This window comes from Methylopila henanensis (genome assembly GCF_042681025.1).
Lineage (GTDB): Bacteria > Pseudomonadota > Alphaproteobacteria > Rhizobiales > Methylopilaceae > Methylopila > Methylopila henanensis.
The window spans coordinates 27,420-82,645 of record NZ_JBHUER010000014.1; the positions used below are offsets into that span (position 1 = coordinate 27,420).

Genomic DNA, 55,226 nt, shown 5'->3' on the forward strand with positions numbered 1-55,226 from the left:
TTGACGGCGAGGCCTATGACCAAGAATGGCCCGCGAAGGCCGCGAAGACCCTGTGGTGACCGCCCTCAGGGCTTGACCACGAGGAAGCAGAACGTCGCGAACAGCACCAGGTGGATCATGCCGTAGAGGATGTTCGTGCGGCCGGTGCCGAAGGTGAGCAGCGCGACGCCGAAGGTGACGAGCAGGAGCACGGTGTCCTTCGAATCGAGCCCGAGCTCCAGCGGCGCGCCGAAGACGATCGAGAGCGTGGCGATCGCCGGGATGGTCAGGCCGATGGTGGCGCAGGCCGATCCGAGCGCGAGGTTGACGCTCTTCTGCAGCTTGTTGGCGCGGGCGGCGCGGACCGCCGCGCTGAACTCCGGCAGCAGGATCAGGAACGCGACGATGACGCCGGCGACCGCCGCCGGCGCGCCCGCGGCCTGAAGGCCGACGTCGACGGTCGCGGTGAAGGTCTTGGCCAGAAGGATCACCACCGCGAGCGCCGCGATGAGGAAGCCGAACGAGATCAGCGTCGCGCGGTTGCTCGGCTTGTGCGCCTTGTCGGCGGCCTCGTCGCCCTCGATCACGACGGCGAAATACTCGCGGTTGCGGACCGTCTGCGTGTAGAGGAAGGCGAGGTAGATCGCGAGAGTCGCGGCGCCTGCGAAGCCCAGCTGCGCCGGGGAATAGGCGCCGCCCGGCGCGGCCTCGGTGTGGTTCGGCAGCACCAGCGAGAGCGCGCAGAGCGGGATGAGCACCGCGAGATAGGCGTTGGCGCCGGTGACCCGGAAGCTCTGCTCCCGGTGGCGAAGGCCTCCGAGCAGGATGCAGACGCCGACGAGACCGTTGCCGACGATCATCACCACCGCGAGGATCGTGTCGCGCGCCAGCGCTGGGTTGGCGTCCTCGCCGAGCATCGCCGAGGCGAGCAGCGCCACCTCCATCACCGTCACCGCCATCGCGAGCACGAGGGTGCCGAACGGCTCGCCGGTGCGGTGGGCGATGAGCTCGGCGTGGTAGACCGCGGCGAACACCGCGCCGAACAGGACCGGCACCAGCGCGATGGATACGCCGAGGCTGAGCGCCGAGCCGTCATAGCCGCCGTCCAGTCCCGTGAGCTTCAGCACCGCGACGAAGGCGAGGCCCAACAGCGGCAGGCCCCAGGCGCTGACCGGCGTCGCCGGATCGGACGTCGGAAGACCGGTTCCATGCGGGGCGGTCGGCACGGCGTCTTCGGCGGTCGTCATTCAGCGAGGCTCCTTGGGTCGTCCGACATGTGAGAGCCGCCGGCGCGGGGGCTGCGTCGGCGGTCTATGCGGTTTGCGCAGGATCGATTATCCACACGGGGTTTAGAACACAGGCCGGCGGCGTCCAGTCTTTCCCGTCGCGTCGCCGTGAACATGAGCGTGATGACCCTCGCAACGACCGATCCCATCGTCGCCCCGGAGACGCTCTCGGTCGCTCCGCGGCCGGATCATCTGCTGGTGGCGGAAATGGTCGCGCCGGGCTCGCGCGTGCTCGACGTCGGCTGCGGCGACGGGGCGCTGCTGAGGCTGCTGATCGAACGACGCGGCGTCGACGGCCGCGGCATCGAGCTGTCGCAGTCCGGGGTCAACGCCTGCGTGTCCCACGGCCTGTCGGTGATCCAGGGCGACGCCGACGCGGACCTCGGCTACTACCCCGACGACGCCTTCGACTACGTCGTGCTGTCGCAGACGCTGCAGGCGACGCGGCGGCCAAAGGCGGTGGTGGAGGATCTGCTGCGCATCGGCCGGCGGGCGATCGTCTCGTTCCCGAACTTCGGCCACTGGCGCACGCGCTCGCAGTTCTTCCTCCGCGGGCGGATGCCGCAGAACGCCAATCTGCCGGAGACCTGGTTCGACACGCCGAACATCCACCTCTGCACCATCCGCGACTTCGTCGATCTGGTGGAGCTTCTGGGCGCGCGCATCGAGCGCGCGGTGGCGCTCGACGCCACCGGCCGTCCCGTCCGCGTCAACGCGCCGTGGTGGGTGTGGAACCTGTTCGGCGCGCAGGGCGTGTTCCTGCTCAGCCGCGGCTGACGTCTCGCGGTCAGCCGCCCGGCGCCGGCGCGGGCACGCCGGCCGGCGCGGGATTCAGCGCCGGCGACCGCACGACCCGCCGGGTCGAGCGCGCCGGCAGCGGGCGCATCACCTGCTTCGTCGCTTCCACGATGTGGACGCCTGCGAACGGCGACCACAGCCGCGCCCCGATCCGTTCGAAGGCGAAGGCGGAGCGCAGCATCAGCCCGCGCTCGACCGGCCACATGAACAGCGCCTCCTCCCAGCCTTCGGGCGTGAACAGGGCCTCGCGCAGCAGGTCGGTGAGCTGGCTGCGGCTGAAGGGGCGGCCGTGGCCGAACGGCGTCGTGTCGGTCTGCGCCCAGGCGCCGCGCCGGTTCGGCGCGACCACGATGAGCCGGCCGCCGGGCGCGAGGCAGCGCCAGGCCTCGCGCAGCACCTCGCCCGCGGCGTCGCTGGTCTCGAGCGCGTGCACCGCCACGACGCGGTCGACGGTCGCGTCCGGCAGCGGCCACATGTCGGCCTCCACCAGCGCCGAGCCGTTCGGGCCGGCCTCCGGCCAGGCGATCACGCCCTGATGCGCCGGCGAGAACGACAGCAGCCGCTCCGCCTCGCTCCGGAACACGCCGAGATAGGGGCTGGCGTAGCCGACGCCGAGCACGCGCAGGCCGTTCACGGACGGCCAGCGCGCGCGCAGTTTGGCCCGCAGGATGCGCCGGGCGATCTCGCCGAGCGGCCGGGCGTAGAAATCGCGAAGGTCGACGACGTCGAGCGGCATGCTGCTTATGTAGCGGTCTGGTCGCCCGCTGGCGACTCACGAGACCGCCGCCTTGACCTGCCGGGCGCAGACCCCAGTCTAGGCGGCGAACGCTGGAGACCGCATGCCCGCCGACATCGTCCTCATTCCCTGCCTGTCCGACAATTACGCCGTGCTGCTCGCCGACGAGGAGAGCGGAACGGTCGCGCTGGTCGACGCCCCGGAGGCCGAGCCGATCCTGGCCGCGCTCGACGCGCGCGGCTGGACGCTGACCCACGTGCTGATCACCCACAAGCACCCGGACCATATTAACGGGCTGCCCGGGCTGAAGCGGCGCTTCGCGCCGACGGTGTTCGGCCCCGCGGCGGAGGCCGCCGCGATCCCGGGGCTCGACGTCACGCTCAGTGAGGGCGACGTGGCCGAGGTCGGGCCATGGTCGTTCGAGGTGATCGCGACCCCCGGACACACCAAGGGCCACATCGTCTATCACGAGCCGACCGAACGCTGGCTGTTCGCCGGCGACACGCTGTTCGTGATGGGCTGCGGCCGGCTGTTCGAGGACATGCCGCAGGCGATGTGGCGCTCGCTTTCCAAGCTCGCGGCGCTTCCGAACGAGACGCGGGTCTGGTGCGGCCACGAGTACACGCTCTCGAACGCGCGCTTCTGCGCTGGTGTCCTGCCGGACGATCCGGCGATCGGCGAACGGCTCAAGCGGGTCGAGGCCGATCGCGCGGCGGGGCGGGCGACCGTCCCCTCCACGATCGGCGCCGAGAAGGCGACCAACGTCTTTCTCCGCGCCGCCGAGAGCAAGGTGGCGGCGGCGGTCGGGCTCGAGGGCGACGACCCGGCCGCGACCTTCGCGGAGCTCCGTGAGCGGAAGAACCGCGGATGAGCGGCGGGCCCGGATCATCCGCCGCGGAGATCATCCGCGAGCTTGGCCTGCAGCCCCACCCCGAGGGCGGCCATTTCCGCGAGACATTCCGCGATCCGGCGACGGACGCCGCGGGCCGGTCGCGTTCGACCGCGATCTATTTCCTGCTCGCGGCCGGCGAGGCGTCGCACTGGCACCGCGTCGACGCGGTCGAGGTCTGGCACCACTACGCCGGAGCGCCGCTGGAGCTGTCGCTGTCGGCGGACGGCCGGACGGTGGACACCCATCGGCTCGGGCCGGATTTCGCGGCAGGCGACGCGCCGCAGGTCGTCGTGCCGACGGGCTGGTGGCAGGCCGCGCGATCGCTCGGGGACTGGACGCTGGTCGGCTGCACCGTCGCGCCGGGCTTCGATTTCGTGGGCTTCGAGCTCGCGCCGCCGGACTGGGCGCCCTCAGCCCGGCCTTGAGTCCTCCACAGACGGCGTATCGCCGGCGCGCCGCCGTCCGCCGAAGGTCGCGACCAGCGCGCCGCCGACGATGAGCGCGCAGGCGAGGCCGAGCGCAGGCGTCGCCTCGGCGTAGCCGGTCGCGACCAGCAGCAGCGTCGACAGCGCCGGCGCGGCGTAGGCCGCGACGCCGAGCAGCCGCACGTCGCCACGCTTCATGCCGACGTCCCAGAGGTAGAACGCCGCGCCGACCGGTCCGAGACCTAGCGCGACCACGCCGCCCCATTCGGCGGCGCCCGCGGGCCAGACCGCCGGTTCGAGCGCGAGGTGGCAGAGCGCGGCGAGCGCCGCCGTGCCGAGGCAGAAGCCCGCCACCGCTTCGGTCGGCACGGCGTGGAACAGCCGCGAGCTCACCGAATACGCCGCCCAGATGACCGCGCAGGCGACGGCGGAGGCGTATCCCGGCAGATGGGCCGCCTCGAAGCCGAGGCCGCCCGAGCGCGCGGCGATCAGCGTCGCCGCTCCGGCGAGCCCGAGCGCTGCGCCGACCACGTGGCGCACGGTCAGCCCGCCGCCGGGCAGCAGCGCCGAGAACAGCACGATCAGCAGCGGCCAGAGATAGGCGACCAGGCTCGCCTCCGCCGGAGGGCTGAGCTTGAGGGCGGTGAAGTAGAAGAAGTGGAAGCCGAACAGGCCGCCGACGCCGTGCAGCCACACGGACCACGGTTGCCGGAGGGCCGCGAGGCCGCCGGGCCGGAGCGCCGCGACAGCGAGCCCGAGCAGGCCGCCGATCGCGAAGGTGAGGGCGGTCAGCAGGAATGGCGGCGTCGCGCCGGTCGCCGCGGTGAACAGCGCGAGCGTCGCCCAGAGCAGGATCGCCCCGCCGCCGGTCAGGGTTGCGCGGTTCATGGACGGAACGGCGCTGCGGCGCGCATGGGGACGAAGCCTCTCGTCGGTGTCGGCGAGGGCGGTGTAGCGCGGCTTCGCGGGCCGGTTAAGCCTTCAGTCGCATCAGACCGCGCGGCGTCCGGTCACGAGCCGATAGATCAGGATGGCCGCCGCGGCGAGCAGGAGCAGGTGGATCAGCGCGCCGCTGACCTTGAACACGATGAAGCTCAGCGCCCAGACGATCACCAGGATCGCGATCAAAGCCCACGGCATGGCGTTTCGACTCCCCACAAGGCGGCAGGCCGGGCCGATCCGGCGGGCCGCGGCGGAGGCGGATATAGCCCGCCGCGCCACGCCGCCAAGCCCCGGCCGCCGACCTGCGCGCCGGCTTCGCGCGGCCGGCGGGCGCCGTTTCGCGCGCCGGTGTGACGTCTCGAATCTTGACACCGCGGCCCGTCTCCCGGATGCCTTGGGGGATGGTCGGTGTGTCGAAGACGAGTTCGTCGAAGGTCACGCGCTTCTGCGCGCGGCTCGCGATGGCCTTGTGCCTTGTCCTCATCGGCCTCGGCGGCGCCGTCGAGCGCGGCCAGCCGGAGCATGCCGGCCTCGACTCCGAGATCGCGCTCGCCGTCTCCACGGACGCCGGGCAGGGGACGGAGGGCGCCGACGGCAAGGCGCTCGGCTCCATCGACCATGGCTGCCACGGCTGCGCGGCGGTCGCGCGGCCGCTGCCGCTCGGCGCGGCGACCCTGGTCGTCTTCCAGGAGCGGCTCGCCTGGGCCTCGGCTCCCTCGGCTTCGGGCCGCGAGCCGCTCATCGACCTGCCGCCTCCACGCGCCTGACCTGAACGCTTCCGTGCCGACGCGCGCGTGACGCGCGCGTTCCCGCTCGCGTGTTTTCAGGTTGGATCATGCTTTTCAGAACCCGCGCGCTCGCGCTGGGGGCGGCGCTCGCGCTGCTGCCCGCGCCGGCGACGCACGCCGCGTCCTCCACGCGGACCCTTACGCTTTCGCAGGCGCTGTCCCGCGCCGTCGCCTCGCATCCCGGCCTCGCCGCCGCGGATCGGGAGATAGGCGCCGCCTCGGGGCGCGGCGTCCAGTCGGGCGCCTTCCCCAATCCCGAGCTGTCCTTCGAGCTCGACAACGCCTTCGGCTCGAAGGAGAAGCGCAATCTCGACGCCGCCGAGACGACGCTGCAGATCAGCCAGCTGTTCGAACTCGGGGGCAAGCGCGGCGCCCGCATGGCGGCGGCCGCGGCGGAGATCGACGCCGCGCGCTGGGACCGGGGCGCGACGCGGCTGCAGGTGCTGGCGGAGACCGCCGAGGCCTTCGCGCGGACGCTCGGCGCCCAGCGGCGCGTGGTCGAGCTCGAGAATCAGGTCGAGGATCTCGATCGCCTCACGCCGCTGCTGCAGCGGCGCGTCGAGGCCGGCGCCTCGTCGAGCGCCGAGATCGCGCGGGGCCGGCTCGCGACCGAGACGACGCGCGTCGAACTCGCCAAGGGCCGGGCGGCGTTCCAGGCGGCCCGGCGCGAGCTTTCGGTCCTGATCGGGGAGAGGGCGCCGTCCTTCGCCACGGTCGGCGGCGATCTCGCGCGCATCGGCGCGCCGCCGTCCTTCGACGTCCTGATGGCGCGGGCGCGCCAGAACCCGCAGCTCACGCGCTTCACCGCGGTGAAGGCGCAGCGGCGCGCGCTGCTGGCGCAGGCCCAGGCGCAGGCCATCCCGGACGTCACGGCCGGCGTCGGATGGCGGCACTACCGCGAGGACAGGTCGAACGCCGTCATGGCCTCGCTCAGCGTGCCGCTGCCGGCGTTCGACCGGAATCGCGGCGGCGTGATCGAGGCGACCGAAACGCTCGCCAAGACGGACGCCGAACGGGCCGCCGCCGAGCGCGCCCTGACGGTGATGGTCGGGCGCGCCTATGACGCGCTCCGCGGCGCCTATGACGAGGCCCGGCTCACCCGCGCCAGCGTCCTGCCGGTCGCGCGCGAGGCCTATGAGGCCGTCCGCTCCGGCTATGCCGAAGGGCGCTACTCGCTGCTCGAGCTGCTCGAGGCGCGCGCCGCGCTGTCCGAGGCCACCCTCAAGGAGATCGACGCGCTCGTCTCCTTCCACGCGACGCTCGCCAGCCTCGAAGGGCTGACGGGATCCGCCCTCGTCCTGTCCCGGAGAGCCCAATGACCTCCCGTTCCACCGTTCTCGCGTCCGCCGCCTTTGGCCTGATCGCGCTTGCGACGCCGGTCGCCGCGGAGGCCGCCCCGCGTTGCGACGACCGCGCCGGCGCGGTCCGGCACGGCGCCCGCGACGGCCACGATCATGCGATCGGCCCGGAGCACCGCGGCCACCGCCACGGCCAGAAGACCCACAACTTCAAAGGCTATGCGCTGAAGCCGCGCTGCGCCGGCCCGGCGCCGTCGGCGCGGCCGACGCCCGGCCTGACGCCCTCGAGCCGGAGCGACCGCTCATGAGCCGTTCGCTTCTTCGCGACGCCGCCGTCCTCGTGGTCGGGGGCGCCGTCGGCGCCGGCGGGCTCTACGCCGTCCAGCAGGGCCCCTCGGCCATCGCCGCCCGGGCGCTCGCGCTTTACTCCGGCCTGATGGGCGGCGAGGGCCACGCCCATGCCGAAGCCCCGGCCAAGGCGGCGGCCGCGGACGATCACGACAAGGACGACGGTCACAGCCATGGCGCGGACGACGCCCACGCCGGGGACGACGGCCACGATCATGGTTCCGGGAAGGAGGACGGCCACGGCCATGACGCGCCGAAGCCCGGGGCCGACGCGGACGCGCCGGCGCAGGCGGCGGCGGTCGGTTCAGGCGACGACGGACATGGCCACGGCGCCGGGAAGGACGACGACGGTCATGGCCATGGCGCGGAGCTTCCCGAAGGCGTCGTCGAACTCGGCGACGCCAAGGTGAAGGCCGCGGGCGTCGTGCTGGAGACGGTCGGGGCCTCGACGCTGCGGGAGGAGCTGCAGCTCAACGGCATCGTGCAGGCCAATCAGGAGGCGGTGGCGCAGGTGACGCCGCGCTTTCCCGGCGTCATCCGCACCCTCGCCAAGCGCCTCGGCGACGAGGTGAAGAAGGGCGACCTGCTGGCGGTGGTCGAAAGCAACCAGAGCCTGACCACCTACGAACTCCGGGCGCCCATGTCCGGCGTCGTCACCGAGCGCCAGGCCTCGTTCGGCGAATATGTCTCCGAGCAGAAGCCCGCCTTCGTCGTGACGGACCTCTCGACGCTCTGGGTCGATTTCTCCGTCTACCGCCGGGATCTCGCCAAGGTCTCGGTCGGCGCGGCGGTGCGGGTCGATCCCGAGGACGGCGGAGCGCCGATCGAGGCGAAAATCTCCTATCTCTCGCCGATCGGCACCGCCGACACCCAGAGCGCCGTGGCCCGGGTCGTGATCCCGAACGACGGCCGCTTCCGGCCGGGCCTGTTCGCCACCGGAGCGCTCGCCACCGCCGAACGAAGCGTGCCGCTGGCCGTGTCCGTCGACGCGGTCCAGACGCTCGAAGGCCGCGAGGTGGTGTTCGTCCGCGAGGGCGACCGCTTCGCCGCCCGCGACGTGACGCTCGGCCGCCGCGACGGCCGCGTGGTGGAGGTCATGTCCGGCCTCCGCGCCGGCGAGGCCTACGCTGCGCGCAACAGCTTCGTGGTGAAGGCCGAACTCGCCAAGGGGAGCGCGAGCCATGAGCATTGAGGCTTTCGGGCAGGTCCGCGACGCTGGCCGGAGCGCCCGGCCATGATCGAGCGCATTCTCGCCTTCTCGATCGCCCGGCGCTGGCTGGTGATGTTCGCCTGCCTCGGCGTGGCGGCGCTCGGCGCGTGGAGCTTCATGCGCCTGCCGATCGACGCGGTCCCGGACATCACCAACGTTCAGGTGCAGATCAACACCACCGCGCCGGGCTTCTCGCCGCTGGAGGTGGAGCAGCGCATCACCTTCCCGCTGGAGACCAGCATGGGCGGGCTGCCGGGCCTGGACTACACCCGCTCCCTGTCCCGCTACGGCCTCGCGCAGGTCACGGTGGTGTTCAAGGACGGCACCGACATCTACTTCGCGCGCCAGCTCGTTAACGAACGCCTGAGCCAGGTGAAGGACCAGTTTCCGCCGGCGACCGAAACCGCCATGGGGCCGATCTCCACCGGCCTCGGCGAGATCTACAACTATGTGGTCGACGCCCGGCCCGGCGCGACGAAGCCGGACGGCTCGGCCTACAGCCCCGCCGATCTCAGGACGATCCAGGACTGGATCATCACGCCCCAGCTCCGCACCGTGCCGGGCGTCGTCGAGGTCAACACCATCGGCGGCTACGAACGGCAGCTTCACGTTCTGCCAAACCCGGCGCGGCTGATGGCCTACGGCCTGACCTTCCGGGACGTGATGACGGCGCTCAGCGCCAACAACGCCAATGTGGGCGCCGGCTACATCGAGCGGAACGGCGAGCAATATCTGGTGCGCACGCCGGGGCAGGCGCTCTCGGCGGAGGACGTGGGCGCCATCGTCATCAACGCCCATGCGGGCACGCCGGTCCGGGTGTCGGACGTGGCCGAGGTGAAGGACGGCCTGGAGCTGCGCAACGGCGCCGCCACGCTCAACGGCCATGAGGTGGTGCTCGGCACCACCATGCTGCTGATCGGGGAGAACAGCCGCACGGTCGCGGAGCGCGTCGCGAACAAGCTCGGCGAGGTGCGGAAGTCGCTGCCGGAAGGGGTCGAGGCGCGGCCGGTCTACGACCGCTCGACGCTGGTGGAGGCCACCATCGCCACCGTCGAGAAGAATCTCGTCGAGGGTGCGCTGTTCGTGATCGCGGTGCTGTTCCTGCTGCTCGGCAACATCCGGGCGGCGATCGTGACAGCCTGCGTCATCCCGCTCGCCATGCTCTTCACCATCACCGGCATGGTGGAGAACAGGGTATCGGCGAACCTGATGAGCCTCGGCGCGATCGACTTCGGCGTCATTATCGACGGCGCCGTCATCATCGTGGAGAACTGCCTGCGCCTGCTGGCGCACGAGCAGGCGCGCCGGGGCCGGCTGCTGACCATGCCGGAGCGGTTCGAGACCATCTTGGCCGGCGCAAGCGAGGTCGTCCGGCCGAGCCTGTTCGGCACCATGATCATCGCGGTGGTCTATCTGCCGGTGCTCACGCTCACGGGCGTGGAAGGCAAGATGTTCACGCCGATGGCGGTGACGGTGCTGATGGCGCTGCTCGGCGCCTCGATCTTCTCCATGACCTTCGTGCCGGCCGCGATCGCTATCTTCGTCACGGGCCGCGTCCAGGAGAAGGAGAACTGGTTCATGCGGGGCGCCCGCGTGACCTACAAGCCGCTGCTCGGGCTGATGATCCGGCTGCGCTGGGTCGTGGCGCCGGCGGCGGCCGCGCTGGTGATCGTGACCGGGATCGCCGCCTCGCGCATGGGCGGCGAGTTCATCCCGAGCCTCGACGAGGGCGACGCGGCCGTGCAGGCGCTGCGCGTGCCGGGCACAAGCCTCACCCAGTCACTCGAAATGCAGACGGCGCTCGAGAAACGTCTGCTGCAGTTGCCGGAGGTGAAGGAGGTGTTCGCCCGCACCGGCGTCGCCGAGGTGGCGACCGACGCCATGCCGCCGTCGATCTCCGACGGCTACGTGATGCTGAAACCCCGGTCGGAATGGCCTGATCCGAAGAAGACCAAGGCCGAGCTTATGGAGGACGTGGAGAAGGCCGCGGAGGAGATCCCGGGCTCGAACTACGAGCTGTCGCAGCCGATCCAGCTCCGCTTCAACGAGCTGATCTCGGGCGTGCGCTCGGACGTGGGCGTGAAGATCTTCGGCGACGACCTCGACACGCTGCTGAAGGTGGCGGGCGAGGTCCAGGCCGTCCTCCAGAAGGTCCCCGGCGCGGCGGACGTGAAGACCGAGCAGGTCGCCGGCCTGCCGATTCTGACCGTCAAGCTCGACCGGGCGGCGCTGGCCCGCCACGGCGTCAGCATCGCCGACGTGCAGGAGATCGTGGAGATCGCGGTCGGAGGCAAGGAGGCCGGGCAGATCTTCGAGGGCGACCGTCGCTTCGACATCGTGATGCGGCTGCCCGAGCGGCTGCGCACCGACATCGAGGCGCTGAAGGCCCTGCCGGTGCCCCTCCCGGCGCCGGACGGCGGCGAGCCGCAGGCGACGCCCGCGGTCTTCGGCGCTCCCGCCTCCCGGGTCCGCTACGTTCCGCTCGCGACGCTCGCCGCGCTGGAGGTGGCGCCGGGGCCGAACCAGATCAGCCGCGAGAACGGCAAGCGCCGCATCGTGGTGTCGGCCAATGTGCGCGACCGGGACCTCGGCTCGTTCGTGGGCGAGGCGCAGCGGGCCATCGGCGACGGGGTGAAGCTTCCCGCCGGCTACTGGATCGGCTGGGGCGGGCAGTTCGAGCAGCTCGTCTCCGCCACCGAGCGGCTCGCCATCGTGACGCCGATCGCGCTCGGGCTGATCTTCGTGCTGCTGTTCATGAGCCTCGGTTCGTTCAAGGACGCCGCGCTGGTGTTCTCCGGCGTGCCGCTGGCGCTGACCGGGGGCGTCGCGGCGCTGCTCCTCCGCGACATCCCGCTGTCGATCTCGGCGGGCGTCGGTTTCATCGCCCTGTCGGGGGTCGCGGTGCTGAACGGCCTCGTGATCATCGCCTTCATCCAGAAGCTGAGGGCGCAGGGGAAGGAGCTGATCGAGGCCGTGACGGAAGGGGCGCTCACGCGGCTGAGGCCGGTCCTCATGACCGCGATGGTGGCCTCGCTCGGCTTCGTGCCCATGGCGATCGCGACCGGCCCCGGCGCCGAAGTGCAGCGGCCGCTCGCGACCGTGGTGATCGGCGGGATCGTGTCGTCCACGATCCTGACGCTGCTGGTGCTGCCGGCGCTCTACGTGCTGTTCGCCCGCAGACGGCGGAAGCCCGATCCGGCCCCGCAGCCGGACGCGGAGCAGGCGGTCGCGCCAAGAGGCCTTGGAGCGAATGATCCATGACGCTTGCGGGGGGATGAGGCGCAGAGAAGTCGGATTGGACTTTTTTTTGGCTTGGAGCCCGCCGGCCGTCCCGTGATGCTGCTCCTCGGGATTGGCATGCCGGGGGGAAACGATGCTGCTTCTGAGAACGCTCGTCGTGGCGGGCGCGATGTCCGCCGCGGCACCGGGGCATGCGCAGCAGGCGCCGGTCGATCGCGGCATGGCGCTCATGAGCGCCCGGGTCACCGCGGCCGGCGCCTTGATCGACGGCGCCGGCGCCGTTTCGGCGCAGTCGATCGGGACCGGTCGCTACCTCGTGGAGTTCGGCCGGAACATCGAGGGCTGCACGATCATCCCGACGAGCCAGAACAACACCGGTATGACCTTCACGTCTTTGGCGACAGGTTCAAAGGCGGATGTCGTGATCCTATACGTGCCGTCCGGCGAGTATTACTCCGCCGCCTTCCAGATGATCGTCTATTGCTACAAGTGACGCATGCCGCCGACCCAGGTTCGTTCGAACCTGAGGGAAGATACTCAAACGGTGGCTAAACCATTGAAAAGAATGGTGCCCGAAACAGGGATCGAACCTGTGACCCCACCCGTGTGAAGGGTGTGCTCTCCCGCTGAGCTATTCGGGCGCCGATGCGAGGACGGTCGTTTACGCCGGATCGAACCGGATTTCAATGGTCAGATCGCAGGCGGGCGGTCGAAACGGCGTTCAGGCGGCGAGGCCGAGGCGGCGCAGGGCGTCGTCGAGCTCGTCGAAATGGTCGATCACGACGTCGCCGCCGAGCTCGCGCGGGGGCGTCGTGGTGTAGCCGAAGCTCATGACCACGCTCGGGATTCCGGCCGCCTTCGCGGTTTCGACGTCGGTCGCGCTGTCGCCGATCATCACCGCGCGGGCGGGGTCGCCCCCGACGCGTTCGATCGCGCCGGTGAGCGGCTTCGGGTCGGGCTTCGCGACGCCGAAGGTGTCGCCGCCGACGATCGCGCCGAAGCGGTCTGCGGCGCCCAGTTCGTCGAGCAGCTTCACCGCGAAGCGCTCGAGCTTGTTGGTGCAGATCGCGAGCTTCGCGCCTGAGGCGGCGAGCCGGTCGAGCGCCGCCTCGGCGCCGGGGAACAGGTGGCTGCGGTCGGCGATGTGGGCGTCGTAATGGTCGAGAAACACGCGGTAGAGCTCGAGCACACGCTCCTCGGGCAGATCGACGCCCTCGGCGCGCAGGCCGCGCTCGACCAGCGCCCGCGCGCCGGCTCCCATCATGCCGCGCACCTCCTCGGCCGGCAGCCGCGGAAGGCCCTCGGCCGCCATGGCCGCGGCGAGCGCCTCGACGAGGTCGGGCGCGGATTCCACCAGCGTGCCGTCGAGGTCGAACACCACGGTCAGCGGCGCGGGCGAGGAGGCGAGGGGCATGGCGCGGGATTCCTGACGGGCCGGTAAGGGCGATAGGGCGCTGATTACCGCCGCCGCCGCCGCCGCCGCAAGGCTGGCGTCCTGACGACCATGCCGGCGGGGGCGGCGGCTGCTAACCTGCCGGGCGGGATTCGCCGCCTTGTCGGCCGGGTCCCGCCCGATGAAGGAGGCCGTCCCATGTCCATCGTCCGCACCGCGCTGCTCGCGTCGCTGGCCTGTCTTTCGGCAGGGGCGGCAAGCGCGCAGGAGTTCGCCTTCCTGGCTGCGCCGCAGACCGACCTCAACCGGATGTACCGCGTCGACAGGGAGACCGGCGAGGTCGGCTCCTGCCAGTATGCGGTGAAGGAGGGCGCGGTTGGCGTCACGCTGTGCTTCCCCGCGGGCGAGGGCGCCGGGCCGCAGGAGCCGGGCGTCTACGATCTCGCGGCCACCAACCACGCTAAGGAAGCCGGGGTGTTCCGCGTCGACCGTCGCACGGGCCGCATGAGCGTGTGCTACGTGCTGGGCGAACAGGTGGTCTGCACGCCGATGGCGCGCTAGGCGGGGGTCTGGCCGGGCCCGGCGCGCGCGTGCTAAACCGCCCCGCCTCGAAACACAGGAGTTCGTGCGCGACATGGACGGTCTTTCCGACCCAACTCTGCTGATCGAACGCGCCTATGTGGGCGGCGCATGGACCGGCGAGCCCGAGGTCGAGGTCACAGACCCCGCCACCGGCGAGGTCGTCGGCAGGGTTCCCAATCTCGGCGCGGAGGCCGCGACCGCGGCGGTCGAGGCCGCCTCCCGCGCGTTCAAGCCCTGGGCGGCGAAGCTCGCCAAGGAGCGTTCGGCGATCCTGCGCCGCTGGTACGAGCTGATCGTCGCCAACCGCGACGATCTCGCGCTGATCATGACGCGCGAGCAGGGCAAGCCGCTCGCCGAGGCGAAGGGCGAGATCGACTACGCCGCCTCCTTCGTCGAGTTCTTCGCCGAGGAGGCGAAGCGCATCAACGGCGACACGCTGCCGAGCCACCGCGCCGACGCCCGCATTCTGGTGCTGCGTCAGCCGGCGGGCGTGGTCGCGGCGATCACGCCGTGGAACTTCCCTGCGGCCATGATCACCCGCAAATGCGCGCCGGCGCTCGCCGCAGGCTGCACCGTGGTGGTGAAGCCCGCGATGGAGACGCCGCTCACGGCCCTCGCGCTCGCTAAACTCGCGGAGCAGGCCGGGATTCCGGCCGGGGCGCTCAGCGTCGTCACCGGCGACGCCAAGCCGATCGGCGAGGTGTTCACGAGCCATCCGGCGGTGCGCGTCGTGTCCTTCACTGGATCGACCGAAGTCGGCAAGCTGCTGATGCGGCAGTCCGCTTCGACCGTGAAGCGGGTCGCGCTGGAGCTCGGCGGCAACGCGCCCTTCATCGTGTTCGACGACGCCGATCTCGACGCGGCGGTCGAAGGCGCGATGGTCTCGAAGTACCGCAACATGGGCCAGACCTGCGTCTGCGCGAACCGCATCTACGTGCAGGCGGGCGTCTACGACGCCTTCGCCGAGAAGCTGGTGGCGGCGGTCGCGAAGCTGAAGGTCGGGCGCGGCGTCGAGGACGGCGTCACCCAGGGGCCGCTGATCACGCCGAAGGCGGTCGACAAGGTCGAGCGGCTGCTCGCCGACGCGACCGCGAAGGGCGCGAAGGTCCTGACCGGCGGCGGCCGCCACGCGCTCGGCGGCACGTTCTTCGAGCCGACCGTCCTCGGCGGCGTCCGCCAGGACATGGCGATCGCCCGCGAGGAGGCCTTCGGCCCGGTCGCGCCGCTGTTCCGCTTCGAGACCGAGGCCGAGGTCATCGACTACGCCAACGCCACCGAATACGGCCTCGCCGCCTACTTCTATGCGCGCGACGTGGGGCGGATATTCCGGGTCGGCGAAGCCCTTGAATACGGCATGGTCGGCATCAACTCCGGTCTGATATCGACGGAGCTGGCGCCGTTCGGCGGAGTCAAGGAAAGCGGGCAGGGCCGCGAGGGCTCGCAGCGCGGCGTCGACGAGTTCGTGGACATCAAGTATCTGCTCGTGGCCGGCCTCGCCGGCTGAAAGGCCAACGCCTGCTTGCGGCCGCCCCGCCGGCCAGAAGGATTTCGACGTCGTGACCACCGAAGATTTCAAACGCGCCGCGGCGGAGGCCGCGCTCGCGCACGTCCAGCCCGGCATGAAGCTCGGGCTCGGCACCGGGTCCACCGCCGCCCTGTTCGTCGAGCTGCTCGGCGCGCGCGTCGCGGAGGGCCTCGATGTGGTCGGCGTGCCGACCTCCGAGGCCACCCGTGAGCTCGCCGAGCGCTTCGGCGTGCCGCTGACCACGCTGAAGGAGGAGCCGGAGCTCGACCTCACCGTGGACGGCGCCGACGAGGTCGATCCCGAGCTGCGCCTGATCAAGGGCGGCGGCGCGGCCCTGCTGCGCGAGAAGATCGTGGCCTTCGCCTCCAAGCGGATGATCGTGATCGCCGACGCCAAGAAGGTCGTTCAGACGCTCGGCGCCTTCCCGCTGCCGATCGAGGTCGTGCCGTTCGGCAAGGAGGCGACCCGCCGCGCCGTGGAGCGCGCCGCGGCCGAGCTCGGCCTGTCCGGCAAGGTGGAGCTTCGCCGCGCCGAGGACGCCTGCCCGATCGTGACCGACAGTGGGCACTCGATCCTCGACGGCCATTTCGGCCGCATCGACCGTCCGGAGGAACTGGCCGCCGCGCTGTCGGCGATCCCGGGCGTCGTCGAGCACGGACTTTTCATCGGCCTCGCCGACCTCGCGCTGATCGCGGGCGCCGACGGGGTCACCGCCATCGAGGCGAAGCCGGCCGGTACCGAAGCCCGCAGGAGAACCGCATGACGTTCCACGCCACCCTGCGCCGCGTCGGCGTCGCGGCCGCTTTCGCCTTCGCCGCGTCGACCGGCGCCGCCTTCGCGCAGGCCGACCAGGCCGCGAAGCTCAAGCTCGCCCACGACGTCATCGAGGTGTCCGGCGCCGCCAGCAGCTTCGACGGCATCATCCCGATCTTCCTCGACGAGGCGAAGCGCACCTTCGTGCGCACCCGGCCCGAGCTGTCGAAGGACTTCGACGAGGTGATCAAGGTGCTCGAGCCGGAGTTCGAGAAGCGCCGCGAGCAGCTGGTCAACGACGTCGCCGCCGTCTACGCCGAGCGTTTCACCGACGCGGAGCTCGCCGACATCAAGGCCTTCTACGAGACGGCCTCGGGCAAGAAGCTCGTGACCATCCTGCCGAGCGTGCTGCAGGCGTCCTACGAGAAGACCAACGCCTGGAGCCGCCAGATGAGCCAGGACGTGGTGACGCGCATGCGCGAGGAGATGCGCAAGAAGGGTCACGACATCTGAGCCTGGCGCCGTCGCGCGGCGATCGCGCTTAGGGCCGGCGCCTGAGCAGCGCCACGAACACGAGGCCTCCCACGATCCCGGTGACGACGCCGACCGGCATGTCGTCCGGCGCGATCACCGTGCGGGCGGCCATGTCGGCCAGCACCAGCGCGAGCGCGCCGATGAGCGCGCTCGCCGGCAGCACGAGCCGGTTGTCGCCGCCGAGCAGAAGCCGCGCCGCGTGGGGCGTCATCAGCCCGACGAAGCCGATCATGCCGGACACCGACACCATCACTCCGGTGACGAAGGCCCCGACCACCATATGGGCGAGGCGCGCCCGCTCCACCTCGACGCCGAGCGTGGCGGCGGTCTCGTCGCCCATGGCGAGGGCGTTCAGGTCGCGCGCCTTCAGCAGGAACCACGCCCCGCCCAGAACGAGCGCCAGCGCCGGAACCGGCGCGGTGGACCAGTCGCTCGCGCCGAAGCCGCCCAGCGTCCAGAACACGACGTTCGCCGCGGAGCGCTGATCCGCGAACAGGATCAGCATGTTGGCGCAGGCGGTCACCACGAAGGCCACCGCGACGCCGGTGAGGATCAGCCGGTCCGCCGTCCCGGCGCCGGTCGCGCGCGACACCGCGAGCACGGTCAGCGTCGCGCCCAGCGCGCCGAGAAAGGCGAACAGCGGCGTGGTGGCCGGGCCGAAGGCGTCGCCCACATGTAGGATGGCGAGATTGGCGCCGAAGGCCGCGCCGGCGGCGACGCCCAGAAGGTGCGGATCGGCGAGCGGATTGCGGGTGGCGGACTGCATCGCCGCGCCCACCATGCCGAGCCCCGCGCCGACGATCGCCGCCAGAACGGCGCGCGGCGCGCGCAGCTCCCAGACGATCGCCGCGCGCCCCGGCGTCGAGGCGCTCGGGCCGCTAAGCCCGAAGCGCTCCAGCACGATGGCGACGATCTCGGCTCGCGGGATGCGCGCCGCGCCGAGCATGAGCGACGCCGCCATGGCGGCCGTGATCAACAGCAGCCCGCAGGCCGCGATCGCCGCGAAACGGAGGGCCACGCCGATCCCGGCGGTCCGGCGGTCAGCGCGCGCCATGCAGGAACTCCGCGATCTTCTCCACCGCCGTCACGTTGCGGGGGCCGGGCGTCAGCTCGTCGTAGCCGAGGATCAGCACCCGGTTCTCCTTCAGAGGGCGCAGATCGCGCAGGCCGGGGCGCGCGCGGATGTAGGCCATCTTCTGCGCGGCGCTGCCGCCGCCGTGGTCCAGCACGACGATGGCGTCCGGGTCGCGCTCGATCACGCTCTCCCAGCTTATGCGCGTCCAGTTGCCGGCGACGTCGTCGGCGATGTTGACGCCGCCGGCGGCCTCGATCAGCGCGGTCGGCATGGCGTGGCCGCCCGCGGTGCCCGCCGCCCGGCCGGCGCCGTCATACAGAAACACCCGCGGCCGGGACGGGGCGTCCGCCACCCGTGCGGCGACCGCCGCGACGCGGGCGCGATAGCCCGCGATTAGCGCCTCCGCCCGATCCTCCACGCCGAAGATGCGGCCGAGGTTGAGCAGGTCGCGGTAGAGGAAATCGAGTGTCGGCTTCTCGCGCCGCCCGATGCGGACGCAGCTTTCGGTGAGCTCGTAGACGGGGATCCCAAGCCGGCCAAGCGTCGTCGGCGTCACTTCGCCCCCGGCGCGCATGCCGTAGCTCCAGCCGGCGAAGTAGAAGTCGGCTCCGGCCTCCAGCAGCGCCTCGCGGGTGGGATACTGGCGCTGGATCTGGCGTAAGCGGGTCGCCTTGGGGAACAGCTCCGCCGAGGCCCGCACCCGCTCGCGCGAGCCGATATATCCGATCATGCGGTCGGTGAAGTCGAGCGCCAGCATCATCTCGGTGAGGTTGGAATCGTAGGAGACGGCGCGTTGGGGCGGCCGGTCGTAGGTCGCCAGCCGGTCGCAGCTCCGCACCGTGACCGGATGCGCCGCCGCGGGCGCGGCCCAGAGCGCGAGCAGGACGGCGGCGGTCGTCCGGCGCCGGATCACGCCTCGCCCTCCGGCAGGCTGTAGGCGAAGCGCAGCCCGCCGCGCCAGGGCGTGACCTCGGCCTCCACGCCGAAGCTGCGGCGGATCAGGTCTGGTTCGAGCGTCTCGCGCACCGGGCCGAAGGCGGCGGGGCGGCCCTTGTCCAGCACCAGCGCCGCGTCCGCCATGTCGGCCGCGAAGTCGAGATCGTGCAGCGTGGCGACGATCGTGAGGTCGAGCCCCTTCAGAAGCCGGATCGCCTCCAGCCGGTGGCGGATGTCGAGATGGTTGGTGGGCTCGTCCAGCACCAGCAGCCCGGGCTCCTGCGCCAGCGCGCGGGCGATCAGCGTCCGCTGTTTCTCGCCGCCGGAAAGCGTCGCGAAACGGCGGCTGGCGAGATGGGCGATCTCCATGCGCGCCATGGCCTCCGCCACCACCGCGGCCGAGGCGTCGCTGGCGAAGAGGCTGGCCGCATGGGGCGTGCGGCCGGCCTCCACCATCTCCCGCACGGTGAAGGGAAAGTCCGGCGGCGTTTCCTGCAGCACGGCGGCCACCCGCCGCGCCGCCATGCGGGGGGCGAGCGACCAGAGATCGTCGCCGTCGAGCCACACCGTTCCGGACCGCGGCCGGTTGACCCGGTAGAGGCAGCGCAGCAGCGAGGACTTGCCCGCGCCGTTCGCCCCGACCACCGCAAGGCGGCCGCCGGGCGCGAGCGCGAAGCTTACGCCCGAGACCACCGGCGGGCGGCCCGGAGGCCCCCACGCCAGATTCTCCACCTTCAGCCGGACAGGCGCGGCCATGGCGTCAGAACTTCAGATGCAGCGCGAGTTCGGCGGTGCGCGGCGCGCCGAAGTACCATTGATAGTCGCCGCCGGCGTAGGCGTAGGTCTTGTCGGTGAGGTTCTTCACCCGGGCGTCGAGCGTGGCGTAGCCCGTCGGCTTCCACTGCAGCCCGGCGTTCACCAGCGCGTAAGCCGGCCGTTTGTAGTCGTTGCTGGCCGAGGTGTAGGTCCTGCCGACGTATTGCAGGCCGGCTTGCGCCTTCCAGTTCTCCGCGAAGCGCCAGGTGGCCCAGACGTTGGCGAGCTTTTCCGGCACGGCGTTCGGCGTGTTGCCCTTATAGCTCAAGCCGCCCGCTCCAAAGAATTCGTCGTAGCGCGCGTCGAGGATCGTGCCGTTGGCGTCGACCCGCCAACCGTGGCCAAGCTCCACGCCGACGGAGGCTTCCACGCCGCGCGAGGACTGCTTGCCGATCTGCTCGGCGGGCGTGCCCGCGAGCGCGCCCGGTCTCGGCGCGAGCAGGTCTTTCTTCTCGATGTAGAAGGCCGACAGCGTCCACTCGAAGCGGTCGTCCCACAGGCTCTGCTTTACGCCGGCTTCGACCTGCCGACCCTTGGAGAGCTTGAAATCGGACTGCGCCGGCGTCAGCGACAGCAGCGAGTTCACCGGGTCGGCGGCTTCCGAATACTGGGCGTAGAAAGCAAGGTTCTTCACAGGCTCGTAGACCGCGCCGACGCGCCAGGAGATCGAGTCCAGCGTCGGGTTGGCCTTAAGGCCCGTGCGGAGATTGCGATAGTCGATCTCCGGGTGGTCGTAACGCAGGCCCGCCACCAGCGAGAGCTGGTCGGTGAGCTTCAGCCGGTCGTCGAACGAGAGCGAGTACTGGGTCGTGGTGGCGCGATATTCGCGGCCATAGGAGCTCGTGGAACCGTACTCGCCCGGATCGAAGCCCTTCGGCGGCAGCGGCGGATTCACGGCCGGATCGCCATAGCCTCCATTGTTCAGGCGACTGAACCTGAACCGGTTGACGTCGAAGCCGATCGTCGCCTCGTTCGCCATGCCGAACAACTCGCTGCGAACGGTGGCGTCGGCCCGCGCGCCAATCTGCTCCTGCTCTTGCTTGATGGCGATATAGTCGGAACGGTTGATCTGACCATCCGGAAACAGCGGGGAGGCTGACGCCGACCACCTGTAACTTTCCGCGTTGCGCCAGAACCGGTTGCTGACCACGCTGTAGGCGGTCGCCCGCAGCGTCACCGTCTCGTTCGGCGTCCACTCCGCCTTGAGCTGGGTGATGTTGTCGTTGAAGCGGATGACGCCGTCGCGGACGTTGTAGTTCTCGCCGATCCAGTCCTTCTCCACATTGCCGGCGCCCTTCAGCGGCGTGCCGAAATAGCGGCTCGGCTGGTTGTGGCCGCCGTCATGACTGAGCGTGACGGAGAGCTCGTCGGTCGGCCGCCAGTTCAGCGCGCCGGAGAAGGCGAGGTTCTTGTAGTCGCCCCGGTCCATCCAGCCGTCGCCGCGGCTGGCGGCCACGTCGAAGCTGTAGGCGAATTTCTCATTGATCGGTCCCGCGCTGCCGGCGGCGAGGCCGACCTGCCCGTCCGTGCCCACCACCGCGCGGGCCTCGTTGCGGCGCTCGTCGGTGAGCGGCTTCTTCGGGATGATGTTGATGGCGCCGCCGATGGCGCCCTCGCCGTAGAGCACCGAGGCCGGGCCGCGCAGCACCTCGATCCGGTCCACCGTCCAGGTGTCGAACGGGAAGGTGACGGTCCCGTTGCCGGGGTAGAGCCGCACGCCGTCATAGAGCGTCGTGACCGAGTTCACGCCGGTGAAGCCACGCGACGAGTAGGCTCCGAAGCCGTTGCCGGGCGTGCCGATGAAGCTGAAGCCGGCGGCGTTCTGCGTCACGGCTTCGGCGATGGAGGACTGGCCGCGGTCGCGGACCACGTCGCCGGAGACCACGTCGACGCTCGCGGGCGTCTCCAAGGGGGTGAGATCGAGGCGGCTGCCGGCGCCGGTCGACACGGTGAGGTTCGGCCCGGGCGCGAGGCGTCGGGCTTCGCCGGAGACGTTGATCTCATCGAGCGCAACGACGCCTTCGGAAGCCTCCGCGAAGGCGGGGAGGGCGGCGCTCAGGACGAGAAGCGAGGCGCCCCCAAGCGCCGAGCTGAGCGTGCGGGAGGGCGAGGCGCGTCGGAACGCGGCCCCGGACGTCAGGGAAGGAAAGGTCGACAATGCGAAGCTCCGGGCGACGGCAGTGGCTCGTCACCGCGAACGAAGCTTCCCGGAGCCGTGCAAAGACGCACGGAGCCGTTCCGCACCCATCAGGACACCCCGCCCGATGTGCTCGCGTGTGACCACGGCTGACGGCAGGTCTCCTGGCTCACGGGTCGTCGTCCTGTCGTCGCCTTCCCGGGTCCGGAAAACCCAGTGGCTGAGATGACGATGGACTCGCCGCTTACAGTTGCGGGGGCAGCCGCGGATTCGAACGTCGAGACGTCCTCACCGCGTTCCCTTTTGATCCCCGAGGGGAACCGTCGCCGCCACGGTTACGACGCATTTCGGCGCGGCGCAATGCGGCCTTTCGGGCGCCTGCGACGGCGCCCGGGCCGTCACTTCTCGGCGAAGGCCTTCTCGATCACGAAATGGCCGGCCTCGCCGTGGTTGCCTTCCTCGTAGCCGCCGTCGACCAAGAGCTGGCGGGTGTCGCGGATCATGTCGGGCGAACCGCACAGCATGAAGCGGTCGTCGTCCCTGTTCATCGCCGGCAGGCCGATGTCCTCGAACAGCTTGCCCGACGCCATCAGGTCGGTGATGCGGCCGCGGTTGCGGAACGGCTCGCGGGTGACGGTCGGGTAGTAGATCAGGCCGGCGGAGATCATCTCGCCGAGCAGCTCGTCCTTGGGCAGGGTTTCGGTGATGGTCTCGCCGTAAGCGAGTTCGTTCACCTGCCGGCAGCCGTGGACGAGCACGACCTTCTCGAAGCGCTCATAGGCCTCCGGATCCTTGATGATCGACAGGAAGGGGGCGAGGCCGGTGCCGGTGCCGAGCAGATAGAGGTTCCGGCCCGGCAGCAGGTTGTCGAGCACGAGGGTGCCGGTTGGCTTGCGGCCGACGAGGATCGGATCGCCCACTTTCAGGTGCTGCAGCCGCGAGGTCAGCGGCCCGTCCGGCACCTTGATCGAGAAGAACTCGAGCTCCTCGTCGTAGTTCGCCGAGACGACGGAATAGGCGCGCACCAGCGGCCGGCCCTCGACCTCGAGGCCGATCATCGTGAACTCGCCATTCCGGAACCGGAACGACGGATCGCGCGTGGTGCGGAACGAGAACAGCGTGTCCGTCCAGTGCCGGACATGGGTCACGCGCTCTTCGAGATATTTGCTCATCGGCGGGAGGTCCTTCGGTCAGACGCTGCGTCGGCCGCTGGTTCCGCCGTCATGCCCGGCGCAGCCGGGTATCCACGACTTAAGACACGCTGCGGCTACGAGAAGAAAGTCGTGGATGCCCGCGAAGGCGGGCATGACGGCCGTGGATCGGCGTCGCAGTCACGCCGCCGCGGGGTCGGCGTGGCCGAAGGTCGACTCAAGCTTGCCGGCGCGGCCATCCCATTCGGGGGCGTCGGCGGGGGGATCGCTCTTCTCGGTCACGTTCGGCCACAGCGCGGCGTATTTCGCGTTGAACGCGACCCAGCCCTCGAGGTTCGGCTCGGTGTCGGCCTTGATCGCCTCGGCCGGGCATTCCGGCTCGCAGACGCCGCAGTCGATGCATTCGTCGGGCGAGATCACCAGCATGGTCTCGCCCATGTAGAAGCAGTCGACCGGGCAGACCTCCACGCAGTCGGTGTACTTGCAGCGGATGCAGTTCTCCGTGACGACATAGGTCATCGTCGGCGTTTCCTTCGGGTGATGCGGGGAGCGGGCGTCGACGGCGCGTCAGAGCGCGCTGGCGATGTCCTGGCCCTCGAAATTGGCGGCGAGGCCCTTCATGGCGTCCTCGTTGATCTCGCCGCCCATGGCCTTGAGGCTTTCCTCGCGGATCAGCGACATCAGCCCCCGGCGCAGCGCCAGGAACTCCGACGACATGATCAGCGCGGGCTCGCGCGGGCGCGGCAGCGGCACCGCGACCTCCGCCTTGATGGCGCCGGGCCGGGCGGTCATGACGTAGACCCGGTCCGACAGGAAGATCGCCTCGTCGATGTCGTGGGTGACGAACAGCACCGAGATTTTCAGCCGCTGCCACATGTTGGTGAGGATCTGCTGCATGATCAGCCGCGTCTGCGCGTCGAGCGCGCCGAAGGGCTCGTCGAGCAGCAGGATGCGCGGGCCGGTGGCGAGCGCCCGCACGATGCCGACGCGCTGCTTCATGCCGCCGGAGAGCGCGTCCGGATACTGGTTCTCGAACTGCGACAGGCCCGCGAGGCCGAGCAGGGTGCGCGCCTGCCGCGCGCGTTCGGCGCGGTCGATCCCCTTCATCTTGAGGCCGAACTCGACGTTCTCGCGCACCGTCTTCCAGGGGAACAGCGAGTACTGCTGGAAGATCATGCCGCGGTCGGCGCCGGGGCCGTCGATCGGCTTGCCGTCGACGGCGACCGTGCCCGAGGTCGGCTTCAGGAAGCCGGCGAGCGCGTTCAGCATCGTGGACTTGCCGCAGCCGGACGGGCCAATGATCGACACGAACTCGCCGGGCTCGACGGTGAGCGACACGCCGGAGACGGCGTCGGTCGCGCCGGCGGCGGTCTCGTAGCGCAGGCCGAAGTCGCGGATCTCGATCCGGCCTCGGGTCGGGGCGGCCTCGCGCGGCGTTTCCATCGTCATGGGGCGCTTCAGGGGGATCGCGGTCATCGGGCGGCGCTCCAGGGCATGACGAGGCGGCCGACCATGCGGATCGCCCAGCTCGAGGCGAGGCCGAGCGCTCCGATCGAGATCATGCCGAGCGCGATGTCCGAATACTGCACCAGGCTGTAGGCCTCCCACGTGAAGTAGCCGATGCCGAACTGGCCCGAGATCATCTCGGCCGCGATCAGCGACACCCACGCGACGCCCATGCCGACGGTGAGGCCGGTGAAGATCTGCGGCAGCGTCGCCGGCAGATAGACCTCGCGGAACAGCGCGATCTCCTTGGCGCCGAGGCAGCGCGCGGCACGCACCAGCACGGGATCGACCGTCGCCATGCCGTGCAGCGTGTTGAGCAGGATGGGGAAGAACGAGCCGAGGAAGGTGATGAACACGATCGACTCCTCGTTCGAGGGCCAGAGCATGATCGCCATCGGCACCCAGGCGATCGCCGGGATCGGCCGCAGCACCTCGGCGACGGGGAAGACCAGCTCCTTCAGCAGCCGGAACCGGCCCATCAGCAGCCCGAGCGGGATCGCGACCGCCGCGGCGATGAGGAAGCCGTAGAGGATGCGCCGGCAGCTCATGTAGACGTGGTCGAAGAAGGCGGAGCTTGCCAGAGCCGTCCGCGCGCTCGCCAGCACGTCGGCGGGCGAGGGCACGTTCATGAAGCGGACGTAGATGTTGACGCGATAGGTCGTCAGCAGGTGCCAGGCCAGCACGAACAGCGCGAGCGAGAGCACGCTCAGCGCCGCCGAGCGCAGCGGCAGGCGGGAGAACCGGCTCCGGCGCGGCGCGGCGGGCGCGCCCCGCCCGGGCGCCGCGCCGGAGCGCGGAGAGGCCGGAGCCGGCGCGGGAGTCCGCTCCAGCGGGGTGGGGAGCGTCGCGCCGGCCATGGCCTCAGCCCCGCGCGGCTGCGGCGAGCGCGTCGTCGAAGGTGACGACCTTGCCGCCCGAGGACGCCGCGAAGGCGTCGGCGTCCTGCTTCAGCATGAAGGGCGCGAGCTCCTTCTTGTCGCCCACGACATAGAACGCCTTGTCCGCGAACAGCTTGATGCCGCGCGCCGTGTCGAAGACGTAGGCGACGTTGATCGCCGTCCCCTTCGCCTTGTAGTCCTGCAGCGCGCCGAGCGTGCACGAGGCGCTGGAGAACGGCAGGATGTCGCCGTCCTTCACCCAGATCTCGCCGGCCTTGCGCGGCTCCGCGATCGCGGTCTTGCAGAAGGCGTCCTCGCCCTTGACCTCGTAGTTCGCCGTGCTCTTGACCTCGGCGTCGTAGTCGAGGCCGCGGGCCTTGTAGGCGGCGCGGATGTAGCCGTCGTTGACCCAGGGGTCGACGTCGAACTCCGACTTGATGCGGTCGAGGCTTTGCAGGACCTTCACGTCCTCCTTCGCGGCGTCGATCAGCGGGGCCTTAAGGGTCGGGTCGAGCGTCATGATCCCGCCGGGTCCGAGGAAGATGTAGACCACCTCCTTGTCGGTCCCGGTCCATTCCGAGATTTTCTCGGCGGCCCGCTTCGGGTCTTCCTTGACCCAGGCGTTGGCGTCGAGCACCGCCTGCAGATAGGCGTTGACGATCTCAGGGTGCTTCTCGGCGAAGTCGGTGCGCACGACCACGCCGTGCCAGGTCGGCAGGTTGGTCTGCACGCCGTCGAACACCTTGCGGGCGAAGCCTCGGAACGGCAGCAACTCGGCGAAGGGCACGAAGTCGGCGTGGGCGTCGATCTTCTTTTCCTTGAGGTTGGTCGTGCCGACTTCGGGGCTCTGGCTGACGAGCTGGAAGAAGTCCTTCGGCAGCTTGGCGTCCTGCATCGCCTTCAGCACCATGCCGTGGGCGGCGGAGCCGAAGGGCACGCTGACGACCTTCCCCTTGAGGTCCTCCAGCGCGAAGTAGGGCGAGTCGTTGTGGACCACGACGCCGTTGCCCGAGCCATAGATGTTGTAGGCGGCGACCGCGATGAGCTGCGACTTCGACTCCGGATTGTTCTGGAAGGTGTAGCCGTTCACCACCAGCGGATAGTCTCCCATCCCGCCGAACTGCAGCTTGTTGGCCATCATGCCGTTGGTGACGGGCGGGCCGGAGGTGAAGTTCTGCCAGTCGAGCTTGATCTCGACGCCTTCATACTTGCCGCCCTTGGGCAGATGCTTCTCGAGCAGGCCGAGCTTGCGGATCACGACGCCGGTCGTGACCGTGTTGGTGGTGGTGTCCTGCGTCCCGATGCCGACGGTGATGGTCTCGGCTCGGGCGGGGCCCGACGCCATGAGGCCAGCCGTGGCGGCGAGCGCCGTGAGGGAGATTGCGCACCGCGCACGCTTGACTGCCGACATCGCCCACCTCGCTTCGAAGAACCAAGCGTCCAATCAGGACCGACGCCTAGGATCATCGAAGCGACAGGCGGCCGCTTCAAACGGAGAGGCCGTGCGCTGGTGGATTAGTTGCCAAAAAAGAAGGCCTGCCGATCTGAGCGGCAGGCCTTTGCTTTGGTGCGCGGCGAATGGGCGGCGGGGCGCCGAGAGCGTGAACGCTTCGGGTGGGTTGAGCCGGCGCGTGACCGGTAAGACTGGACCAAGGGCGTCATGCCTGGCGGAGCCGGGCATCCACGACTTGTTGGGGCGTTGCATCCACGCCTAAGGCGTGGATGCCCGCGAAAGCGCGGGCATGACGCCGTGGTTCATCACGTCCTTAAGCGTCGCCGCTGCTGCGCATCTGGGACAGCACGTCCGGCCGGCGGATCAGGATGTCCGAGCGCCGCGCCTCGACCACGCCGCGCTCGGCGAGCCGCTTCAGGCTGATGGTGACCCACTGCCGGGTGGCGCCGACGAGATGGGCGAGGTCGGCATGGGTGAAGCTCGCCGCGATCAGGACGCCGTCGTCGTCCGGAACGCCGTAGAGATCGGCGAGGTGGAGCAGCAGATGGGCCAGCCGCTCAGTGATCGAACGGGTGCCGAGCATCTGCGCCATGGTCGAATAGCACTTGCCCTTGAACACGAGCCCGTCGATCAGCCCGATCGCGAGCGCGGGAATCTGGGTCGCGAGGTCGCGAAGGGCTGCGCCCGGCAGGTGGACGACGCTCGAATTGCTCGCGGCCATGCCGGACCAGACGTGTGGCGCGCCGCCGAACACCTCCGGTCCGCCGACGAAGTTGCCCGGATACCAGTAGGCGAGCGTGATCTCGCGGCCGGAGGGGGCGGCGTAGAACACGCGGATGCGGCCGCTCTCGATCAGGTAGATGCCGTCATGGGGCGAGCCCTGGCTGAACAGCGTGCCGCCGCGGTAGAGCACGCGCTTGCGGCCGCGCTCCAGCACCTTGCGGCGCTCGCCCTCGGTCAGGCCTTCGAGCAGCGGGCGCTGACGTTGCGCGCCGGGCGTCGTCGTCTGCGCCTCGCCGTCGGACAGCAGCAGCGCGGCGGCGGGCGCGGCGATCGCGGGATGAGCGGACTGGAGAGGGGGCCAGGCTACGGCCGTCGATGGTTGCACGTCACCGTCCTCCGAAACCCGAATTCGCACTGCAGCAAAACACGGAATGATTCCAATTCAAAGCTTCAAAGTCGTGCAGACTGAGCGCAATTGCGGCGCTTCGCCTTCGGCGGAGCGCCTTCAATATATCAAATAAATAGATTGAGTCATTTTAATTCCGGGCAGGCGCGCTCCAACGCAAAACGCGCCGGCGAGGGCCGGCGCGTTCGTCGTTTCGAGAAGGGGAGGAGCGCCCTGCGGCGACCGGTCAGAGCGCCGCGTGGCAGCGTCCCAGCGCCCAGCGGATCATCTTGCGCACGTCCGGATCGGGGTCGTCCATGGCGCGTTCGAGCGCCGGGATCGCCGCAGGCGAGGCGATCTCGCCAAGGGCCGCGGCGGCCTCCTTGCGCAGGTTCGGGATGTCGCTGTCGAGCAGGGGCCCGAGCGCGTCGACCGCGCTCTCGGCCTTCAGCCGGCCGAGGGCGTTGGCGGCCTTGATCCGCACCTGCCAGACGTCGTCGCTAAGCGCGTCGATCAGCGCGACGGTCGCCTCGGGCAGCCGGATCTTGGCGGCGGAGACGGCGGCCTCCTCGCGCACCTGCCAGTGCGGGTCGGACAGGCCCGCGACCAGCGTCGAGGCACCGGGGCCGCCCGGACGGACGAACACGAGCGCGGACATGGTGGCGCGGCGCACCGTCGGGTCCTCGTCGGACGCGGTCGCGATCAGCGCGGGCATCGCCTGCTCGGCTTTCAGCCAGCCGATGACGCCGAGGCCCTCGCGGCGCACCTCCGGGGCCGGGTTGCGCAGAGCCTTGAGCGCCGCCGCGAGCGCGTCCGGCAGCGTCAGCTCGCGCAGGGCCCGGAGCGCCGCCGCCTGCACGAACGGATCGGAATGCTCGGCGCGCTCGATCAACAGCGGGCCGCAGGACGGCTCCTTCTTGTCGGCGAGCGACTCCGCCGCCGACATGCGGACGGCCTCGTCCGGGTCCTCGAGCGAGCCGACCAGGCCCTCGACGACCTCCGGACCGTCATGCTCGTCGAGCGCCTTGGCGGCGGCGGCGCGCACCTCCGGGTCGGGATCGCCCAGCCCCTTCAGCAGCAGCACGATCGCTTCCGGGCCGACCTGCTCCGCAAGCTCCATCATGGCGACGCGCCGGACGCCGGCGTCCGGATCGGCCGCGCGCTCCTTCAGGTCGTCGAGGTCGTCGTCGAAATCGTCGAAAACGGGCATGAATTCGAACTCCGATGGTTCGGCGAAGCTCTCCGCCGTCATGCCCGGCGAAGCCGGGCACCCACGACCTTGGGGTCGAGCGCCGCCCCGGCCAAGTCGTGGATACCCGCCCTGCGGGCGGGCATGACGAGGGGCTTCAGCGCAGCAGGTACGGGATGTTGACCTTGACCGCGCCGGTCGGGCAGTCGGCCTCGCAGGGCATGCAGTACCAGCACTCGTCGTACTTCATGAACGCCTTCTTCCGCCCCTCGTCGATCGCGAGGATGTCGAGCGGGCACACGTCGACGCAGACGGTGCAGCCCTTCTCGGCGATGCATTTGGCGTCGTCGATGACGACCGCGGCGCTCTTGGCGTGGGTGATGATCGGCATGGCTCTGTCTCCTCACTCGGCCGCGGCCGGCGTCTTCACGCGGAGCTGGTGGTAGGCGGCCATCTCGTCGGCCTCGACGGGCACGATGTACGGGTCGACCGCGCGCTTGGCGTGGGCCATTTGGCCGTTCTCGTCCTTGTAGAGGGCGGTGTGGCAGAACCACTCGTCGTCGTTGGTCTCGGGGTGATCGACGCGCAGGTGGTAGAAGCCCCAGCGGCTTTCGGTGCGGTAGAGCGAGGCCGCCGCCGCCATGTCGGCGCAGTCGAGGATGGTCTGCATCTCGAGCGCGCGCAGCAGCTCGTGCGGGTCGCGGGCGCAGAGCGCCGAGAGGTCGTCGCGGATCTCGGCGAAGCGGCGCTGGCCGATCCGCATCTTGGCGGTCACCTTCGGCGGCTCGAGATAGTCGTTCACCAGCCGGCGGGTCTTGAACTCCATCTCGTGCGGCGTCAGCCCGTCCTCGCGCCGGGTCGGCGCCAACACGCGCTCCTTCTCGGCGGCGAGATAGCCCTCGTCATAGGCCGGGAGGTCGACGCCGGCGCAGTATTCGGCCGCGTCGGCGCCGGCGATGCCGCCGTTCACGAAAGCGCCCAGCATGTAGTTGTGCGGGACGCTCGCCATGTCGCCGACGGCGTAAAGGCCGGGCACGGTGGTGCGGGCGAACTCGTCGACCGCGACGCCCGAGGCGGAGTGGCCCGAGCAGAAGCCGATCTCGGAGATGTGCATCTCCACAGGCTGCTTGCGATAGTCGTTGCCGCGCCGCTCGTGGAACCGGCCGCGCGAGGGCCGCTCGTTGGTGTGCAGGATGGTCTCGATCTCGGAGATCGTCTCCTCGGCGAGGTGGTCCATCTTGAGGTAGACCGGGCCGTTGCCCGACTGCAGCTCGCGCCAGAACTCCAGCATCATCTGGCCCGACCAGTAGTCGCACTCGATGAAGCGGTCGCCCTTGTTGTTGGCGGTGTAGCCGCCGAACGGGCCGGTGACGTAGGCGCAGGACGGGCCGTTGTAGTCCTTGATCAGCGGGTTGATCTGGTAGCACTCGAGGTTCGCGAGCTCGGCGCCGGCGTGGTAGGCCATGGCGTAGCCGTCGCCGCAGTTGGCGGCGTTCTCGTAGGTGCCGAACATGTAGCCGGAGGCCGGCAGGCCGAGGCGACCGGCGGCGCCGCAGGCGAGGATCACGGCCTTCGCCTTCACCACCAGGAACTCGGAGGTGCGGGTGTTGACGCCGACCGCGCCGGCGATGCGGCCGTCCGGCGCCTTCAGCAGCCGGGTCGCCATGTAGCGGTTCGTGACCGCCACCTGCAGGCGGCGGAGCTGCCGGTACAGCACCTTCTTGACGTTGTGACCTTCTGGCATCGGCAGCACGTAGGTCCCCATGTGGTGGACCTTGCGCATGTTGTACTCGCCGGAGCCGTCCTTCTCGAACTTCACCCCGAGCTTGTCGAGGTACTGGATCATCGGGAAGGAGCCGGTGGCGTAGGCCATCACCGCCTTCTGGTTGACGATGCCGTCGTTCGCGACGGTGATCTCCTTCACGTACTGCTCGGGCGTGGCGTAGCCCGGCACGACCGCGTTGTTCAGGCCGTCCATGCCCATGGAGATCGCGCCCGAGCGCTTGACGTTGGCCTTCTCCATCAGGACGACGCGCAGCTTCGGATTTGCTTCCTTGGCCTTGATCGCCGCCATCGGGCCGCCGGTGCCGCCGCCGATGACGAGCAGGTCGGTCTCGATGATCTCGGTCTTGGGCTCGCTCATGAGATGTCTCGTCTGGCTCGCGGGGGTCGGTTCAGGCGGCGCGCGCGGGAAGCGTCGGGGGGGTCTCGCCCGCGGCGAGGCGGCGAAGATAGGTCCACGGGTAGATCCCGCGGTCGTGCCCGTCATCGAAGGTCATGTGCGCGGCGTAGCCGCCGAGCGGCTCGATCGCCGTGATCGCCACGCCGGGAAACGCTGCGGGGAAACGTCCGTCGGCGCGGGCGCGGGTGCACCAGGCGCAGCGGCAGCCGAGCCGGAGCGTCTCGGCGGACAGCGTGGCGCCGTCGCCGTCGTGGAAGCTCAGCCGGAGCTCCCGACCGGCGTCGCGGACGGCGGCTTCCGCCGGCGTGTCCGCCGGATCGAAGGGCGGCTGGCCCCCGGCGATCCGTTCGAGCGGATGCTCCATCGCGTTCTCCTCTCGCATCGTGCCTGCAAGAGGAGGGGAAACCGCGGGGCGGAGACAGCAATTAGTTGCCGGCGGCCGGCGTTCCTCAGGCGAAGCGCCTCGCGCCCGCCACGCAGGCGACGACGACCGCGGTCGCGGCGAACATCGGCCAGGCCACGGGCTCTCCAAGCAGCAGCGCCGCCAACGCGAGGCCGAAGAACGGCTGCAGCAACTGGAGCTGGCCGACGCCGGCGGCGCCGCCAAGAGCAAGCCCGCGGTACCAGAACGCGAAGCCGACCAGCATGCTGAACACCGAGACGTAGGCGAGGCCGAGCCACGCCGCGCCGCCGACGCCGTCCCAGGTCGCAGGCGCGGTCGCGAGCGCGAACGGCGCGGCCGCCGGCAGCGCGACGACCAGCGCCCAGGAAATGACCTGCCAGCCGCCGAGCCGGCGCGACAGCGCGGCGCCTTCGGCGTAGCCGAGCCCGCAGACCGCGACCGCCGCCACCATCAGCAGGTCGCCGGCGAGCGAGCCGCCGGCGCTGGTCGCGAGCGCGAAGCCTGCGACCGACAGCCCGCCGACGATCGCGAACAGCCAGAACGCGGGCTTCGGGCGCTCGCCGGCGCGCGCGACTGCGAACAGGGCGGTGGCGAGCGGCAGCAGGCCGATGAAGACGATCGAACGCGCCGAGGTGATGCGCTCGAGCGCGATCGCGGTCAGCAGCGGGAAGCCGACGACGACGCCGAGCGCGACGATCGCGAGCGGAACGAGGTCCGCGCGGGAGGGGCGCCGCTGACGCAGCGCGAGCAGCAGCGCCGCCGCTAGCGCGCCGGCGATCGCCGCGCGCGCCGAGGTCAGGAACAGCGGCGGCAGGCCGCCGACGGCGACCCGCGTCGCCGGCAGCGAGCCGCTGAAGATGATTACGCCGATCAGGCCGCTTCCCCAGCCCTCCATCGCCCGTCCCATGCCGTCCTCCCGCCCTGTCGCGGCGTCGACCGTTAGCGGGGAGGGACTGGCGCCGCCAGAGACGGAGCAGTACAATCCAGTAAAACTGTTATGCAGGCGAAAGCCATACAGTTCAGGGGGGCGGCATGAGCCTTGCCGAGACGACGCGCACGGCCGAGGTGATGGACGCGATCCGCCGGCGGGTGACGGGCCGCGCGCTCGCCCCCGGCGACCGGCTGCCGTCGATCCGCGGTTTCGCCTCGGCGATGCGGGTGTCGCCCTCCACGGTGGTGGAGGCCTACGACCGGTTGGCCGCGGAGGGCCTGATCCGGTCCCGCCGCGGTTCGGGCTTCTATGTCGTCGGCGGCGCCGCGCCGCTGACGCTCGCCGAGGTGGGGCCGAGGCTCGATCGCGCCGTCGATCCGCTGTGGGTGTCGCGCCAGTCGCTCGACGCCGGCCCGGAGACGCTGAAGCCCGGCTGCGGCTGGCTGCCGGCGGACTGGATGCCCATGACGGAGCTTCGGCGGGCGATCCGGGCGCTGGCGCGCGCCGACGACGCCACGCTCGCCGATTACGGCGGCGCGCGCGGCTCGCCCGCGCTGCGCCGTCTGCTCGCGCGCCGCATGGCCGACCAGGGCGTCGAGGCCGCGCCGGACCAGATCATCCTGACGGCCTCCGGCACCCACGCGATCGATCTCGTCTGCCGCTTCCTGCTCCGTCCGGGCGATACGGTGCTGGTCGATGACCCCTGCTACTTCAACTTTCTCGCGCTGCTGCGCGCCCATCAGGTCGAGATCGTCGGCGCGCCCTTCACGCCGAACGGCCCGGACCTCGCGGCGTTCGAGAAGGTTCTCGCGGAGCGACGACCGCGGCTCTACCTCACCAATTCCGGCCTCCACAACCCGACCGGCGCGAGCCTCTCGCCGCAGGTCGCGCACCGCGTGCTGAGCTTGGCGGCGGCCCATGACGTCGTCATCGTCGAGGACGACATCTTCGCGGATTTCGAGCCGGAGCCGACGCCGCGGCTCGCAGCCCTCGACGGGCTCGCCCGTGTCATCCGGATCGGAAGCTTCTCGAAAACGCTGTCGGCCTCGGTGCGCTGCGGGCACATCGCGGCGCGGGCGGACTGGATCGAGGGTCTGATCGACCTGCAGGTCGCGACCGGCTTCGGGGCCGCGAGCCCCGCCGCGACCGAACTGATCGCGGGCGCGCTCGGCGACGGCGGCTACCGCCGGCATGTGGAGGCGCTCCGCCGGCGCCTGTCGCTCGCGATGCGGGACGTGGACGCAAAGCTCGCGCGGCTCGGCTTCGCGCCATGGACCGAACCGCGGGCAGGTCTGTTCCTCTGGCGCCGCCTGCCGGACGGCCTCGACGCCGCGGCCGTCGCAACCTCAGCGCTGGCCGAAGGCGTCGTGCTGGCGCCTGGCGACGTTTTCAGCGTCTCGCGCACGGCCTCCGGCTTCATGCGCTTCAACGTGGCGCAGTGCGGCGACCCGCGGGTCTACGACGTGCTGGCGCGCGCCACGGCGCGGAAATGATCCTGCATAACAATCGGGCGCGGCGCGCCTAACTCTCGCGCAGGTTTTCCGCCCGACGCCCGTCATGGGCGGTCACCACGCGTTTCAGCAACTCAAGGAAGGTGGCGCGCTCGTCGGCGTCCAGCGCCTCGACGGTGGCCTCGTGGGCGGCGCGCGCCGAGGCCTCCATCGCGCTGAGCAGCGAGGCCCCTTCAGGGGTCATCCGGCACACCTGCGCGCGGCGGTCCTGCGCCGAGGTCACGCGCTGCAGAAGTCCTCGGGATTCAAGGCGTTTCAGCGCGCCCGTCGTCGTCGTCCGGTCGAGGGCGACGGCCCGCGCCAGCGTCGTCTGGTCGGCCTCGTCGAGGACCGCCAGCGCCGACAGCAGGCTGTACTGGAGCGGCGTCATCCGAAACGTGGCGCATAGCTCGGCGAACAGGCTCACATGGATCTGATGAAGCCGCCGCGCCAGAAATCCGGGACGTTCGATCAGCGGCCAAATTTCTTTGTAACAATTTGAATCTGAGGCGTTTTCGCTCACGCGTAGGGTCCCGCTGCAAGGCTCTTCCGGGCTTTCGCCCTGCAAGCCGCTCGCCAAATGGCATGCCGCCTGCATGAGGAATTGCGAAGCATACTTCGCTTTTTCGCGCCGCCGGGCAAACCGGGCGGCCTGCGGGATGGAGGAACGAATGGCGGACGCGACACGGTACGATCTGGTGCTCAAGGGCGGACGGGTGATCTGTCCGGCCTCCGGCGTCGACGGGGTGCGCGACGTCGCGGTGAAGGCCGGCAAGATCGCCGCGGTCGAGGAGGCGATCCTGCCGAGCGCGGCGGCCGAGGTCGTCAACGTCTCCGGCAGGCTGGTGCTGCCGGGCCTGATCGACACCCACGGCCACATCTACCAGTACGTCACCGGCCGCTTCGGGCTTGATCCCGACATGGTCGGGGTGCGCTCGGGCGTCACCACGGTGATCGACCAGGGCGGCCCGTCCTGCATGACGCTGCCGGGCTTCCGCAAGTTCATCGCCGAGCCGTCCGAGACCAACGTGCTGGCCTTCCTCTCCGCCTATCTCGTGGGCGGCCTCGAGGGCCATTTCTATCCCAACCTCTACAGCCCCGACTGCGTCGACATCGAAGCGACCGTGCGCTCGGCGACCGCGAACCGCGACCTCGTCCGCGGGATCAAGGGCCACGCCGAGATTGGCGGCTTCGCGCGCTGGGGCATCAAGGTCATGGAGATGGCCGCCGAGATCGCGCGCCGCGCCGAGGTGCCGCTCTACGTCCATTTCGGCCAGCTCTGGGGCCTGCCCGAGAGCGGGAAGAACGGCGAGGACGCCGACACCATCCTCGAGCGCGTCATCCCGCTGCTGAAGGAGGGCGACGTGCTGGCCCATCCCTTCACGCGCCATCCCGGCGGCTTCGTGAACCGTGAGGGCGAACTGCACCACGTCATCCAGGCGGCGCTCGACCGCGGCCTGAAGGTCGACGTCGGCCACGGGTCGCATTTCTCCTACCGCCTCGCCAAGCAGGCTCTCGCGGCCGGCGTGATCCCGCACACGCTCGGCGCCGACATGCACGGCTACAACACGCAGGTGCCCGAGATTCCTGTGCCGCTCGGCACGCCGGAAGAGCACGAGGACGACGAGAACCACCCCTTCAAGGGCCAGGCGCGCTTCAGCCTGACCCAGGCCATGAGCTCGATGATGACGCTCGGCATCCCGCTGGAGGAGGTGGTCAAGATGGTCACCTCGCATCCCGCGAAGATGCTGCAGATGGAGGACACGCTGGGCTCGCTCGCGGTCGGGCGGACGGCGGACGTGTCCGTGCTCGACGACGTCCGCGGCCGCTTCGTGCTGCGCGACAACGAGGACTACCGCGTCATCGCCGAGCGCCTGCTGCAGCCTGCCTTCTGCCTGCGCGCCGGCAAGCGCATCGACGCCGACAGCCCGATCCTGCCGCAGGCGATCGCGGCGTGAGCGCCCCGGCCGCCCACATGGCGGAACCCGCGCCGCAGGACGTCTGGGAGACGCTGTCTCAAGACGAGCGCGACGCCGCCTACAACAACGTCGCGGCGGTGGCGAACAGCGCGGCCTGGGCGGCCGAGCGCGACGAGCTCGCAGCGGACTGGCGTTCGCGCCATGGCGCGAAGCTCGATCTCGCCTATGGGCCGAAACCCCGCAACCGCATCGACCTCTACCCGTCCGCCGACCGCGACGCGCCCTGTCTCGTCTTCATCCATGGCGGCTACTGGCAGAAAAACTCGCGCGAGGTGTTCGCGCATTACGCCGAAGGCGCGGTCGCGGCCGGCTGGTCGGTCGCGATGCCGAGCCACACGCTCGCGCCGGACGCGAGCCTCACCGAGATCGTCGCGGAGCTGGGCGAGGCGCTGGACTGGCTCGCCCGCGAGGGCCGCCAGCACGGGCTGAACGGCCCGATCGTGCTCGCCGGCTGGTCGGCGGGCGGGCACCTCACCGCCATGCTGCTCGGACATTCCTCGGTCAGGGCGGGGCTCGCGATCTCCGGCGTCTACGCGCTTGGGCCGATCCGCGACACCTTCCTGAACGCGGCGCTGAACCTGACCGACCGCGAGATCGAGACGCTCTCGCCGCTCTCGCTGCCGGTCGTGAACAAGCAGATGGCGATCGCCTACGGGACCGCCGAGGTCCCCGCGCTCGTCCGCGACGCCCAGGCGCTGCACGCGAAGCGTACGGCCGAGGGCGCGGCCGGTCCGCTGATCCCGATCGCGGGCGCGGACCATTTCTCGATCCTCGAAGAGCTCCGTTCGCCGGAGGGCGCCTTGACCCAGGCCGCGCTCGCGATCCTCGCCGAGGCGAAAGCCCGGTCGGAGGCCGCATGAGCGCCGCGTCCGGGGCCCGCGGAGAAGGCGTCGGCGCGCGGCTGCCGCGCAAGGAGGACGACCGCTACATGCGCGGCCGCGGCCAGTATGTGGCCGACATCCGGATGGCCGGCATGCAGGACGTCGCCTTCGTGCGCAGCCCGCTCGCCCACGCCGGCATCCGCGGGATCCGGATTCCGGAGGACGTCCGCGCGCAGGTGTTCGTCGCCGACGATCTCGACGGCGTGGCGCCGATCCGCGCCGTCTCGGGCCTGCCCGGCTTCAAGGTCTCCGAGCAGCCCGTGCTCGCTTCGGGCAAGGTCCGGCAGGTCGGCGAACTCGTCGCCATGTGCGTGGCGGCGACCCGCGCCGAGGCCGAGGACATCGCCGCCCGCGTCGAGCTCGATCTCGAGGAGCTTCCGGCGCTCCACGACATGCGTCTCGCGCGCGAGCCCGGCGCGGCGCTGGTCCACGAGCACTGGGGCGACAACGTCTTCCTCGAGACCTTCGTGGACGTCGGCATCGAAAAGGCCTTCGACGCGCCGATCAAGGTCAGCCGCTCGATCTCCACCAGCCGGCAGTGCATGGCGCCTCTGGAGGGCAGGGGCGTCGTGGCCCATCTCGACCGCCGGCTGGACCAGCTGACGGTCCACACCGCCTGCCAGATGCCGCACATCGTGCGCTCCGGCCTCTCCGAATGCCTCGGGATCGAGGAGGGCCGCATTCGCGTGTCCGCGCCGGACGTGGGCGGCGGGTTCGGCTACAAGGGCATCCTGCTGCCCGAGGAGGTCTGCCTCGGCTGGCTGGCGCTGCGCTGCGGCCATCCCGTGCGCTGGATCGAGGACCGCCGCGAGCACCTGACGGCGGGGGCGAACTGCCGCGAGCACCATTACGAGATCACCGTCTACGCCGACCGCGACGGCGCGATCCGCGGCGTCGACTGCGAGGCGATCGTCGATAGCGGCGCCTACTCCGCCTATCCGTTCTCGGCCTGCCTCGAAGCCGCGCAGGTCGCGAGCATCCTGCCGGGCCCCTACGACTTCCCTGCCTATCGCTGCCGGACCTGGTCGGTCGCGACCAACAAGGCGCCGATCCTGCCCTACCGCGGCGTGGCGCGCACCGGCGTCTGCTTCGCGCTGGAGCTCGCGCTCGACGCGGTCGCGGTCGAAGCCGGCCTGACGCCGGAGCAGGTGCGCTTGAGGAATCTCGTGCGGCCCGAGCAGATGCCGTTCGACAACATCACGAAAAAGCATTTCGACAGCGGGGATTACCCACAGGCGTTGACCCGCGCCGTGAAGGCGATCGATGTCGATGCGGTGCGCGCGCGGCAGAAGGCGGGCGAGCCGGACGGGCGGCGCATCGGCTTCGGGCTGTCGATCTATTGCGAGCAGGCCGCGCACGGCACCTCGGTCTATTCCGGCTGGGGCATCCCGATGGTGCCGGGCCACGAGCAGGCCGGCGCGCGCGTGACGCCCGACGGCGGGCTGGAGCTTCGGATCGGCGCGCACAGCCACGGTCAGGGGCTGGAAACCACGCTCGCCCAGGTCGCGAACGAGATCCTCGGTCTGCCGGTCGCGAAGATCCGCGTCGTCCACGGCGACACCGCCATGACGCCGTACTCCACCGGCGCCTGGGGCTCGCGCATGATGGTCATGACGGGCGGCGCGGTCGCGGCGGCCGCGACCGAACTCGTAGGCCGGCTCACCGCGATCGGCGCCCATCTGCTGCAGGCCGATCCTGCGGACGTCCGGTTCGAGGCCGGCGCCGTCGTCGGCCCGAACGGCGAGGCCACGGTCGCCGAGATCGCGCGCGTCTGGTACCGGCGCCCGCAGGACCTGCCGGCCGACGCGCACGGGGGCGGGCTTGAGGTGACGGCCGGCTACAAGCCCGTCCGCGACAGCGGCACCTTCTCCTACGCCGCTCACGCGGTCGTGGTCGCGGTCGACGCGGAGATCGGCGGCGTCGAGATCCTCGACTACGTCATCGTCGAGGATGGCGGCGTGCTGGTGAACCCGCTGGTCGTCGACGGCCAGATTCTTGGCGGGCTGGCGCAGGGCGTCGGCACCGCGCTGCTGGAGGAGATGCCGTTCGACGCGAGCGGCCAGCCGCTGGCGTCCACCTTCGCCGACTACCTGCTGCCGGGCGCGGCCGAGGTTCCAAGCCCGCGCATCGACCACATGGAGACGCCGTCGCCCTACACCCGCTTCGGCGTGAAGGGGATTGGCGAAGGCGGCGCCATCGCGCCTCCGGCGGCTCTCGCCAACGCGATCAACGACGCGCTGCGCCCGCTCGGCGTCGAGATGCTGGTTTCGCCCGTCACCCCGCGCCGCATCGTCGAGGCGGTTCTGTCCGCGCGCAAAAGCGCTTCCGAGGCGCGTGGCGCGCACAGGAGCGCGGCATGAAGGCGTCGCGCTTCGATCTTGTTCGCCCGCGCGACCTATCCGAGGCGTTGGCGGCGCTCGGTGAGACCGCTGGGCTCGTGAAGGTTCTGGCCGGCGGCCAGTCGCTCGGGCCGATGCTGAACCTCCGCCTGGTCGAGCCCGATCTTCTGGTCGACATCGCCGGGATTCCGGAGCTGCGCCGCATCGACCGCGAGGCCGACGCCCTCGTGTTCGGCGCCTGCGTCACCCACGCCGATTTCGAGGACGGCCGCGCGCCGGACGTCGGGCGGGACATGCTGGCGCGCGTGGCTTCGGGCATCGCCTACCGCGCGGTGCGGAACCGGGGAACGATCGGCGGCAGCCTCGCGCATGCCGACCCCGCGGCCGACTGGGTCTCGACGCTCTCGGCGCTCGGCGCGGAGATCGAGATCGCCTCGCGCTCGGGCCGGCGACGTCTGGGCGTCGGGACGTTCGTCACCGGCGCGCTCGCGACCGCGCTTCAGCCCGGCGAGTTGCTGGTCGCCGTCCGCGTGCCCTTGGTCTCGGGCGCGGCGCGGCTCGGCTACGTCAAGCACGCCCGCAAGATCGGCGAGTTCGCCCACGCGATCGGCGCGGCGCTGGTGGACCCCGAGCGCGGGATCGCCCGCGCCGTCGCCGGCGCGATCGACGCGCCGCCGCTGGTGATCGAGGACGCGCTTGCGCTGTTCGATCGCTCCACGGGCCTCGATCGAAAAGAGGCCGACCGGCGGCTCGCCGCCGCAGGCGTCGAGGACGCCGTCGACCGGCACATCCATGTGGAGGCGCTGGGCCGCGCGCTGGCGCAGGCCTTCGACGTGACGCCTCCGACCCTCAGGAGCGCCGCGTGAACGCCCCCGTCCGTCTCCGCCGCGCGGGCGCAACGCCGGTCGCGCTCACCGTCAACGGCCGCGCCGTCGCGGCCGAGGTCGAGCCGCGCACGCACCTTGCGGACTTCATGCGCGAGGACCTCAATCTCACCGGAACGCATCTCGGCTGCGAGCACGGCGTCTGCGGCGCCTGCACGGTGCTGGTCGACGGCGAGCCGGCGCGGTCCTGCCTGACCTTCGCCGCGACCTGCGAGGGCGCGGACGTCGTCACCATCGAGGGCTTCGACGACGACGCGCTGATGGCCGAGCTCCGCGCCGCCTTCAACCGCGAACACGCGCTGCAGTGCGGCTTCTGCACGCCGGGCATGCTGGTGACGGCGCGCGACCTCGCGCTCCGCCTGGCCGAGCCCGACGAGCGCCGCATCCGCGTCGGCCTCGCGGGAAACCTCTGCCGCTGCACCGGCTATCTCGGCATCGTGCGCGCGATCCAGCAGGTCATCGCCGACCGCCGCGCGCGCGGGATCGGGCCGGCTTCGGGCGAGGGGCGGGGGCTTGGGCCTGTGGGCGCGCGTTGCGCGACGGCGGCGCCCCGTGAGCGCGCCGCGCCGATCGAGCCCATCGCCGCTCCGTCGACCTCGGCCGTCGCGGTGTCCGACTTCGCGCCCGCCCACACGTTCGAGCAAAGCTTCGTCGTGGCCTTCCCGCCGGAACGGGTGTTCGCGCTGTTCGGCGACGTGCGCGCGGTGGCGGAGTGTCTGCCCGGCGCCTTCGTCGACGCCATGCCTTCGCCCGACCGCGCCGAAGGCGGCATCCGCGTCGCGCTCGGTCCGATCGCCGTCGCCTTCCGGGGCGCGGCGATGATCGCGCGCGACGAGGCGGAGCGCTCCGGCCGCATCCTCGGCGCCGGCGCGGACGGCCGCTCGGGCGCGCAGGGCGAAATCCGCTACCGCGTGGTCGACGGGCCGGACGGCGGTTCGGAGGTGCGGCTGACGGTCGGCTACGCGCTGAAGGGGCCGATCGCCCAGTTCGGCCGGCCCGGCCTCGTGCGCGACATCGCGGGCCGGCTCGTCGCCGACTTCGCCCGCAATCTGGAGGCGCGGCTCGCCGGCCGCGCCCCAGACGCCGGCCCCGGTTCGCCCGGCCTCAATCCCCTACGCCTCGCGACCAGCCTGCTGTTCGGCCGGATCGCGTCCTGGCTGGCGCGCCTCCGGGCGCGCCGATGAGCATGTTTCGAAAACCCTTGGAGATGGCCATGCCGACGCACCGCATAGCATCGATCGCCGCCCTGGCACTCGGACTGATGGCGACGCCCGCCGTCGCGGAGGAGACTGTCAAGATCGGCGTCAACCAGCCGCTGACCGGACCGTTCGCGGCCTCCGGCGCCTATGTCGTCAACGGCGCGAAGATCGCCGCCGACGAGATCAACGCCAAGGGCGGCGTGCTGGGCAAGAAGATCCAGCTCGTGATCGAAGACAACAAGTCGAATCCGACCGAGGCCGCCGCGGTCGCCGAGAAGCTCATCACCTCCGACAAGACGCCGGTGATGATGGGCGCCTGGGGCTCGAGCCTCACCCTCGCGGTGATGCCGAAGCTCGAGGAGTACGAGATTCCGATGCTGGTCGAGACCTCGTCGTCGGGCAAGATCACGACATCCGGAAACCCCTTCGTGTTCCGCATCTCGCCGCCCTCGGCGCTCGAGGCCGAGATGTTCGCGCCGATGGTGGAGAAGCTCGGGATCAAGAAGGTCGACTTCCTGGTCATCAACAACGACTGGGGCCGCGGCGCGGCGGCCGACTTCGGCAAGATGCTGAAGGCGAAGGGCGTCGAGGTCGGTCTGACCGAGACCATGGACGCCGCGGCGCAGGACATGAGCGCCCAGCTCGCCAAGATCAAAGGCACCGACGCCGACACGATCATGATCACCGCGGCGGTCGACCAGCTGACGCTGGTGTTCAAGCAGATGGCGGCCATGGGCGTGAAGAAGCGCGTCGTCACCACCGGCGGCTCGCAGAACCCGGACCAGATCGTGGCGCAGGCGGGCTCGGCGGCCGAGAAGACCATGCATCTCACCACCTTCCTGCCCTGGGCCCCGGACAAGACCCCGGACCCGAAGGCGACCGAGTACTTCCTCTCGGAATGGAAGAAGCGCGGCTATCCGTTTGCGGGGACGACCGAAAGCTTCCGCGGCTATGACGGCGTCCGCACCATCGCCGCGGCGATCGCGAAGGCCGGCTCGGTCGAGTCCAAGGCGATCCAGAAGGCGTTCTGGGACGTCGAGCTGACCGGCCTCAACGGCCCGATCAAGTTCGCGAAGTCCGGCCCCGAGGGCAAGGAGAGCGGGCAGTCCAAGCCTGGCGTCTACCTGATCGAGATTTCGGACGGCCAGATCGCCGAAGTGAAGCTCTGATCCTTAGGCGGCCTGAAACCACGCGGCCGTCATGCCCGCCTTCGCGGGCTCCACGACTTAAAACGCTCGACGCCCAAGTCGTGGATGCCCGGCTCCGCCGGGCATGACGGCCGCGAACTTCACGAACGGAGCCCTCCGTGGACCAGTTCCTGCAACACCTCGTCAACGCCATGGTGCTGGGCGGCGCTTACGCGCTGCTCGGGATCGGCCTGACGCTGATCTTCGGCATCATGAACGTGGTGAACTTCACCCACGGGGCGCTCTACACTTTCGGCGCCTACGCGATGTACCTCGCCTCGACCGCGCTCGGGATGAACTTCTTCCTGGCGCTGCCGTTCGCCATCGTCGCGGGCCTCGCGCTCGGCGCGCTGATCGAGCTTGCGCTGCTCAGGCCGCTCAGGGGCGCCGACATCGACACCACCATGCTGATGATGATCGGCGCCGGCATCATCCTGCAGTCCGGCACGCTCTGGATCTTCGGCGGCGTCGCCAAGGCGATCCCGTCGCCGTTCCCGGACGCGCCGCTGCAGTTCGCCGGCGTCTCGATCTCGTGGCTGCGCCTGTTCGTGCTGCTCGCCGCCGCCGCGCTGATCGCGCTGGCCTACGCCATGATCAACGGCACCCGGCTCGGCCGCGCCATGCGCGCCACCTTCCAGGACGCCGACACCGCGGCGCTGATGGGCGTCAACGTGCGCCTGATCTACACCGCGACCTTCGCGCTCGGATCGAGCTTCGCGGCCGCCGCCGGCGCGCTGCTCGGGCCGGTCTACGTCGTGTTCCCGCAGATGGGCGACCTCGCCGCGGTGAAGGCCTTCGCCATCGTCATCCTCGGCGGCCTCGGCTCGATCGCGGGCGCCACCATCGGCGGCTTCGTGCTGGCGCTCGCGGAGGAGTTCGGCGCCGGCTACGTCTCGTCCGGCTACCGCGACGCCATGGGCTTCCTGATCATCATCGCCGTGCTGCTGATGAAGCCCACCGGCCTGTTCGCCCGCGCGGAGCGCGTCGGATGACCCGTTATCTCCCGCCCGTCGTCCTCGTCGTCCTCGCCCTGCTGCCGCTCGGCCTGAAGGACCCCTATCTCCTCAACGCGCTGATCACCGGCGGCATCTTCACCATCGGCGCCATCAGCCTGAACCTGCTGCTCGGCTACACCGGCCAGCTCAGCCTCGGCCACATCGCCTTCTTCGGCATCGGCGCCTACGCGAGCGCGCTCACCGCGCTCGGCTTCGACGTCGGCCTGTTCGGCGACGTCCGCGTGATCCACGAGGGCTGGCATCCCTTCATCGGCTTCCTGGTCGCGATCGTCGTGTCCGGCTTCTTTGGCTACGTCGTCGGCCGGCTGTCGTTCCGGGTGCGCGGCGCCTACTTCGTCATCGTCACGATCTGCTTCGCCGAGGTGGTGCGGCTCGTCGCGCTGAACTGGATCGAGCTGACGCAGGGTCCGCTCGCGCTCACCTCGATCCCGCAGATGAAGCTCGGCTTTCCCGGCCTAGGCGAGCTGACGCTCCGCACCAAGGTCCAGAACTACTACCTGATGCTGGGCGTCGCCACGCTCGCTTATCTCGTGGTGGCGCGGCTCGTCCATTCGCGCTTCGGCCGCGCCATGCGGGGCCTGAAGGAGAACGAGCAGCTCGCCATGTCGGTCGGCGTTAACGCCACGAAGACGCTGACCGTCGCCGCCACCTTCTCCGCCGCGATCGCCGGCGCGGCGGGCAGCCTCTACGCGCACTACTTCCGCATCATCGACCCGGACGTGTTCCTGTTCGCCTACACCGTGACCATGGTCATCATGGTGGTCTCGGGCGGCAAGGGCTCGCTCGCGGGCCCGGTGATCGGCGGCCTGATCTTCGGGACGCTGCCGGTGGCGCTGCGGCCCTACATGGCGCCCGAGGCGCAGTGGATCGTCTACGGCGCGGTGCTCATCCTGATCCTGTTCCTGATGCCGCGGGGCATCGCGCCCTACGTCGACGACTGGTTCGCGGCCCGCAGGGCGCGCCGCGCGCATGGCCCGGCGCCGGCCGCGAAACCCCAGCTGGAGGGCCAGCGGTGAGCGACCAACCCATCCTCTCGGTCGAGCATGTCGGCGTGCGCTTCGGCGGGCTCGTCGCGATCTCCGACCTGCATTTCGACGTTCGGCCCGGCGAGATCCTCAGCCTCATCGGCCCGAACGGCGCCGGCAAGACCACCGCGTTCAACGTGGTCACCGGCTTCCTGAAGCCGACTACGGGCGAGGTGCGCTTCAAGGGCGCGAGCCTCGCCGGCCTCGCCCCGAACCGCATCAACCGGCTCGGTCTCGCCCGCACCTTCCAGCGCACCAGCGTGTTTCCCGACGACACGGTGCTGGACAACGTGCTGATCGGCCTGCACCGCGAGGACGGCGGCGCGAGCCTGCTCGACGCCATCTTCAACCTGCCGAAGGAGCGCGCCGGCGAGGCCGCGCGCCGCGCCAGAGCGCGCGAGCTGATTGAGTGGGTGGGTCTGAGCGCTCGCGCCGAGGAGCGCGCCGGCTCGCTCTCCTATGGCGAGCAGCGGCTCGTCGGCGTCGCGCTGGCGCTCGCGACCGACCCGTCGATGCTGCTGCTCGACGAGCCGGTCTCGGGCATGAACGCGTCCGAGACCAAGAATTTCGTGCGCCTGATCCGCTCGGTGCGGGACAAGGGCGTCACCATCCTGCTGGTCGAGCACGACATGCCGATGGTGATGGAGGTCTCGGACCGCATCGTGGTGCTGAACCACGGCAAACTGATCGCCGACGGGACGCCGGCAGAGATCCGCGCCGATCCCGCGGTCATCGAGGCCTATCTCGGCAAGAGCGCCGCGACCCGCGAGGCCGAAAGGGAAGCCGCCCATGCTTGAGATCCGCGACCTCGAATGCGGCTACGGGCCGGTGTCGGCGCTGAAGGGGATCAGCCTCGACGTGGGCGAGGGCGAGCTGGTGGCGCTGATCGGCGCCAACGGCGCCGGCAAGTCCACCACGCTGCGGACGATCTCGGGGCTGGTGAAGCCGCGCGCGGGGACGATCCGCTTCCGCGGCGAAGACATCGCCGGAGCGGACCCCGCCCGCATCCTCAGCCTCGGGATCGCGCACTGTCCCGAGGGCCGGCGCGTGTTTCCCTACATGAGCGTCGCCGACAACCTCGCGATGGGCGCATATCTCCGGAAGGATCCGATCCAGGTCCGGCAGGACTACGACCGGGTCTATTCCGACTTCCCCCGGCTCGCGGAGCGCCGGCATCAGGCGGCGGGAACGCTGTCCGGCGGCGAGCAGCAGATGCTGGCGATCGGCCGGGCGCTGATGAGCCGTCCGAAGCTCGTGATGTTCGACGAGCCCTCGCTCGGCCTCGCGCCGACGATCGTCGAGCAGACGCTCCGCATCATCAAGGCGATCCGCGACGGCGGCGCGACCGTGCTGCTGGTCGAGCAGAACGCCTTCGCCGCGCTTGAGCTCTGCGACCACGCCTATCTCATCGAGACCGGTCGCGTGGTGAAGCGGGGCCTCGGGTCGGAGCTGATCGCCGACCCGCATGTGCGCGAGGCCTATCTCGGCGGCTGACGACGCGGCCGGCGGCGCGACGCGCCCTATAACCCGGCGGGTGGTCGTTGGAGCGCCCCCCATGGACGCCGTGTTTCGGTTCGGGATCGAGGAAGAGTATTTCCTGGCTGACGCGGAGACCGGCGCGACGCCCGACGGGGACGTCGCGGACGCTTTCCACCGCGCCCGCGGCGCCGAGGTGAAGCCGGCCTCGCACGAGTTCCTGAAGGGACAGGTCGAGGTCCAGACCGAGCCGACGACGAGTTTCGAGGAGGCGCGCGACCAGCTTCTGGCCGCCCGTCGCGGGCTCGCCAAGGTCGCGGAGGAGCATGGCCTCCTCCTGCTCGCCGCCGGCAGCCATCCGCTCGCCCGCGCCCGCGATCAGGACGCCACTGAGAAGGAGCGCTACCAGCGGCTGCTGGCGGAGCTCGGCGTCATCGCGCCGCGCGCCATGATCTGCGCCATGCACATCCACGTGGAGACGCCGGAGCCCGACGGCCGCGTGCGTCTCATGAACCGGCTCACGCCGTTCCTGCCGCTGATGCTCGCGCTGTCGTCGTCGTCGCCGTTCTGGCAGGGCCGCGACACCGGGCTGCACTCGTACCGCCTGACCGCCTTCGCGCAATGGCCGCGGACGGGCCTGCCGGAGATGTTCGCCGACGAGGACGAGTACCGGCGCTTCGTGGAGCTCATGGTCGCCGGCGGCGTCATCGACGACGCCAGCTTCCTGTGGTGGCACATCCGGCCTTCGGTCCGCTTCCCGACCGTCGAGCTCCGGGTCTGCGACTGTTGCACCCGGGTCGACGACGCGGTCGCGCTCGCGGCGCTCTACCAGGCGCTGACGCGCTGCCTCGTGCGCCGGCCGGAGATCAACGCCGAGGTGAGCGTCGTCGATCGCGGCGTCTGCGCGTCGAACCTCTGGCAGGTGCAGCAGCATGGCTTGGAGGCCCGCCTGATCGACGCCCGCTCCGGCGAAACGCGCACGGTCGCGGAGCAGCTCGAGGCCGTGCTGGCGCTCGTCGAGAGCGACGCCGCGGCGCTCGGATCGACGGACTGGATCGCGCGCTGCCGCGCCATCGCCGCGGACGGGACCAGCGCCGACCGCCAGCGCGCGCTGTTCCGCGCGGCGAAGGAGCGGACGACGTCCGACACCCACGCCTTGCGCGAGGTCATTCGGACGTTGGCTGCGGCGACCGTCAGGCGAGGGGCGTTCTGAACGTCCGCTCCCGTCAGGCGGCGTCCTCGGCGCGGACCGAGGCCAGTCCGAAGCGCTGGCGGTACTCGCGCGGACCGAGCCCGGTCACCTTGACGAACACCTTCCGGAACGCGCCCGGATCCTCGTAGCCGACGTCCCAGGCGATCTGCTCGACCGGGCGGGCGGTGGTCTCCAGCATGTCCCGCGCTCGGCCGACGCGCAGGTGCTGGCAGTACTCCGTCGGCTTCATGCCGGTGGCCTTGTGGAACCGGCGCAGGAAGGTGCGCGGCTCCAGCCCGGCCTTCTCGGCCATGGCGGCGAGCGACGCGTCCCGCGCGCCGGTCGCCTGCAGCCAGTGCTGCGCCTTCAGCACCGCCTCGTCGCCATGCCGGAGCCGCGGCGAGAACAGGCTGTAATGGCGCTGCTCGCGGCCCGGCGGGTCGACGAGCAGGAACCGCGCGGTCTCCAGCATCACGGTCGGCCCGAGCAGCCGGTCGACGAGCTTCAGGCCGAGATCGGTCCAGGCCATCAGCCCGCCCGCCGTGATCAGGTCGCCGTCGTCGATGACGAGCTTGTCGATGTCCATGCGCGCGTCCGGAAACCGCGCGGCGAAATCCTCGGCGAAATGCCAGTGCGTGGTGGCGGGGCGGCCTTCGAGCAGGCCGGTCTCGCCGAGCAGGAAGGCGCCGGCGCAGACCGAGCAGAGCGTCGCGCCACGGTCGTGGCGCTCGCGCAGCCAGATCGCCAGCGGCTTCGCTTCCTCCGCCGTGATCGGAGCGATCACGGCCGGCGGCATGACGACGACGTCGGGCTCGCCGGCGAACCCGGGGTGGCTGTCGAGCGTCCGTTCGACGCCGCCGTCCTCGCGTCCGATCCAGTGGCTGATCCGAAGCTGGGGCGCCCGGGTACCGTCGCGGTTCCGCGCCATCAGGTTCGCGACCGAGAACAGGTCGCTCAGGCCGTGCGCGGCGCCGAGCTGCGCGCGGGGGTAGATCAGGACGGCGATCTCGGCGATGGGGGGAGGAGGAGCGGCGGCCATGCGTCAATTATGGCGCGAGAACCGCCGATCGCGCCAACGCTGATGGGCCTTCCGCAGGCGTTCGGCCTAGGTCACATCGACGCCGCCCGCTCCGTGATCGCCGCGCGCGCCGCCCTTCAGGCATGCTCGGCCGCGGAGGCGGCGGCCGCCGCCTCCGCAGCCGCGTCTTCGGCGCTTGCGAGGCCGTTGAAGAAGAAGTTCAGCGCGACCGCGACGATCGCCGACAGCAAGATTCCCGATTCGAGCAGCGGGTGGAGGTCGTGCGGCAGGTTCTTGAAGAAGGTCGGCGCGACCAGCGGGATCATGCCGAAGCCGACCGCAACCGCGACCACGAACAGGTTGTTCGGATTGTTCCTGAAATCGACGCCGGCGAGGATGCGCGCGCCGGTGGCCGCCACCATTCCGAACATCACCAGCCCCGCGCCGCCGAGCACGACCTGAGGCACGGCTTCGACCAGCGCGGCCATCTTCGGCAGCAGGCCGAGCGCCAGCATGATGACGCCGCCTGCGACCGTGACCCAGCGCGAGCGCACGCCGGTGACGCCGACCAGTCCGACGTTCTGCGAGAATGAGGTGTAGGGGAAGGTGTTGAAGACGCCGCCGAGCAGCGTGCCGACGCCGTCGGCGCGCAGGCCTCGAGTCAGGTCCTTCCGGTCGATCGTCCGGCCGGTGATCTCGCCGAGCGCGAGGAACATGCCGAGCGACTCGATCATCACCACGACCATGACGATGCACATCGTGACGATCGGTATGAGGTGGAACGTCGGCAGGCCGAAATGGAACGGAAGCACGACGTCGAACCAGGAGGCCTCGCCGACCCTTTCGAAATGCATGAGGCCGAGAGCCGCCGCGACGACGCAGCCGGCGACGATGCCGAGCAGCACTGCGACGTTGCGCACGAAGCCGTCGGCCCACTTCAGCAGCGCGAGAATGACGAGCAGCACGAAGCCCGCGATGGCGAGGCCCTGAAGCTGCGCATAGGCCGGGTTGGGAAAGCTGCCGGGCACCCCGTCCACCACGCGCGTCACGGTCGGCTGGCCGCCGCCGGCCCAGTTTATGCCGACGCGCATCAGCGACACGCCGATGACGAGGATGATCGTGCCGGTCACGACCGGCGGGAACAGCGGCAGCAGCCGCGAGATGAAGGGCGCCACGAGGACGCCGAAGACGCCGGCGGCGATCACCGAGCCGAAGATGCCGAGCAGCCCGACCTCGGGCGCGTTCGCCATCGACAGCATCGGCCCGAGCGAGGCGAAGGTCACGCCCATCATCACGGGCAGACGGACGCCGACGCCTCGGAAGCCGTAGCACTGCACGAGGGTCGCGAGCCCGCAGGCGAACAGGTCCGCGCTGATGAGAAAGGCGACGTCTTCGGGCGGCAGCTTCAGCGCGCGCCCCACGATCAGCGGCACGGCGACGGCGCCGGCGTACATCACCAGCACGTGCTGGACCGCAAGCGGCGCCAATCGGAGAAGCGGGAGCTTTTCGTCGACGGGATGAGGAACTGACGACATGTCGCGCTCCGGTGGGGCTTGCCTGACGGGGATGGGGAGCCTGACGGCGGGGGCGCCGTCAGGCTCCTGAAAGAGGCATCACGGGCATGCGGCGCGGCGGGACAGCGCCGGGACCAGCGCGGGGAGCCGCCGATCGGCGTCCGGCGGAGCCGGTCCGGTTGCGGCTCCCGCGCGTTCCGTCGTCATCGAAGCAAGAAGGGCGCCGGGAGCGGCGTCGGGGGAGGGCCTCGCCGGCGGGCTTCAGGGCTTCCGGTAGGACGTCGCCCGAAGCTCCAGCGTCCCGCTTGCAGGATCGGCCTTCAGGATGACGCCGGCCTCCCGTTCGGACCGCCGGGCGACGTAGTCGAGCGTGGTCTCCGCTTCCTCCAGCGTCCGGTCGCCCTGCGTCAGCGTCGCTCGCACGACCACTTCGGCTGCGGTCGAGGGCCCGCGGTTCTCCGTGCGGAAGCGCACGACGTGGCCCGCCTCCGTCGGGGTGACGTCGACGACCCGCGCGACGAGCGTCGGCGCGCCGTCGCGGTGGACGACGGCCTCGTAGGCGAGGACGCCGAGGACCGCGACGACGATCGCGGCGCCCAGAGCGCCGACCGCCCATTCGATGCGCGCGACTTCCGGCTTCTGCGGCTTGGATCCGGTTTCCGCCATCAGCTCTGGCCTCCGACGATCAGCCGCGCGAAGGCCGCGCCGACGGCGGCCGGGAAGCCCAGCACGACGACGAGGCGCAGCGCCGAGCTGGCGCCGTAGTCGTCGAGCCGGCCGAAGACCCAGAGCATGGCGGCGCAGGAGACCAGGGCGACGGCGTATCCCGGCAGGGTGTAGCGCACGAACAGGCTCCAGAAGCCGTGCCCCTCCGGTCTCAGCCGCGACTGGCCGGCGAAGCGCACGACATAGACGATGGCGTGCATCACGACCACGGACACGATCACCAGCGCGATGGCGTGGAGCGGCGTCATCGAGGCCGCGATCAGGTCGATCTCCTCGGTCGGCGCGATGTTGAACGCGAGGAACACCGCGCCGGCCGCGTTGAACAGCAGGTCGCCGCCATAGCCCGCCTTGCGGTTCGCGCGCTCGTCGGCCTCGTCGGTCTGGCCGAGCTGCCCTTGCGCGATGACGGCACCGAAACTCGCTGGCACGGTCTGGATCAGGATCGCCCCGAGCGTTTCGTCGAACGACCGGTCCGGGTCGACGAGACCGAGCAGCGTCAGGACGACGGCCGACGTGGTGAAGCCGACGGCGATCGCGACGAAGGCGTCGCGCAGGTCGTCCACCCAGGTGTCGGTCTCCTCGAAGCCGACGAAGTGCGACAGGCCGACCAGCAGAGGCAGCGCGCCGAGCAGCATCGCCGCAAGCCGCCATCGCTCGAGGCTGGCGCCCAGCGACCACATCTCCATCGTCATCAGCACGGGCAGCGCGAATACGATCGCGCCGCCTGCGGCCCGGCCGAGATTGGCGAGAAACTCCCGCTCGACGTCGCCGCGTCGGGTTGCGCTGCTGGTGTCCGTGGCCATGGTCCTCACTGGTTTCCCGGTGCAGATCGCGCGGTCGTGATCGATCGTCAAGGCGGTCAAACCCGTCGCCGGTTCTAGAATCGTCACAGGGTTCCGGCGCGAACCATTGGATTCGCAGGGGGAGGAAGACCATCGCAGCTCGCGGCCGTCATTGGCGCATCGCCGCAGCGGCGGCCGGAACGCTCGCCCTCGGCGGCTGCTCGGGAGTCCAGTCGGCGCTCGACCCGGCGGGCTTCGAGGCGCGTGAGGTCGCGACGCTGTTCTGGGTCATGGCCGTCGGGGCCGGCGTGGTCTGGGCGATCGTCATGGCGATCGCGGTCTACGCCACCCGCATCCGCCCCGACCCGCACGATGAGAAGGTCGGACTGAGGTTGATCCTGTGGGGCGGCGTCGCGTTTCCCACGGTCGTGCTGGCCGGTCTGCTCGTCTATGGCCTCGGAATGATGTGGACGCTGCGCGAGCCGGGCGAGGGGCTCCGGATCGACGTGTCGGGCGAGCAGTTCTGGTGGCGCGTGACCTACCGGCCTCAGGACGGCGCGGCCGTCGCCTCGGCGAACGAGGTGCGGCTGCCGGTGGGCGAGCGCGTCGAGTTCGCGCTGACTGCGCCGGACGTGATCCACGCCTTCTGGATTCCCTCGCTCGGCGGCAAGGTCGACATGATCCCCGGCCGTGAGAACCGGCTGGTGCTGAAGGCGGAGAAGCCTGGCGTCTACCGCGGGGTCTGCGCGGAGTTCTGCGGCGCGAGCCACGCGCTGATGGCCTTCGACGTTGTGGCGATGGAGAAGGACGCCTTCGAGGCGTGGCTGAAGGATCAGGCGCGGCCGGCCGCGCAGGCGCCCGAACAGGCGCGGGGCGCGGAGCTGTTCCTCAGAAACGGCTGCGGCGCCTGCCACACGGTCTCGGGGACCGAGGCCAGGGGCGTCGTCGGTCCCGATCTCACCCGCTTCGGCGAGCGCGCGACCGTGGGCGCCGGGCTGATGCCGAACACGCCAGACAATGTCGCGCGCTTCATCCGCGAGACCGGCACGCTGAAGCCGCGGGCGAAGATGCCGGCCTATGGCGCGCTGAAGCCGGACGAGCTGCAGGCGATCGCAGGCTATCTGGGGAGCCTGAAGTGAGCGGGGATCCGTCCGTGCGTAACGCCCCCTCACCCGGAGTGCTGCGCCCTCCGACCTCTCCCCGCCGGGGAGAGGTGACGAACGGCGCCGTTGCGCACCTCTCCCCGGCGGGGAGAGGTCGCCGCGCAGCGGCGGGTGAGGGGGCGCCCGGCCTCCACGTAAAGCCGCAGCGCAGGAACGATCCATGACCGACGTCGCGCTCGCCTCCCGCCAAGACGATCCCGAGCTCCGCAAGGCCCAGGAGGCGCGGCTCGAGAAGGTCTGGGAGACCCCGAAGGGGCTCCGCTACTGGTCGGCGGTCAACAATTCCGAGGTCGGGATCTGGTACACGGCGACGGCGCTCGCCTTCTTTCTGTTCGCGGGCGTGCTGGGGCTGCTGATCCGCGCCCAGCTCGCCGTGCCGGACAACGATTTCCTCTCCGCCACCTTCTACAATCAGGTCTTCACGCTGCACGGCACGGCGATGATGTTCCTGTTCGCGATCCCGATCTTCGAGGCGGTCGCGATCCTGATCCTCCCGGAGATGCTGGGCGCGCGCGACCTGCCGTTCCCCCGGCTGTCCGCCTTCGGCTATTGGAGCTTCCTGCTCGGCGGCGTGTTCGTCTGCGGCTCGATCTTCTTCAACGCCGCGCCGGACAGCGGCTGGTTCATGTATCCGCCGCTCTCGACCGACCACAAGCAGACCGGCATCGGCGCCGACGTCTGGCTGCTGGGGCTCTCCTTCATCGAGATCGCCTCGATCGCGGCCGCCGTGGAGCTCATCGTCGGCACGCTGAAGTGCCGCCCGCCGGGAATGCGCATCAACCTGATGCCGCTCTACGCGTGGTACGTGCTGGTGGTGGCCGGCATGATCCTGTTCGCCTTTCCGCCGCTGATCGCGGGCGACATCCTGTTCGAGATGGAGCGGATGTTCGGCTGGCCGTTCTTCGATCCCTCCAAGGGCGGCGACCCGCTGCTGTGGCAGCACCTGTTCTGGATCTTCGGCCACCCGGAGGTCTACATCATCTTTCTGCCCGCGATCGCTCTGCTCGCGATGATCGTGCCGACCTTCGCCCAGCGGCCGATCCTCGGCTATTCCTGGATCGTGCTGGCCGCGATCGGCACCGGCTTCCTGTCGTTCGGCCTGTGGGTCCACCACATGTTCACGACCGGACTGCCGTCGATTTCGCTCGCCTTCTTCTCGGCGGCGTCGGAGGCGGTCGCGATCCCGACCGGCGTGCAGATCTTCGTGTTCCTCGCGACCCTGCTCGCCGGACGTGCGATCTACTCCGTGCCGATGCTCTACGCCGTCGGCGCGCTCGCGATCTTCGTGTTTGGGGGGCTCACCGGCGTCATGGTGGCGCTCGCGCCGTTCGACTGGCAGGCGCACGACAGCCACTTCGTGGTGGCGCATCTGCACTACACGCTGATCGGCGGCATGTTCTTCCCGCTGATCGCGGGCGTCTATTACTACTACCCCTTCGTGATGGACCGCCGGCTGTCCGACCGGCTCGGCAAGATCGGCTTCTGGCTGCTGTTCGTCGGCTTCAACGTCACCTTCCTGCCGATGCACATCACGGGCCTGCGCGGCATGCCGCGCCGCGTATTCACCTACGCGGAAGGGCTCGGCTTCGAGACGCTGAACATGGTGTCGACCGTCGGCGCCTTCGTGTTCGCCGCCGGCGTGCTGGTGGTGGCCTGGGACATCCTGCGGCCGAAGTCGAAGGAGCCCTACGCTCCCCGCAACGTCTGGAACGCCGGCACGCTGGAGTGGCTGTCGGAAAACCCCGGCAAGGAGTGGGGCGTGCGCACGGTGCCGGTCGTCACCACGCGCTACCCGCTCTGGCAGCAGCCGAACTTCGTGCGTGACTACGACGAGGGGCGGTTCTACCTGCCCGACGCCGAGGAGGGAAAACGCGAGACGCTGATCACCTCGGTGCTCGACGCGCGGCCGATCCAGTGCCTGCGCGTGCCGGGCAACACCTTCGTCACCATGGGGGCGGCCTTCCTCACCGGCGGCGCGTTCATCGCCGCGACGTTCTACGCCTGGACGCTGACGATCGGCTTCTCGATCGCGGCGCTGATAGCGATCCTGATCTGGCTCTGGACCGGCACCGCGATCATCCCGGAAAAGAAGGAGAAGGACGTCGGCCTCGGGCTGAAGCTGCCGCTCTACGTCTCCGGGCCGGACTCGGTCGGCTGGTGGGCGATGTTCATCACCATGATCGGCGACATGTCGGCCTTCGCCAGCCTGATCTTCGGCTATTTCTTCTACTGGACGATTCACGCGAGCGCCTTCCCGCCGGCCGCGGGCGTCGGTCCCGGACAGTTCTGGCCGGCCGTGGCCATGGCGCTCGTCCTCGCCTCCTGGGGCGCGATGCTGCTCGCCCGCCGCGCGAACGCCGCCGACAGCCCGGGGGCCCTGCGCTTCTGGCTGGCGGGCTCCGTCGTCCTCGCGATCGGGGGAGGCGCTGCGCTGCTGTGGGGGCCGCACACGACCGGCCTCGATCCGACCTCCCACGTCTACCCTGCGACCGTCTGGATCATCGCGATCTGGACCGCGGTCCATCTCGGGGTCGGGGTGATCATGACGCTCTACTGCCTCGCGCGTTCGCTCGGCGACAAGCTCACCGCCGAGCACGACATCGACATCCACAACGTCGTGCTTTTCTGGCATTTCGCGCTCGTCACCATGGCCGTCACCGTCGCGGTGCTGGCGCTGTTTCCGCTGGCTGTCGCATGATCGCCTCGACCCGCGCCAACCTGATCACGCTGATCACCGCCCCGACGATCTGGGCGGTCCATTTCCTCGTCTGCTACGTCGCGGCCTCGGTCCACTGCGCCAAGGCCATGACGGACGCGCGCGTGTTCACGGGCGGCGGCTGGCCGGACGTCACGACCGCGCG

53 protein-coding genes, 1 tRNA gene and 1 riboswitch (1 of these 55 only partly in view) are annotated in these 55,226 nt (G+C 70.4%); of the genes, 28 read left to right on the forward strand and 26 right to left on the reverse strand.

The genetic code is table 11. From position 1 onward, the window contains the following. Positions 1-65 precede the first annotated feature (65 nt). On the reverse strand, positions 66-1,226 hold the full coding sequence (locus tag ACFSCV_RS18815; RefSeq protein WP_378801116.1) for a calcium:cation antiporter: 1,161 nt from the start codon (positions 1,224-1,226) through the stop codon (positions 66-68). A 162-nt stretch (positions 1,227-1,388) separates the two neighbouring features. On the opposite strand from ACFSCV_RS18815, the gene metW reads away from it, so the two are divergent. Next, positions 1,389-2,042, forward strand: coding sequence for a methionine biosynthesis protein MetW (gene metW / locus ACFSCV_RS18820; RefSeq protein ID WP_378801117.1), 654 nt, complete (start codon positions 1,389-1,391; stop codon positions 2,040-2,042). A gap of 10 nt (positions 2,043-2,052) precedes the next feature. Here the strand turns inward: metW and ACFSCV_RS18825 are convergent, their stop codons facing one another. After that, complete coding sequence (locus ACFSCV_RS18825; protein WP_378801118.1) at positions 2,053-2,799, reverse strand: methyltransferase domain-containing protein; 747 nt, start codon at positions 2,797-2,799, stop codon at positions 2,053-2,055. Positions 2,800-2,902: 103 nt separating this feature from the next. On the opposite strand from ACFSCV_RS18825, the gene gloB reads away from it, so the two are divergent. Beyond that, entirely contained in the window at positions 2,903-3,670 is a 768-nt protein-coding gene (gloB, locus tag ACFSCV_RS18830; RefSeq protein WP_378801119.1) for a hydroxyacylglutathione hydrolase, read from the forward strand. Continuing rightward, positions 3,667-4,116 (forward strand): cupin domain-containing protein, encoded by a 450-nt coding sequence (locus ACFSCV_RS18835; RefSeq protein ID WP_378801120.1) that lies wholly within the window; start codon positions 3,667-3,669, stop codon positions 4,114-4,116. Before gloB ends, ACFSCV_RS18835 begins: the two co-directional genes overlap by 4 nt. Here the strand turns inward: ACFSCV_RS18835 and yddG are convergent. Together yddG and ACFSCV_RS18845 are read right to left on the reverse strand one after the other, a co-directional pair. Next, complete coding sequence (gene yddG / locus ACFSCV_RS18840; RefSeq protein ID WP_378801121.1) at positions 4,102-5,004, reverse strand: aromatic amino acid exporter YddG; 903 nt, start codon at positions 5,002-5,004, stop codon at positions 4,102-4,104. The genes ACFSCV_RS18835 and yddG overlap by 15 nt on opposite strands. A gap of 102 nt (positions 5,005-5,106) precedes the next feature. Continuing rightward, the gene (locus ACFSCV_RS18845) at positions 5,107-5,256 is read right to left on the reverse strand and encodes a lmo0937 family membrane protein (RefSeq protein WP_378801122.1); all 150 of its coding nucleotides are present in this window, start codon (positions 5,254-5,256) and stop codon (positions 5,107-5,109) included. 212 nt (positions 5,257-5,468) lie between these two features. Here ACFSCV_RS18845 and ACFSCV_RS18850 point away from each other — a divergent pair, with 212 nt between their 5' ends. The 6 genes from ACFSCV_RS18850 to ACFSCV_RS18875 all read left to right on the forward strand — a co-directional run bounded on the left by ACFSCV_RS18850 (position 5,469) and on the right by ACFSCV_RS18875 (position 12,435). Beyond that, a complete protein-coding gene (locus ACFSCV_RS18850; RefSeq protein ID WP_378801123.1) occupies positions 5,469-5,825 on the forward strand; it encodes a hypothetical protein in 357 nt (118 codons plus the stop codon). A 68-nt stretch (positions 5,826-5,893) separates the two neighbouring features. After that, entirely contained in the window at positions 5,894-7,165 is a 1,272-nt protein-coding gene (locus ACFSCV_RS18855; RefSeq protein WP_378801124.1) for a TolC family protein, read from the forward strand. Continuing rightward, on the forward strand, positions 7,162-7,452 hold the full coding sequence (locus tag ACFSCV_RS18860) for a hypothetical protein (protein ID WP_378801125.1): 291 nt from the start codon (positions 7,162-7,164) through the stop codon (positions 7,450-7,452). The genes ACFSCV_RS18855 and ACFSCV_RS18860 overlap by 4 nt, the downstream gene beginning before the upstream one ends. Then, positions 7,449-8,684, forward strand: a complete 1,236-nt coding sequence (gene ihpB / locus ACFSCV_RS18865) for a divalent metal ion exporter adaptor subunit IhpB (protein WP_378801126.1) — start codon at positions 7,449-7,451, stop codon at positions 8,682-8,684. The genes ACFSCV_RS18860 and ihpB overlap by 4 nt, the downstream gene beginning before the upstream one ends. A gap of 42 nt (positions 8,685-8,726) precedes the next feature. Further along, positions 8,727-11,963, forward strand: coding sequence for an efflux RND transporter permease subunit (locus ACFSCV_RS18870; protein ID WP_378801127.1), 3,237 nt, complete (start codon positions 8,727-8,729; stop codon positions 11,961-11,963). 112 nt (positions 11,964-12,075) lie between these two features. Further along, a complete protein-coding gene (locus ACFSCV_RS18875) occupies positions 12,076-12,435 on the forward strand; it encodes a hypothetical protein (protein WP_378801128.1) in 360 nt (119 codons plus the stop codon). Positions 12,436-12,508: 73 nt separating this feature from the next. On the opposite strand, the gene ACFSCV_RS18880 is transcribed toward ACFSCV_RS18875, so the two are convergent. Next, positions 12,509-12,583 (reverse strand) — tRNA-Val (locus tag ACFSCV_RS18880). An 80-nt stretch (positions 12,584-12,663) separates the two neighbouring features. Further along, complete coding sequence (gph, locus tag ACFSCV_RS18885; RefSeq protein WP_378801129.1) at positions 12,664-13,356, reverse strand: phosphoglycolate phosphatase; 693 nt, start codon at positions 13,354-13,356, stop codon at positions 12,664-12,666. Between the two features lie 177 nt (positions 13,357-13,533). Here gph and ACFSCV_RS18890 point away from each other — a divergent pair, with 177 nt between their 5' ends. From ACFSCV_RS18890 to ACFSCV_RS18905, 4 genes are all read left to right on the forward strand, one after another. Continuing rightward, the gene (locus ACFSCV_RS18890) at positions 13,534-13,896 is read left to right on the forward strand and encodes a hypothetical protein (protein ID WP_378801130.1); all 363 of its coding nucleotides are present in this window, start codon (positions 13,534-13,536) and stop codon (positions 13,894-13,896) included. Positions 13,897-13,969: 73 nt separating this feature from the next. Then, complete coding sequence (locus tag ACFSCV_RS18895) at positions 13,970-15,421, forward strand: NAD-dependent succinate-semialdehyde dehydrogenase (RefSeq protein ID WP_378801131.1); 1,452 nt, start codon at positions 13,970-13,972, stop codon at positions 15,419-15,421. 52 nt (positions 15,422-15,473) lie between these two features. Further along, positions 15,474-16,205, forward strand: coding sequence for a ribose-5-phosphate isomerase RpiA (gene rpiA, locus ACFSCV_RS18900; protein ID WP_378801132.1), 732 nt, complete (start codon positions 15,474-15,476; stop codon positions 16,203-16,205). Next, positions 16,202-16,708 (forward strand): DUF2059 domain-containing protein, encoded by a 507-nt coding sequence (locus tag ACFSCV_RS18905; RefSeq protein ID WP_378801133.1) that lies wholly within the window; start codon positions 16,202-16,204, stop codon positions 16,706-16,708. Before rpiA ends, ACFSCV_RS18905 begins: the two co-directional genes overlap by 4 nt. A gap of 28 nt (positions 16,709-16,736) precedes the next feature. On the opposite strand, the gene ACFSCV_RS18910 is transcribed toward ACFSCV_RS18905, so the two are convergent. From ACFSCV_RS18910 to ACFSCV_RS18980, 15 genes are all read right to left on the reverse strand, one after another. Beyond that, on the reverse strand, positions 16,737-17,783 hold the full coding sequence (locus tag ACFSCV_RS18910; protein ID WP_378801134.1) for a FecCD family ABC transporter permease: 1,047 nt from the start codon (positions 17,781-17,783) through the stop codon (positions 16,737-16,739). Further along, positions 17,770-18,717: an ABC transporter substrate-binding protein gene (locus ACFSCV_RS18915; RefSeq protein WP_378801135.1), complete on the reverse strand. Its 948-nt coding sequence runs from the start codon at positions 18,715-18,717 to the stop codon at positions 17,770-17,772. Before ACFSCV_RS18915 ends, ACFSCV_RS18910 begins: the two co-directional genes overlap by 14 nt. Further along, positions 18,714-19,496, reverse strand: coding sequence for an ABC transporter ATP-binding protein (locus ACFSCV_RS18920; RefSeq protein ID WP_378801136.1), 783 nt, complete (start codon positions 19,494-19,496; stop codon positions 18,714-18,716). The genes ACFSCV_RS18915 and ACFSCV_RS18920 overlap by 4 nt, the downstream gene beginning before the upstream one ends. Before the next feature lie 4 nt (positions 19,497-19,500). Then, entirely contained in the window at positions 19,501-21,714 is a 2,214-nt protein-coding gene (locus tag ACFSCV_RS18925; protein ID WP_378801137.1) for a TonB-dependent receptor, read from the reverse strand. 116 nt (positions 21,715-21,830) lie between these two features. Next, positions 21,831-22,033: riboswitch (cobalamin riboswitch) on the reverse strand. A 58-nt stretch (positions 22,034-22,091) separates the two neighbouring features. Further along, positions 22,092-22,865: a ferredoxin--NADP reductase gene (locus ACFSCV_RS18930; RefSeq protein WP_378801138.1), complete on the reverse strand. Its 774-nt coding sequence runs from the start codon at positions 22,863-22,865 to the stop codon at positions 22,092-22,094. Positions 22,866-23,024: 159 nt separating this feature from the next. Continuing rightward, on the reverse strand, positions 23,025-23,363 hold the full coding sequence (gene fdxA, locus ACFSCV_RS18935) for a ferredoxin FdxA (RefSeq protein WP_271200121.1): 339 nt from the start codon (positions 23,361-23,363) through the stop codon (positions 23,025-23,027). Positions 23,364-23,411: 48 nt separating this feature from the next. Further along, the gene (locus ACFSCV_RS18940) at positions 23,412-24,320 is read right to left on the reverse strand and encodes an ABC transporter ATP-binding protein (protein WP_378801139.1); all 909 of its coding nucleotides are present in this window, start codon (positions 24,318-24,320) and stop codon (positions 23,412-23,414) included. Then, positions 24,317-25,207 carry an ABC transporter permease gene (locus ACFSCV_RS18945; protein WP_378801140.1) on the reverse strand — a complete coding sequence of 297 codons (891 nt, stop codon included), beginning with the start codon at positions 25,205-25,207 and terminating at the stop codon, positions 24,317-24,319. The genes ACFSCV_RS18940 and ACFSCV_RS18945 overlap by 4 nt, the downstream gene beginning before the upstream one ends. Positions 25,208-25,211: 4 nt before the next feature. Further along, positions 25,212-26,573 carry a nitrous oxide reductase accessory protein NosL gene (locus tag ACFSCV_RS18950; RefSeq protein WP_378801141.1) on the reverse strand — a complete coding sequence of 454 codons (1,362 nt, stop codon included), beginning with the start codon at positions 26,571-26,573 and terminating at the stop codon, positions 25,212-25,214. Positions 26,574-26,994: 421 nt separating this feature from the next. Then, positions 26,995-27,789: a Crp/Fnr family transcriptional regulator gene (locus tag ACFSCV_RS18955; RefSeq protein ID WP_378801142.1), complete on the reverse strand. Its 795-nt coding sequence runs from the start codon at positions 27,787-27,789 to the stop codon at positions 26,995-26,997. 247 nt (positions 27,790-28,036) lie between these two features. Beyond that, a complete protein-coding gene (locus ACFSCV_RS18960) occupies positions 28,037-28,999 on the reverse strand; it encodes a HEAT repeat domain-containing protein (protein WP_378801143.1) in 963 nt (320 codons plus the stop codon). A gap of 136 nt (positions 29,000-29,135) precedes the next feature. Continuing rightward, the gene (locus ACFSCV_RS18965; protein ID WP_378801144.1) at positions 29,136-29,369 is read right to left on the reverse strand and encodes a 4Fe-4S dicluster domain-containing protein; all 234 of its coding nucleotides are present in this window, start codon (positions 29,367-29,369) and stop codon (positions 29,136-29,138) included. A gap of 12 nt (positions 29,370-29,381) precedes the next feature. Continuing rightward, entirely contained in the window at positions 29,382-31,121 is a 1,740-nt protein-coding gene (locus ACFSCV_RS18970) for a fumarate reductase/succinate dehydrogenase flavoprotein subunit (protein WP_378801145.1), read from the reverse strand. 31 nt (positions 31,122-31,152) lie between these two features. Then, positions 31,153-31,524 carry a DUF971 domain-containing protein gene (locus ACFSCV_RS18975; protein ID WP_378801146.1) on the reverse strand — a complete coding sequence of 124 codons (372 nt, stop codon included), beginning with the start codon at positions 31,522-31,524 and terminating at the stop codon, positions 31,153-31,155. A gap of 85 nt (positions 31,525-31,609) precedes the next feature. Continuing rightward, complete coding sequence (locus ACFSCV_RS18980) at positions 31,610-32,470, reverse strand: DMT family transporter (RefSeq protein ID WP_378801147.1); 861 nt, start codon at positions 32,468-32,470, stop codon at positions 31,610-31,612. 125 nt (positions 32,471-32,595) lie between these two features. On the opposite strand from ACFSCV_RS18980, the gene ACFSCV_RS18985 reads away from it, so the two are divergent. Continuing rightward, positions 32,596-33,987: an aminotransferase-like domain-containing protein gene (locus ACFSCV_RS18985; protein WP_378801148.1), complete on the forward strand. Its 1,392-nt coding sequence runs from the start codon at positions 32,596-32,598 to the stop codon at positions 33,985-33,987. 28 nt (positions 33,988-34,015) lie between these two features. Here the strand turns inward: ACFSCV_RS18985 and ACFSCV_RS18990 are convergent, their stop codons facing one another. After that, positions 34,016-34,507 (reverse strand): MarR family winged helix-turn-helix transcriptional regulator, encoded by a 492-nt coding sequence (locus ACFSCV_RS18990; RefSeq protein WP_378801149.1) that lies wholly within the window; start codon positions 34,505-34,507, stop codon positions 34,016-34,018. A 148-nt stretch (positions 34,508-34,655) separates the two neighbouring features. On the opposite strand from ACFSCV_RS18990, the gene ACFSCV_RS18995 reads away from it, so the two are divergent. From ACFSCV_RS18995 to ACFSCV_RS19045, 11 genes are all read left to right on the forward strand, one after another. Then, positions 34,656-35,942 carry an amidohydrolase/deacetylase family metallohydrolase gene (locus ACFSCV_RS18995; protein ID WP_378801150.1) on the forward strand — a complete coding sequence of 429 codons (1,287 nt, stop codon included), beginning with the start codon at positions 34,656-34,658 and terminating at the stop codon, positions 35,940-35,942. Positions 35,943-35,959: 17 nt separating this feature from the next. Continuing rightward, the gene (locus tag ACFSCV_RS19000; RefSeq protein ID WP_378801174.1) at positions 35,960-36,823 is read left to right on the forward strand and encodes an alpha/beta hydrolase; all 864 of its coding nucleotides are present in this window, start codon (positions 35,960-35,962) and stop codon (positions 36,821-36,823) included. Beyond that, on the forward strand, positions 36,820-39,204 hold the full coding sequence (locus tag ACFSCV_RS19005; RefSeq protein WP_378801151.1) for a xanthine dehydrogenase family protein molybdopterin-binding subunit: 2,385 nt from the start codon (positions 36,820-36,822) through the stop codon (positions 39,202-39,204). The genes ACFSCV_RS19000 and ACFSCV_RS19005 overlap by 4 nt, the downstream gene beginning before the upstream one ends. After that, positions 39,201-40,049, forward strand: a complete 849-nt coding sequence (locus tag ACFSCV_RS19010; protein ID WP_378801152.1) for an FAD binding domain-containing protein — start codon at positions 39,201-39,203, stop codon at positions 40,047-40,049. The genes ACFSCV_RS19005 and ACFSCV_RS19010 overlap by 4 nt, the downstream gene beginning before the upstream one ends. Further along, a complete protein-coding gene (locus ACFSCV_RS19015) occupies positions 40,046-41,251 on the forward strand; it encodes a xanthine dehydrogenase family Fe-S subunit (protein WP_378801153.1) in 1,206 nt (401 codons plus the stop codon). Before ACFSCV_RS19010 ends, ACFSCV_RS19015 begins: the two co-directional genes overlap by 4 nt. Positions 41,252-41,274: 23 nt before the next feature. Continuing rightward, the gene (locus tag ACFSCV_RS19020; RefSeq protein ID WP_378801155.1) at positions 41,275-42,435 is read left to right on the forward strand and encodes an ABC transporter substrate-binding protein; all 1,161 of its coding nucleotides are present in this window, start codon (positions 41,275-41,277) and stop codon (positions 42,433-42,435) included. Positions 42,436-42,572: 137 nt separating this feature from the next. Continuing rightward, a complete protein-coding gene (locus ACFSCV_RS19025) occupies positions 42,573-43,445 on the forward strand; it encodes a branched-chain amino acid ABC transporter permease (RefSeq protein WP_378801156.1) in 873 nt (290 codons plus the stop codon). Then, positions 43,442-44,485 carry a branched-chain amino acid ABC transporter permease gene (locus ACFSCV_RS19030; RefSeq protein WP_378801157.1) on the forward strand — a complete coding sequence of 348 codons (1,044 nt, stop codon included), beginning with the start codon at positions 43,442-43,444 and terminating at the stop codon, positions 44,483-44,485. The genes ACFSCV_RS19025 and ACFSCV_RS19030 overlap by 4 nt, the downstream gene beginning before the upstream one ends. Next, positions 44,482-45,291 (forward strand): ABC transporter ATP-binding protein, encoded by an 810-nt coding sequence (locus ACFSCV_RS19035; protein ID WP_378801158.1) that lies wholly within the window; start codon positions 44,482-44,484, stop codon positions 45,289-45,291. The genes ACFSCV_RS19030 and ACFSCV_RS19035 overlap by 4 nt, the downstream gene beginning before the upstream one ends. Continuing rightward, positions 45,284-45,988, forward strand: a complete 705-nt coding sequence (locus ACFSCV_RS19040) for an ABC transporter ATP-binding protein (RefSeq protein WP_378801159.1) — start codon at positions 45,284-45,286, stop codon at positions 45,986-45,988. Before ACFSCV_RS19035 ends, ACFSCV_RS19040 begins: the two co-directional genes overlap by 8 nt. A 61-nt stretch (positions 45,989-46,049) precedes the next feature. Continuing rightward, entirely contained in the window at positions 46,050-47,183 is a 1,134-nt protein-coding gene (locus ACFSCV_RS19045) for a carboxylate-amine ligase (protein ID WP_378801160.1), read from the forward strand. A 13-nt stretch (positions 47,184-47,196) separates the two neighbouring features. Here the strand turns inward: ACFSCV_RS19045 and ACFSCV_RS19050 are convergent, their stop codons facing one another. The 4 genes from ACFSCV_RS19050 to ACFSCV_RS19065 form a co-directional block, all read right to left on the reverse strand. Further along, positions 47,197-48,201 (reverse strand): GlxA family transcriptional regulator, encoded by a 1,005-nt coding sequence (locus ACFSCV_RS19050; RefSeq protein ID WP_378801161.1) that lies wholly within the window; start codon positions 48,199-48,201, stop codon positions 47,197-47,199. Positions 48,202-48,317: 116 nt separating this feature from the next. Continuing rightward, positions 48,318-49,715 carry a nucleobase:cation symporter-2 family protein gene (locus ACFSCV_RS19055; RefSeq protein WP_378801162.1) on the reverse strand — a complete coding sequence of 466 codons (1,398 nt, stop codon included), beginning with the start codon at positions 49,713-49,715 and terminating at the stop codon, positions 48,318-48,320. 240 nt (positions 49,716-49,955) lie between these two features. Continuing rightward, on the reverse strand, positions 49,956-50,360 hold the full coding sequence (locus ACFSCV_RS19060) for a TIGR02588 family protein (protein ID WP_378801163.1): 405 nt from the start codon (positions 50,358-50,360) through the stop codon (positions 49,956-49,958). After that, complete coding sequence (locus ACFSCV_RS19065; protein WP_378801164.1) at positions 50,360-51,223, reverse strand: TIGR02587 family membrane protein; 864 nt, start codon at positions 51,221-51,223, stop codon at positions 50,360-50,362. Before ACFSCV_RS19065 ends, ACFSCV_RS19060 begins: the two co-directional genes overlap by 1 nt. Positions 51,224-51,492: 269 nt before the next feature. Between ACFSCV_RS19065 and coxB the strand changes: the two genes are divergently transcribed. The 3 genes from coxB to ACFSCV_RS19080 form a co-directional block, all read left to right on the forward strand. After that, positions 51,493-52,341 carry a cytochrome c oxidase subunit II gene (gene coxB, locus ACFSCV_RS19070; protein ID WP_378801165.1) on the forward strand — a complete coding sequence of 283 codons (849 nt, stop codon included), beginning with the start codon at positions 51,493-51,495 and terminating at the stop codon, positions 52,339-52,341. Between the two features lie 184 nt (positions 52,342-52,525). Next, on the forward strand, positions 52,526-55,063 hold the full coding sequence (gene ctaD / locus ACFSCV_RS19075) for a cytochrome c oxidase subunit I (protein ID WP_378801166.1): 2,538 nt from the start codon (positions 52,526-52,528) through the stop codon (positions 55,061-55,063). Continuing rightward, positions 55,060-55,226, forward strand: the beginning of a protein-coding gene (locus ACFSCV_RS19080; RefSeq protein WP_378801167.1) for a hypothetical protein. It continues 229 nt past the right edge of the window; 167 of the gene's 396 nt are visible here — the first part of the coding sequence; it begins with the start codon at positions 55,060-55,062; the stop codon falls past the right edge of the window. Before ctaD ends, ACFSCV_RS19080 begins: the two co-directional genes overlap by 4 nt.

Excerpts from the sequence above, each read along its gene's own strand:
- ACFSCV_RS18815 (WP_378801116.1), bottom strand. The coding sequence starts at position 1,226 with ATGACGACCGCCGAAGACGCCGTGCCGACCGCCCCGCATGGAACCGGT.
- metW (WP_378801117.1), top strand. The coding sequence starts at position 1,389 with ATGACCCTCGCAACGACCGATCCCATCGTCGCCCCGGAGACGCTCTCG.
- ACFSCV_RS18825 (WP_378801118.1), bottom strand. The coding sequence starts at position 2,799 with ATGCCGCTCGACGTCGTCGACCTTCGCGATTTCTACGCCCGGCCGCTC.
- gloB (WP_378801119.1), top strand. The coding sequence starts at position 2,903 with ATGCCCGCCGACATCGTCCTCATTCCCTGCCTGTCCGACAATTACGCC.
- ACFSCV_RS18835 (WP_378801120.1), top strand. The coding sequence starts at position 3,667 with ATGAGCGGCGGGCCCGGATCATCCGCCGCGGAGATCATCCGCGAGCTT.
- yddG (WP_378801121.1), bottom strand. The coding sequence starts at position 5,004 with ATGAACCGCGCAACCCTGACCGGCGGCGGGGCGATCCTGCTCTGGGCG.
- ACFSCV_RS18845 (WP_378801122.1), bottom strand. The coding sequence starts at position 5,256 with ATGCCGTGGGCTTTGATCGCGATCCTGGTGATCGTCTGGGCGCTGAGC.
- ACFSCV_RS18855 (WP_378801124.1), top strand. The coding sequence starts at position 5,894 with ATGCTTTTCAGAACCCGCGCGCTCGCGCTGGGGGCGGCGCTCGCGCTG.
- ACFSCV_RS18860 (WP_378801125.1), top strand. The coding sequence starts at position 7,162 with ATGACCTCCCGTTCCACCGTTCTCGCGTCCGCCGCCTTTGGCCTGATC.
- ihpB (WP_378801126.1), top strand. The coding sequence starts at position 7,449 with ATGAGCCGTTCGCTTCTTCGCGACGCCGCCGTCCTCGTGGTCGGGGGC.
- ACFSCV_RS18870 (WP_378801127.1), top strand. The coding sequence starts at position 8,727 with ATGATCGAGCGCATTCTCGCCTTCTCGATCGCCCGGCGCTGGCTGGTG.
- ACFSCV_RS18875 (WP_378801128.1), top strand. The coding sequence starts at position 12,076 with ATGCTGCTTCTGAGAACGCTCGTCGTGGCGGGCGCGATGTCCGCCGCG.
- gph (WP_378801129.1), bottom strand. The coding sequence starts at position 13,356 with ATGCCCCTCGCCTCCTCGCCCGCGCCGCTGACCGTGGTGTTCGACCTC.
- ACFSCV_RS18890 (WP_378801130.1), top strand. The coding sequence starts at position 13,534 with ATGTCCATCGTCCGCACCGCGCTGCTCGCGTCGCTGGCCTGTCTTTCG.
- ACFSCV_RS18895 (WP_378801131.1), top strand. The coding sequence starts at position 13,970 with ATGGACGGTCTTTCCGACCCAACTCTGCTGATCGAACGCGCCTATGTG.
- ACFSCV_RS18905 (WP_378801133.1), top strand. The coding sequence starts at position 16,202 with ATGACGTTCCACGCCACCCTGCGCCGCGTCGGCGTCGCGGCCGCTTTC.
- ACFSCV_RS18910 (WP_378801134.1), bottom strand. The coding sequence starts at position 17,783 with ATGGCGCGCGCTGACCGCCGGACCGCCGGGATCGGCGTGGCCCTCCGT.
- ACFSCV_RS18920 (WP_378801136.1), bottom strand. The coding sequence starts at position 19,496 with ATGGCCGCGCCTGTCCGGCTGAAGGTGGAGAATCTGGCGTGGGGGCCT.
- ACFSCV_RS18930 (WP_378801138.1), bottom strand. The coding sequence starts at position 22,865 with ATGAGCAAATATCTCGAAGAGCGCGTGACCCATGTCCGGCACTGGACG.
- fdxA (WP_271200121.1), bottom strand. The coding sequence starts at position 23,363 with ATGACCTATGTCGTCACGGAGAACTGCATCCGCTGCAAGTACACCGAC.
- ACFSCV_RS18940 (WP_378801139.1), bottom strand. The coding sequence starts at position 24,320 with ATGACCGCGATCCCCCTGAAGCGCCCCATGACGATGGAAACGCCGCGC.
- ACFSCV_RS18945 (WP_378801140.1), bottom strand. The coding sequence starts at position 25,207 with ATGGCCGGCGCGACGCTCCCCACCCCGCTGGAGCGGACTCCCGCGCCG.
- ACFSCV_RS18950 (WP_378801141.1), bottom strand. The coding sequence starts at position 26,573 with ATGGCGTCGGGCCCCGCCCGAGCCGAGACCATCACCGTCGGCATCGGG.
- ACFSCV_RS18960 (WP_378801143.1), bottom strand. The coding sequence starts at position 28,999 with ATGCCCGTTTTCGACGATTTCGACGACGACCTCGACGACCTGAAGGAG.
- ACFSCV_RS18965 (WP_378801144.1), bottom strand. The coding sequence starts at position 29,369 with ATGCCGATCATCACCCACGCCAAGAGCGCCGCGGTCGTCATCGACGAC.
- ACFSCV_RS18970 (WP_378801145.1), bottom strand. The coding sequence starts at position 31,121 with ATGAGCGAGCCCAAGACCGAGATCATCGAGACCGACCTGCTCGTCATC.
- ACFSCV_RS18975 (WP_378801146.1), bottom strand. The coding sequence starts at position 31,524 with ATGGAGCATCCGCTCGAACGGATCGCCGGGGGCCAGCCGCCCTTCGAT.
- ACFSCV_RS18980 (WP_378801147.1), bottom strand. The coding sequence starts at position 32,470 with ATGGGACGGGCGATGGAGGGCTGGGGAAGCGGCCTGATCGGCGTAATC.
- ACFSCV_RS18985 (WP_378801148.1), top strand. The coding sequence starts at position 32,596 with ATGAGCCTTGCCGAGACGACGCGCACGGCCGAGGTGATGGACGCGATC.
- ACFSCV_RS18995 (WP_378801150.1), top strand. The coding sequence starts at position 34,656 with ATGGCGGACGCGACACGGTACGATCTGGTGCTCAAGGGCGGACGGGTG.
- ACFSCV_RS19000 (WP_378801174.1), top strand. The coding sequence starts at position 35,960 with ATGGCGGAACCCGCGCCGCAGGACGTCTGGGAGACGCTGTCTCAAGAC.
- ACFSCV_RS19005 (WP_378801151.1), top strand. The coding sequence starts at position 36,820 with ATGAGCGCCGCGTCCGGGGCCCGCGGAGAAGGCGTCGGCGCGCGGCTG.
- ACFSCV_RS19010 (WP_378801152.1), top strand. The coding sequence starts at position 39,201 with ATGAAGGCGTCGCGCTTCGATCTTGTTCGCCCGCGCGACCTATCCGAG.
- ACFSCV_RS19020 (WP_378801155.1), top strand. The coding sequence starts at position 41,275 with ATGGCCATGCCGACGCACCGCATAGCATCGATCGCCGCCCTGGCACTC.
- ACFSCV_RS19030 (WP_378801157.1), top strand. The coding sequence starts at position 43,442 with ATGACCCGTTATCTCCCGCCCGTCGTCCTCGTCGTCCTCGCCCTGCTG.
- ACFSCV_RS19040 (WP_378801159.1), top strand. The coding sequence starts at position 45,284 with ATGCTTGAGATCCGCGACCTCGAATGCGGCTACGGGCCGGTGTCGGCG.
- ACFSCV_RS19045 (WP_378801160.1), top strand. The coding sequence starts at position 46,050 with ATGGACGCCGTGTTTCGGTTCGGGATCGAGGAAGAGTATTTCCTGGCT.
- ACFSCV_RS19050 (WP_378801161.1), bottom strand. The coding sequence starts at position 48,201 with ATGGCCGCCGCTCCTCCTCCCCCCATCGCCGAGATCGCCGTCCTGATC.
- ACFSCV_RS19055 (WP_378801162.1), bottom strand. The coding sequence starts at position 49,715 with ATGTCGTCAGTTCCTCATCCCGTCGACGAAAAGCTCCCGCTTCTCCGA.
- ACFSCV_RS19060 (WP_378801163.1), bottom strand. The coding sequence starts at position 50,360 with ATGGCGGAAACCGGATCCAAGCCGCAGAAGCCGGAAGTCGCGCGCATC.
- ACFSCV_RS19065 (WP_378801164.1), bottom strand. The coding sequence starts at position 51,223 with ATGGCCACGGACACCAGCAGCGCAACCCGACGCGGCGACGTCGAGCGG.
- coxB (WP_378801165.1), top strand. The coding sequence starts at position 51,493 with ATGGCCGTCGGGGCCGGCGTGGTCTGGGCGATCGTCATGGCGATCGCG.
- ctaD (WP_378801166.1), top strand. The coding sequence starts at position 52,526 with ATGACCGACGTCGCGCTCGCCTCCCGCCAAGACGATCCCGAGCTCCGC.